Here is a 54,999-nt window from a genome sequence, read left to right as displayed (position 1 = left end):
TGTGCTGTTTGCATTTTAATCGGCAAATTCATAGGTCGTCGCATTGATATCGGATCCACTTTGCTGACACTGAAATGAAGATGCGGTCCGCTCGTAAAGCCCGTATTTCCCGAATAGCCAATCAGATTTCCTCTAGAGACTTTTTGTCCTATTGCAACAGCAACTCCCCCTTGTTTCAGATGGTAATAATTCCCCATCGTCCCGTCACTGTGCTCAATAATGACGTAATTGGCATATTGACGATATTCAGGACTCGCACCGCCAAAATTATTACTCCCCTCCGCTCCTACAACAATCCCCTCTCGTGCCGCATATATCGGTGTCCCCACCGGTACGGGAAAATCAACCGCATACGCTGAAAGCCCTTTATGGGATGTTTCACCGTTATAGCCTTGAGAAACAACTACTTCGGCACCTTTAATAAACGGCAATTTATAAAGATAATCATCTTGATGCACTGCAAATGCCGATCCCCGAACCCATCCGAATGATGAGCGATAATCAACTCCTTCAGACGCTGAAATACGGGAAAGTTCTAATACCTTTTTTTTACTTCTGCCCGGTATCTCAACAAAAAGAGGTAATCTGCCTGAGGGCTTTAAGTTATTCATGTATTCAAAGTCGATATGCAGTGTTACCGTATAGGGATTTAAATTTTCGGCTTCAAATTCAAAGTTTCCTGCTTTATTTTGATCTGCACTTAAAAGGACGCTGTTTCGTGAACCGATTCTCGCAATTTTTTTCACACCGGAAACTTCAGATCGCTTTAAAATCCTCAAATGTTCTTCATACGCTTGCTCTTGTTCCATAATAAATTGAATACTTTTTTGTTCTAACTCCTGTTCAGCGCTTAAAGCTTCAATACTTTGAATAGAATGATGGGGATAATTTTTTTGATAGAAAGCAATGACTGCGGAACGGACACGCGGATTATGAAGAGGATCCATCGGAACCGATATCAAATCTTCAAAACTCTTTTTGTCTGACTGAATCATTGCCGTATCCAATGTTTTACGATACAAGGCGTCAATCGAATCTTTGGTACGTGATAGTGTTCGTAAATCTTTTAAATAGGCACTCAATACTTCATTATCAATCTGTTTTGCCCCTGAAAGCTCATTCCCGACAACCAATGTGGCTTCCACACTGTCCAAAAAATTACGCAATATCTTTTTATTAGGTTCCATAATCGGCTGTTGACTCAGTTTTTCAATCGGGACGGTACTTTTTTGAAGAGGCTCTGCCAGAGTATTATAGACGACAGGAGAAGATTCGGCGTGAAGTATCAAAAAACTGAGGAGGAATAACATACCGACACGTACCAAAACCAACTCCATTTTTTTTTAATTCTATCATTATTGCTCTAAGAGTATAATATCGTCAATTTTAACTGTGGGGTAAAAAATGTCCAAAGCTATTTTAGAAGTGATGAAACCTGGTGTACTGTTCGGTGATGATATTCAAAAACTATTTGAAATTGCAAAGCAAGAAGGATTTGCACTTCCTGCGGTCAATGTAGTCAATACCGATTCGATCAACGGTGTCCTCGAAGCGGCTAAACTGGTTAACTCACCGGTCATTATCCAATTCTCTAACGGAGGAGCAAGTTACTACGCAGGAAAAGGGCTCAGTAATGAGGATGAAAAAGCGGCTATCGTCGGGGCAATAGCCGGTGCAACACACGTTCATATGATGGCAGAAGCGTACGGTATCCCCGTCATTTTGCATACCGACCATGCAGCTCGTCATTTGTTGCCATGGATCGATGCCCTTCTCGATGCAGGGGAAAAACATTTTGCACAGTATGGCAAACCCCTCTTTAGTTCCCACATGCTCGATCTTTCCGAAGAGAGTTTGGAACAAAACGTTGCAACATGTGTAGAATACATGAAACGTATGTCTAAAATCGGTATGACTTTGGAAATCGAACTCGGTGTCACCGGAGGAGAAGAAGACGGTGTTGACAACTCCAATATCGATAATGCCCTCCTCTATACTCAGCCTGAAGATGTCGCGTATGCGTATGAGCGACTCAGCGCGATCAGTAACCGATTCACCATTGCAGCATCATTCGGAAACGTTCACGGCGTTTATAAACCCGGTAACGTCGTCCTAACACCGATCATCCTCAACAACTCTCAAAAATACATCAAAGAAAAATTCGGTACAGCGTCTGATAAACCCGTCAACTTCGTATTCCACGGCGGATCAGGTTCTACGCATGAAGAAATACGCGAAGCGATCAGCTACGGCGTTATCAAAATGAACATCGATACCGACACCCAATGGGCAACATGGGAAGGGGTTAAAGATTATTACGAGAAATACAAAGATTATCTCCAAGGACAAATCGGAAATCCTGAAGGGGAAGAGAAGCCGAATAAAAAATATTATGATCCGAGAAAATGGTTGAGAGACGGACAAAAAACGTTGATCAACCGTGTGAAAGTGGCATTTGAAGATTTGAACGCTATTAATAGAAATTAGGAGAGATTCCCGCGAAAGCGGGAACTCTTATAAAAAAAGAGAATTATTTTGTGTAGACGATTTTCGCTTTTGCACGTAAGTCAGCCATTTTTTTATCCATATAGGCTTTAAATTTATCCATTTTCAAACGCTGCTCAATAAAGTTTTTAACATCATCAAATCCAAGTTTTTTAGCCGCTTTTTTATCTTCAACATAAATCACGTGATATCCGAATTGGCTCTGTACCGGAGTAGATGATATCGTCCCCTCTTTCATCGCAAATGCCGCATCATTAAAAGACGGTACCATTTGTCCGCGCGGGAAGTATCCGAGGTCTCCCCCTTTTGCAGCGCTCGGTCCGGTTGATTTCGATTTGGCCTGAGCAATAAACTCATTTCTCAATCGATCTCCGCTGAGCCCTTTCATACTTTTGATTATTGCGTTGGCTTCCGCTTCTGTTTTTACCAAGATATGGCGTGCGTGGATTTTTTCTTTATCGACAAACTCATCCGGGTTTGCGTCGAAATACGCTTTTACCTCTTTCGCATCGATTTTGATCGATTCGAATTGTTGTTGTTCCCATACTTTTGCCGCTAATTGCACTTTTAAACGGTTAATCAACGCATCTAACTCTTGCTTATATTCTTTCGAATCGAGCACTCCTGTCTTTTGTGCATCGTCATAGACTAATTCTTGGGCAATAAGACTCTCAATAATTCGTTGACGTAACTCATTTTGTTTATCTGCCGGAAGAGAATCAAAACGTCCTTGAGTCCCCTCCATCAACACTTTATTTACTTCATCAGAAGTGATCTCATCTCCGTTGACGGTCGCCAATACAGCCGCAGATGCACTCGCTCCGCTCAACAATAAACCCAAAATCCAAGCGCTGTAATATCGCTTCATTGTTATCCTTGTGTTTTTCCCCTTTGGAAGGGGGTTTTGATTTCGGCATTATAATACATTTGTGAGTATAGTACGCAATAAACAACCAAAATTAAATGGTGTTATCGTTGCGTTTCTGTTGTGCGATTTTTAAATAGCGGTCTATTGTCTGTAATAGGAAATGTTTATCGATCGGCTTAGCCAAATGCGCATCCAATCCGGCTGCAATAATGCGTTCTCTATCTCCGATCAATGCATGAGCAGTAAGTGCAATTACCGGCACAAATCCGCGTGAATCACGTTTATCAATCTCTTTGATTAGTCGATTCGCCATCAAACCATCCATAACCGGCATATCAATATCCATCAAAACCAAATCAAAATGTTCTTTGAGATAAACATCCACGGCTTTTTGCCCGTTTTCAACTGCAACTACACGGAAATGTTCCTGCAACAAAATCGTTTCAAGAAGTTTAAGATTAATAAGATTGTCTTCCGCAACCAATATTTTAATATTGCTCGCTCGCGGTATACTTTGTGCCTCAAAACTGTGTGATATATATTCTTTCGGCATTGCATTCCAGATGACCGCCAATGTTTTATGAAGAGAACTAGGGAGTATCGGCAATGTTACAATAGATGCAACTGAATCAATCAATGCATCTGCTTTTTCACCATAATCAAGTTTCATAATCGGAACAATACGCAAATTCGGATACGCTAATTTAATCGCATCAATTTGAGATTTTGAAATATGCGGTATATCTAAGAATAAAACGTCACTTTCATGCAACTCACTATTGACTAAATCATGAATCCCTTTCGACTGAACATTGAAAAGCTCCAAATATTTATATAATAGCGCCCCTTGCGCAGAGAGTTGATGTTCTTGAGTATAGATAGCAGCACGTGTTCCTTCGATAAAGTCAAACGTCCCCTCTTCATTCAACTGATGGGTAACACGGAAAGAAAAACGTGAGCCTTTTCCCTCTTCTGAGGCAAGCATCAAATGTGAATCCATCATATCAACGTATTTATGACTTAAGCTAAGACCAATTCCGAGACCGTCTTTACCTTTGCGTTGATTATCCCAGGCTGAGGCAAAAGGGCGTAAGAGTGTCTTGATTTTTTCACTTTCAATACCGATACCCGTATCGCTTACAGCATATTCAACCTCAATAAAATTACCTTCTTCTTTCGCAATCAGTATTTCAACGAGGACACGTCCTCCATCTTCAGTAAACTTAATACCATTTTGGATCAGATTGCGCATAACCGCAAGAATTTTATCCTGATCACCGATCATTGTTTTTGGCAAATGCGGATCAATTAAAAACATCAAATCGATCTCTTTAGAGAGGGCAAGATCACCAAACTGCTGAGAAAAACTTTCATAGACTTCTAGAGGATTAAAGAGGGCTAAATTCGTATGAATACTTCCACTCTCGACCTGCATCATCTCTAAAAGATTTTCAATATTACGCATCATTGACAGAGCACTTCGACTCGTCATTTGAACGTACTCAAGCTGCCATGAACTCAGTGGTGAGCTTTTGAGCAGATCACTGAAACCGATAATGGCATTCATAGGGGTACGGAATTCATGAGAAATATTAGTCAGGAACTTCTTTTTAAAATCTTCGAAATAACGTTCTGCGGCGCGTGCTCTCTCAATAATCGATGTATCTCGAAAAACAACGCCAACCATTGGAAAATTTTCCAATACTATCGTTTCAGATTTTACTGAGACATCGTAAGTAACTCCACTCGAATTGATTTTACCCCGATAATTCCCAGATTGAGAAAGGAGAAAAGTAAGATTGACCCCTTGAGGTTCAAACCACTCCTGCAAAGGGGCTATCTCTTCAAGCGTTTTGGCACCTAAAAATTCCATCAGCAGTTCATTGCATCCGATCAAAGATCCTGAAATATCGGCATATATCATCGGATCAGAATGTAATTGGGCACACGAAGTGAGCAACGTTACTACAGGAGCATAATCCTTTGTGAAACTTTCTAAGTAAATCATCTTCGTTCCTTATGCACTTACGTGTAGATATTTGTGAAGAATATATTCCAGTTTTTCACGAGTAAGCGGTTTAGAAAGGTAATCATCCAATCCTCGTCCTAAAATATACTCGCGATCTCCCTCCATAGCCAGTGCGGTTAATGCAATAATCGGCATTCTTCCAACACGTGCCGGCCCTTCTTCTGCCTTGATCTCTTGGGTCGCCAGAATACCGTCTTTAATCGGCATATCAATATCCATAAAAACGATATCAAACTTGTGCTCTCGACAACTTTCTACCGCTTCATCTCCGTTAGAGACAGCTGTAACAGCGATCCCATACTCTTTGAGCAACAATTTAATCAAACGCTGGTTAATTAAATTATCCTCTACTACCAGTGCACTTACACCATGTTGAATTTGTGGTGCAGCAGCCGGAGTCTCTTTTTGTAGGCCTAATACTTCCACTAAATGCTCCAACAAAGTGGTTGGTAATAGCGGTTTGGAAAGAGAAGTATCAATCAAATGGAGCATTTTTGCCTGAAGCCGTTCATGTTCTTCCAGAAGCAAAACCGTTTTACATGTTCGTTGCATCCGTGCAAACGGCATCGTCCAATCACTTTTTTCCTGTGATGCAATAACATAAACCACTTCTGCATCCGAAAAAATGGTTTCATCCAGCATTTGTGTTTTCGTGACACTTACCCCGAAACTACGTAAATAGTTTGTCAAATGGTTGGCATCATCCAGTCGTTTTTCATCAACAAGAATAACTTTGACGCTATGGGCATTGATCATTTGCATTGCATGGTCGGAAGACCCGTCCAATGTCAAGGCAAAGCTAAATGATGAACCGCGCCCTTCATCACTGGTGATTTTAAGTTCACCACCCATAAGGGAAATCAGCCCATGAGACAGACTCAGACCGACACCTAAACGGCTATCGGCATGATCGCCAGAAACAAATGGACGGGTAATATAACTCAGATCCGATTTACTGATCCCTTTTCCTGTATCTTTGACCATAAAACCGATATTACACGTTCCCGTCGTATTGCGCTTGAGGAGCTTTATCTCAATCGTAATACGTCCACCCTGAGGGGTAAATTTCAATGCATTATTGTAAAGGTTATTGATGACTTGTTTAATTTTACGGATATCGCCGCTTATGTAGGTTGGAAGTTTCGGGTCAATAAAAAATGAAACATTGACTCCTTTATCCCCTGCCATCGAAACAGCTCCGCGAGCCAGTTCCTCCATTTCGGCAACAATATTGAATTCACTTTTGATGGCGTTCAAACGACCATTTTGCATTTGAGCCAAATCAAGCAGATTTTCGATATTTGACATTAGACTGCGTGCTGAACCTTGTACCGAATGAATATATTCTAGTTGAGTATCGTTCGGAGATGTTTTCGAAAGAAGCTCGACAAATCCTAAGATACCGTTCATCGGTGTACGGAATTCATGCCCGATATTGGCTAGAAACTTCGTTTTGAGCTGTTCTACTTTCACCACTTCTGCTTTTAGATCAACAAGATCACTCTGATCTTCCAGTCGTAACAGATAAAGATCCGTTCCGCTTTCTTGAATTAAAGTGGATGTTGCCGACATTGTGTGAACTTTCCCTGAAGGATCTATAATAGTAAGCCCGTACCCTTTAGGAAAATGGGTTCGTAAATAATCAAGCCAACTTTTATCAAATTCGGTAAATACCTCTTCATCTTCATGATCAAAAAGTTCGCGGATACTCTCATGACTACTCCGTAGCTGTTCAATCGTTTGAAGAGGTACTAAGTCAAAAAAAGCTTTGTTCGCTCCAATCCATCCATTCTCTTTTGTAAAGAAAAGCAATGCGGCAGTATCCGTGTCCAAAACCTTATAAAAGAGCTCTTTATTAATATTCTGATTACCCTCCTCCGCAAAACGATGATCGTCTTTAGTAAAAAAATTTTTAATTATCTGTAGTAACCCCAAAGTTGTCCCCTCAATTAATTTGCATGGAAATCAGTTATTGTAACACAAAATTCGCATACTCATGTTTTTTTTACGTGTCGTGATACAATACGGCCTAAAAAAATGGATATTTTGGATGAAAAAAGCGACAAAAAAAGAGATTGATGCACTCAAATCAGCTCTTTTAGAACGATATGCCGATGCGGTAACAGAACTGAGCTACACAAATGCGTATGAGTTAGTGATCGCCGTGGCCCTATCCGCCCAATGTACCGACAAACGGGTTAACCTCATCACACCTGCATTATTCGAAGCATACCCAACTCCAAACGATCTGGCAAATGCCGATATTGATCATGTAAAAAAAATTATTCAAAGCTGCTCTTTTTTTAATAACAAAGCAATTAATCTAATCGCAATGGCGAAAAGAGTTGTGGAGGTTTATGGGGGAGAAATACCCTTAGATGAGAAAGAGCTGGTAACGTTAGCCGGCGTAGGTCAAAAAACAGCACATGTCGTTCTCATTGAATACACACAAGCGAATTTGATGGCGGTAGATACCCATGTCTTTCGTGTCAGCCATCGATTGGGATTAAGTGATGACCTTAGTGCCACCTCAACCGAAGAGACCCTGGTGAAAAAATTTAAAACCAATCTCCATCAATTGCATCAGGGACTCGTTCTGTTCGGACGATACATCTGTACCGCTAAAAATCCTAAATGTGACACTGAATGTTTTTTGAGAGAGTTTTGTAAAAGCACGGATGGATTTAAACCCCGATGAGATACAATTACCCTATGAAAAAACACTATTTTTTAATTCTGATTCCGATTTTATTTGCAGGTTGTTTTAACGAGCGCGGAGTCAGTATGCGTTATTACAACGACTGTGAAGAGTATTATGACGCACAAGGGTATTATCATAAACAATGCGATAAAAACCTTGTTGATTATAAAGATATAAAAGAGGCGCTTCAACCTGCACAGAATTCTGAAAGCGGAAGCGTTAGATAGCCGTTATTTAATTGCTATAAACGTTGCAAAATTAGCCCATCTAAAAAGAACTTCGCACGTTTTAAATCCATTATTTTTCGCCATTTGAATATTTTCATTCATGGTATAAGGGATTAAGACGTTCTCTAGTGCTTCACGCTTTTGAACAATCTCATATTCACTGTAGCCTTGCACTTTTTTAAACTCATAATAGCAATCAATCAACTCTTTGTTCAGTTTCGGATCTTCACTCACCACTTTTTCGCTAAAAATAAAAGACCCGCCTTCGTTTAATGTTTCCGCGATCTTCCGCACCAACGTATCACGCACCATTGGACGAATAAATTGAAGAGTATAGTTACTAATAATGACTTGTGCTTTTTCATACGGAAATTGGAGGATATCTCCCTCATAGAGTTCGATATCGGAACCGTATGCTTCCAGTTTTTTGTGGGCATGTGTGATCATGGCAGGCGAATTATCAATACCGATCAAACGAATAGTGCTATTTTTGCCAGCTGCACGCTCTATCTCAAGGAGCAAAGAGGCAGTTGAACATCCTAAATCATACACGATTCCCCCATCTGAGAGAGCATTGAGGGTAAATCGGCGGGTAAGTGCTTGGGACTCTTTGTAAAAAGGGACAGAGCGTACCAGCATATCATCAAATACGGCTGCAACATCTGCATCAAATTCAAATTGTTTAGATATAGGTTTCGTAAAAAGGGTATCGGTTTTCATAGATGAAATTGTAGCGTAAAGGATCGAGTTTGGAGGGGCTTGTGTGTGACGAAACAAACATTTAGGCCCCTCAGACAACTAAAAAGCAATTTTCAGTCCATATTTACACTATTGATATTTAGATCAAAACAAAGTTGGGATCTCATTCTCCCCACTTTTTTTTGTTTTAGCCGGATGAGATTTTGTTTCGCCGAAAAAAGTAATCTCGTTTTCGCGTAAAACTCGAATAATATTAGTAGTTCCCGGCATACCTATCGGATATCCTGCCGTAAAAATATAGGTTTGATCTTTTTGGATAATTTTCCGCTTCAAACCGTTTTGGATAATATCGCTCAACATCTCTTCGATCCGCCCTTTTTTGATGAGATATGCCGGAACAACCCCCCATACAATAGTGAGCAACTGTGCAACTCTCACTTCATGTGTCGCTGCATAAATTGTCATTCTGGGACGATAACGAGAAAGTTTTTTAGCAGATGACCCCGAGGTTGTCATTGCAATGATTCCCTCTGCGTTCAATGAATCACCTAAACGGACAGCGGATTCGTTGACCACATCCATCTGATCGTCATACCCGAAATCAAATTTGCCGAACGGATAAATCTCCTCAATCGCTTGAATCGTATTCACCATCGTCTCAACTACCAACACCGGATCATGTCCGATGGAACTCTCCTCCGAGAGCATTACTGCGTCAGTCCCGTCAAGAACGGCATTCGCTACGTCACTTATCTCCGCCCGTGTCGCCATATCTTTTTCCGTCATCGACAGCATCATCTGTGTTGCGGTAATGACCGGTTTGGAATGTTCATTCGCTTTATCGATCAACATCTTCTGAATGGTCGGTACTCGGTAATAAGGGACTTCAATTCCCAAATCCCCTCTGGCTACCATTATTCCGTCTGAATTACGCAAAATTTCATCAATATTTTCAACCGCATCAAATTTTTCTATTTTCGCAAATAACTGTACCTCTGCGCCATAGGAGCGAACCACGTCACGTGCATTGATCATATCCTGGGCATTTTGAACAAAGGAAATCGCCATAAAGTCCACCTTATTCGCGATACCCCATGCCATATCCATTTTGTCTTTATCGGTCAAAATATCGATTCCTAAGTGGGTATTGGGAAAATTGACCCCTTTATTCGAAGAAAGCACCCCTTTGTTTTCGATTGTCGCCCGAACGAAAACATCGCAGATTTCATCTATACGGGCTCGAATTGTGCCGTCGTATAGATACATTATGTCGCCGACATTCAGCTTCTGCAAAATATCCTTTTGATTAATGGAGAGCTTATAGTGCTTTTCTTCTACCTTTATCCCCTCACATATTTCAAAATAGAAATCGAGACGATCTCCGATTTCGAGATAAAAATCTTCGCTAAGTTCTCCGATACGTATTTTCGGACCTGAAATGTCTTGTAATACTCCGACCAGTAATCCCGTATCACGCATAGCTTTACGGATATTGGATAAAACTTCTGAATAATATTCATGTGTTCCATGTGAAAAATTAAGTCGGAATACATTGACTCCGGCTTTGATAAGTGCCGCAAGTATTTCAACCTTATCCGATGCCGGACCAACAGTCGCTACAATCTTCGTTCGTTTTTGCATATATAGTTGCCTGCGTTAAATTTACGGAAATGGTAACACATTTCCGTGCTGTTCTTAGAAGTGATGCCGTTAAGTTTTGAACAATCTCAGCAAATTTAGAATACAATAAGATATATAAGTGATAGGAATGCAATAATGAACCAAAGAGCAATCGATACCGATATTGTCCTCATCGATATTATTGACTTCTCCCGTTTATCGATGAATGAACAACTCGAAATCATCTCCTATCTCTCACTCACCTATAAAAAAATGATCCAGAAGATGGTCAAAAGCTCCGGTATCCCAATGGAAAAAATGTTACAGGGAATCATCCCGACGGGAGATGGATTTTATTGTATATTACATCCGAGTTTAAAAGGATTCGGTCCTATTTTAGGGCTCTCTTTTATCCATTTTTCCGATTTGATCGCAAAAGAGTATCCCTATTTTCGCGGGATCCGTGTTGCGGTTCACACAGGGAAAGTACATCGGTTTGAAGATATCTTGGGACATGAAAATTTTGTCGGTGACGGGTTGAATGAATGTGCCCGATATATTGAAATCAAAAACCTTATAATCAGTACGGTAATCATTTCAGATCGCGCGTATGAAGTATTGCAAGAGTTTTTACACTTACATGCCGATTTCCACGCCCTTTTGGAAAAATGTGAATTTCGCCACAGTTCGTTGCATACCTTTCAGGACAAACATAACCTTACCCGTAACGGATATTTGATCTGGATGCGCAAAGGTGGAATCATCCCTCCTCCAAAACCGGACTGGAGTATCCCCTCAAAAAAACGATAATCAGGGTCAATGCAATTTTTTGCTAAGATAATAGAGATAAATCCCATAAGGAGGATGTGTGCGTTTTACCGTTGATGAATATGCTAAGACATTCAAAATGTCGAAAGAGATGATCCAAAATAAACTCCGGACCAAACGTCTAAATTATATTATTGAAGGTGGCGTAACCTATATTATAGTTCCACGAAGCTCTTTAGATGAAACGAAACGTCAAGAAATAGCACAAAGTAGCAAACCATCTTCCTCTGTACCTGCCCCTCAAAAAACAACGGTTGGGATGATTATTGCCCTCTATCAAAAAGAAAATCAACAGCTTAAACTCAAAATCAAAGAGCTTGAGAATAAAATAGATCGGCTTATTAACGACAAAGAGCAAATGCTCATTGCCGAACGCGAGCGAATTGAAGAAATTTATACCGCCAAAGATGAACAATTGAAAAATCTTTTGGAAGTGATCAATACCAAACTGCTTCTTTCACAAGGCAACAGTGTTCATGATGTCGATATTACAGCTACACCCCCTGTCACACCGTCCCTTCCTAATGGTATAATCGAACTTAAACGGTACCTCAAATTCATCGGTATGGGTTCGGATGAGCGTAAATCGGTTAAACGCCGCTTTGAGCTTGCCTATGGAAGTGATATACGAATTATCCAAAAAGAGGGAGAATTTTACGTCGATCTCTCTAAATACGATTACACCGATTTTCTCTCCTAAAGGGGACTCCCCCCTTTTTTTATCACCCTGTTTCATAAATCATTTTCCTCTTTTTCTCTACTAAATTTTTAACACCTCTTACACTTCATATCATTTAATCTACCTCGTTCATCCATTTTTCTAGAATATTCAATATTATTTTAATACGGTTTTCCGTATATTATATCAGTTATAACAGTTTTATAACTTGGTATAGATTATGCTTTGTATAAATATGTGTATATATACTACGTTATAAATGTTTATATATGTATTTTTAATTATATTTTATACGTTTTAATGTTTATTTTAAGAAAAGCATATTACAATGGAGTAATGGAAATGAGTGATCTTTTTAATCTTCTTCACAATGCCATTGAGGCACAGCACAATGGAAAGAAGATTTCTCAAAAAGAGATGGCTGGAAAATTGGGAATTTCCATGCGGACATATCAGGATTGGAGACTGGGCAATGCCAAGCCTCAAGCAGCTAAAGCCGTACTCGATATGCTAGGAATGCTGGAGGATGATGAAATTATCCGAGTAGTACGGAAAATTAATAAGTTAGGGGATAAATCATGAGCAGTTTAAGTGAACAAGAACGCATCGGGTTGGAAGAAGTCTTTTTATCGATCTCTTCTTCTCAAAACTTTATGAAGAAATGGTCAATTTGGGGTAAAACCCTGAGTGAACGTTTCGATGCCAAAAAGTTTGCTTCACCGCTTTTATTAACCCATAATTCGAGAAGATGGCTAAAAATCAGTCTAAAAAACCACAAAATCACAAAACTATTCAACAAAATGCAAAAAAGAAGAAAAATTTAAGGTAAGAGATATTAAAGTATTCGCGGCTAAAACACTTATGCCTTGTATACTCCGATGTATACGAGGTTCAAGTGTTATTCGCATATCTAAGATCAAGGGCAATAAATGAATAAAGCACAATTCGTAGAGTTGGTTCAAAAAAGCGGCGGTTATAAAACAAAAGTTGAAGCTGAAACAGCAATTAAAGCTTTCACAGAAGCAGTAACCGCAGCTCTTGTTGCGAAAGAAGAAGTTTCATTGGTAGGTTTTGGTAGTTTTGCGTCTTCTCTTCAAAAAGGGAAAAGCGGTAAAGTTCCTGGAACTACTAAAACGTACAGCACTGCTGACAAAATGGTTCCTAAATTTAAACCGGGCAAAAGTCTTAAAGACAGCGTTGCTGCCGGAAAATAATTTCCTCTTTCTCACCCGAGGGATTTCCCTCGGCACTTCTCCTTACAAAATATAACCTGTTAACACTGTATCATTTAAATTCAGTTATAATTTTTACTACAAAAGCGTTTATACCATCAAACGTAAATCCAGGAAAAGAGTCTTTGAGTGTTTAAATCTTTATTAAATCGCTTTATCTCTAACAAACCTCAAACCATCGTTGCTGCAGATGAAAATAGTACCGAAGGTATCAAACTACTTCAATCGATTGCAGTAGAAGAGGATGGAGCTTTTTTTGAAAATTTTAAACTTTACCACCATAATACGATTACTCCAATCGATCTGCTGATGTTTCTACCGAATAAAGGGATCTATTTCGGAGAAAAAATTTTATGGAACCTTAACGAGTTAAAAGGGGCTCAGGTCGAACGTTCATCCAAACGGAGTAAGAAATCCGCTGCAACCCGTTTGGAAAATACCGAACGGAGGATTCATCAAAAACTTGATGACGTATTGTCCTTTGATTCTACCCCTATCGAGCGTTTTTTTTGGATGCCGAATCTTTCTGAAATCGAATTTGACTCTCTGGATTCATCTTTCCATGAACTTCTTCCGAAAGGGCGGCTGCTTTTTAAAAATGAGCTAAAAGAATCTATTGAAGAAAAATTGAAAGCCCTCGCCCCTTCTCAGACTGAACCTCTCTCGCTTAATAAAGTCATTGGATCTCTCACTTCCCATACTTTGCTCCTGCCAACGGAGTCCAACCCCTTCGGCTCTTTAATTTCAGAAGAGCAAATCACATTTTTAAATACACCGTTAAACACTTCAATCAACCTTTTATGCGGCGATTACGGAAGTGGTAAAAGTACCGTTTTACTGCGAAAAGCTTTATTGATATTGCTTGATGACCCGACACAAAAAGTGATGATTATTACTCCGACGAAACTAGGAGGAGAACTCTTACGAGACGAATTGATGGGATTGATCGATTACGGTGCACTTAGTATCGACATCGCCTCCCTCTCTTTTCATACCCCTGAACAGAAGGAATCTACGGAATATCGGAAACACTTTCAAGAATCTACCGTCATACTTTGCGATGATACGGATCATATGCAGCTCGACTTTATTGAAACACTAAAAAAACAAAAATCCAATCGTTTCCTGCTCTTGTGTTCCGTTTCGGCATCTCCATCATCTCACGACGATCACAAACTGATTAATCATTACCGATATGATGCACGACATCATCTCATCCAATGCAGTGAGCAAACATTACTCACAACCCTTCTTAACAGCATACATACACGACTGGAATCAGCTCCGTTGTCTCATATTGTAATCGTCCTTCCTGATTTTGAAACAACTGAAGAATACAAAAAAGCCATTGATGAATATTTACAAATCAATTGCCAAATTTTAACTCCCTCGTTTAGTTTACAATACAGAAATCTGGATGATCTAATCCTCACAACTCCTGAATGTCTTAGCGGAATCTCCGTGCCTCATTTATATCTTATATCCCTACAAGAAAATAACGATTATCCGTTTATACTAAGCCGTGCATCAGAAACGGCAACTATAATCTCGTTACAACATTCTTAGTTACAGGGGCTTGCAATGAACAAAGTGATCAAAACCGACCAAGAGTGGCAATCGCTCCTCTCACCCGAAGCGTATCATGTTGCACGCCAACATGGAACCGAAAGGGCATTCAGCGGCGAATATGCTGAATTTAAAGGAAAAGGGATCTATAAATGTGTCTGCTGCGGCACACCGTTATTTGATTCCTCCGCTAAATTTGATTCAGGCACCGGATGGCCGAGTTTTGATCGTCCGATATCCCCTGAAGTGCTTGAAGAGAAACGAGACATTTCACACGGGATGATCCGTGTCGAAGTGCTTTGTGCTACTTGCGACGCCCATTTGGGTCACGTTTTTCCGGACGGCCCAGCGACAACCGGTCTACGCTATTGTATGAATTCCGTTTGCCTCACCTTTACACCACATCTACAGGAGTCTTAATGCGCTTTCTTCTCGTTTTACTTGTCACCGCAGTCCTCAGCTTTGCCGCCGGTCATCCACGTGTCTTATTAGAGACCACACAGGGAAATATAACCTTGGAACTATATGAAGACGTTGCACCTCTGGCCGTCGAAAACTTTACGACTCTCACCAAAAACGGTTATTATAACGGCCTTACGTTCCACCGAATCATCCACAATTTCATGGTTCAAGGTGGCGATCCTACCGGAACCGGTGCCGGAGGAGAATCGATGTGGAAAAAACCGTTTAAAGATGAGTTTAAATCCGGTGTCATATTTGACAAGGCCGGTGTTTTAGCAATGGCCAATGCAGGACCGCGTACCAACGGAAGCCAATTTTTCATTACCACGGCGCCTACACCATGGCTCAACGGTTATCACACTATATTCGGTCGAGTCGTAGCAGGAATGGATACGCTCAATAAATTGAACAACGTTCAAACCAATGGCCAATACGGCGGTGACAAACCGCTCCAAACTCAAAAAATCATCAAAGCTACTCTTCTCCCATAACCCCTCTTCTTATGCCCGTCAAAGTCTCTTCAAAGAGATAAATGGGCATAATTTTGTAATCATTTCGTAACCATTTTGTAGCGGTTTCGTAATATTATTCCGGCCCTCGTTTATCATCTTAATTTTAGGAAGTATTCATGTTCTCGCGTGACAACCTCTTTTTCGCTGGTATTTTTGTTCTCATGACTACCGTTTTTATGGTGTGGGGATTTAATTATCTCGCAGACAACCATACCCTCTTCATCATTGCTACCCTTTTTGGGGTATTTATGGCATTCAACATCGGCGGTAATGATGTTGCCAACTCATTCGGAACAAGCGTCGGTGCTAAAACATTAACGGTTAAGCAAGCGCTTATGATCGCATCCATCTTCGAACTTGGCGGAGCGATGCTCGCGGGTGCGGCAGTAACGGATACAATCCGAAAAGGGATCGTCGATATCTCAGCAATGGATTTTGATCCGATGCTTTTTGTTTTTGTCATGATGGGTTCACTCCTCTCTGCAGGAACATGGCTCCTTTACGCATCAAGAAAAGGGTATCCTGTCTCCACAACCCACGCTATTGTCGGAGGAATCTTAGGGGGGTCTATCGCTCTGGGATATGTAACCATGCAAGCAGGCGAATCGGTTTTCGGTCTGGTTCATTGGGATCAAATCACCAAAATTGCTATCAGTTGGGTCGTATCACCGATTTTAGGGGGGATGGCATCGTATGGAATTTATTGGTACTTGAAAAGAAACATCCTTGACTACAACGATGCAGTCGAAGCCCATATTGACTCCATCAAAGATCAGCTAAGTGCACTGAAAGCATCCTACAACGAAGCAACTGCCTCATCTGAAGAAAAAACAACTTATCAGAACCAAGTTCATGAGCTGAACCGTCTCAAGAAAAAACAAAATGCTTTTTATGCCCTTCGTACGCATGCACCGATCGCAGCGGCATTCGGTACAGCGATGATTGCCGGAATGCTGTTGTTTAAAGGGTTAAAACATGCTCATCTCGATTTGGATGACACCCAAATCTTTGTCCTCCTCGCAGTTCTCTCTACCCTTATGTATGGGGTTGTTTATGCCATTATCAAAGTAATGCACAAAGATACTCCGCACAAAGCAACCATGCGCGTCTTTAGTATGCTGCAAGTTCTCACAGCCTCTTCATTCGCGTTCAGCCATGGAGCTAATGACATTGCCAATGCTATCGGGCCGTTTGCGGCAATTATCGATATTTTAGCCACCGGCAAGATCAATACCGAATCGCCGGTTCCGATTATCGCTATGGCAACGTTTGGTGTTGCTCTCGTAGCCGGCTTATGGTTTATCGGTAAAGAGGTTATTGATACCGTTGGAAGCCGTATCACCGAAATCTTTCCGGTTACCGGTTTTGCAGCCGAACTGGGAGCAACGCTCGTTATTTTACTCGCAACCAAAATGGGGATTCCCGTATCCTCGACCCATATTCTTGTCGGAGCAATCATCGGTATAGGGATGCTCAACCGCAATGCAAACTGGGCACTAATGCGCCCTATCGCAATGGCATGGGTAATCACTCTTCCGGCATCCGCAGCGATGGCAGCGATCTTCTTCTTTATTCTAAAAATTCTATTTGGCTATTAAGCCAAATACCCCTCACATATTTACTTTACCCCTTTCATCTATTTAATTCGTTCATCAGTACGCCATTTCGTATACTGTGTTTGTTTTGCAGAAACGAGAAAATAAAAGGGGATTAAGATACGTTTTGAATAGAAAGGAGGAAGATATCTTCCTCTCTTATGAATATTATTGAGGTTTCTGGATTTTGCCTAATGCATCTAAAACAGTTTGCTGTTTTTTCGGTTCAACCGCTTTTTTATCTGAGACAAACATATAAAATTCGACACGTCGGTTTTTAACCCGATCTTCTTCTCTCGCATTGGACGCAATAGGATTTGATGCACCGAAACCTGCGGATGACAATCGCTCTGCACTAACCCCATCACGTATCAATTCTCTGACAACATTGGCTGCACGGGCACTGGATAATTCGAGGTTATCTTGATATCGCCCGCCTGCGGGAAGTTGTGCATTGTCGGTATAACCTCTGACGGAAATATCTACCGATGCCGGCAACGTATTAATAATTTCGGCAATTCGTCTTAGGAACATATGTTTTTCTTCATCATCAACCGTCGCATCTGAACCGCGGAAAGGTATACTGACCGGTAATTTTAATAAAACACCGTCTATCGTTTCGTCTAATGGTCCGGCACCGCTTCCGGCTTGGTCACCCAAGTCTTGTTGAAGTTTGCTCATCATTTTTTCAATGGATTGTTGCGTCTGAGGATCACCTGTTAAAAGTGCTCCGCCCTCTTCAACCGGCATTTGTCCTGCGGGATTAGCAGAAGCATCCGGTACCGGTTTAACCTCTGCTTCCATCGGTATAACCGGGCTGGTGGTCTCAGGTGCCGGAGCATAATCGTAAATTTTGACAAATTCCTCTTTTACTGCACGGAGTTTTTCTTTGTTAACAGATGCAATCGCATAAAGCGCAATAAAAAGTGCCAGCAAAAGGCTGAAAAAGTCGGCCGTCGGAACTGCCCATTTTTCCCCTGCCGGACATTCGCATTTTTTACATTTTTTCTTGCCCATCTATTGTCTCATCAATTAAACTGACTGTGTTTCTCTTCCACAGGTGAAAGGAAGTTAAGCAATTTGGCTTCAAGTGTACGAGGATTGTCACCATGTACAATTCCGATGATCCCTTCTAGCATCATCTTTTGTTCTTTAACAACATGATGTGCTTTGGCTTTCAATTTATTCCCCATCGGGCCGATCAAAACGTATGCACTGAAAATCCCGGTTACGGTAGCAGTAAACGCCCCCGCAATCCCTTCGGCCATTTCTGCAGGGCTGTCAAGTTTTTGAAGTGCCAAGATGAGCCCCAGAACCGCCCCGACGAGACCCAAAACGGGAGATGTTTCCCCAGCCAAAATCCAATAGTGTGCACACCCGTGATAGTATTCTTCGGTCTCTTCAATCACTTGTTCAAGGGTTTCAGAAATAGTATGTATTTCATTTCCGTCAACGGCCATACTGAGTCCCTGTTTCAAAAAGTCGTTATCGAGTTGTGAAACTTTTTGTTCCAACGACAACAGTCCGTCACGACGTGCCATAATGGAGAGATCCACAATCTCTTTAATCCGCTCATGCAGATTAACCTGAGATTTTTTGAAAATCATTCCGAGACTTTTGAATGCCCCTTTGACATGTTCAACATCCGTACTGACCATAGACGCCAAAAGTGTTGTCGGCATGATAATAATAAGCGAAGTGATATGGACAACATGTACAGGATTCCCACCCTCCATCAAGTCCCCGATAGAAATAGTAGTAATCGCGCCTAAGATTCCTAAAATGACCGTTAAATCCACGTGACTCCTTCTCGCTTAAGGTAACTTCTATCCGTATGGCGCTACCTTGCCTAATTTGTCGATTGTACCTTGTTTTCACTAAAAATTGTCAAAATCAAACCTATTTTCCACCCATATTACGGTTAAAAAATGAATATAAAATCTTAATTGCAATCATTAAAAATATTGCACTCCCCATACTTGCCATAATAAATGCGTAATACTCGTCATGACTTATGGCTTGCGCATGATACCCCAAGGTTGCAATCGCCACCAAAAAGGTGAGCGGCATCGAATTCGAAAGGGAAAACAATAAAGCGTTTTTAAATCCGAAATAACCGGTAAATGCACTGATTCCTGCTATCAAGCGGATGGAGACGATTCCGATCGCGATTACAAGGGCCAATTCCAAAATCAATGGATCCGAAAAAGCATCCAATGAGAGCGTTGAGCCGACATGAATAAAAAAAATGGGGACCAAGAAGCCAAATCCAAACGATGAAAGCTTTTCGGGAAGCTCTATTTTGTGTTTAAAATAAGTCGTGATCAACATCCCTGCTAAAAATGCTCCCAAAATTGCATCGATTTTAAAATGGAGCATGACTCCGATTAAGATAAAAAGAAGTGCCATTGAAAAACGGACATCCTGGTCTTTACTGTCCTCCATGGGCATGATGAGCGTTTTAAGCCCGGGATACCACCAAAAAAGAATCCGTATTCCACGGAAAAAAAGGACAAAACCGATCAAAAAACCAACCAAGACAAGCAGTGTAAAGAAAAAATCGATATTGAATCCGTATGTCAATCCCCCATTGAGTACCGTCATTGCCAGAATACTGATCAGTTCTCCTGCAATACCGATATTGAGGGCTAATGCAAGCCAAGGTTCATTACGACCGTATTCTTTGATCAATGCCATCAACATTCCAAGCGAAAAGATAGGGAAAGAGACCATATACACTTCGCTCAGATGGAAGTAGGCAACCAAAGCAAATGAAAATCCGTATACCATTAGAAAAAAAAGTATAGTGCGTCGAATTAACGATTTTTTCTCAAATTGAAATCCTTTAAGATCGACTTCCATCCCCGCTAAGAACATCAGGTACAAGAATCCGACTTCGGCAATGATTTTAAACAATTCGTTTTCCACCAAAAATCCGAAATAGGCTGCAAAACTTCCCATCATGATCTCAACGACTACAACCGGTATTCTGCTGACACGGGATAAAAACGGGGAGAGCAATACCAAAAGCGATAAAGTGATAATAACAACCGTATTACTCATCATTAGCCTCTTAATGCTTTCCAGACGTGTATCGCCTGTGCATGTTCTTTTACATCGTGTACCCGAACAATAGATGCGCCCTGCTCTATCGCTTTGAGATGAATCGCCAAGCTCCCCGCTAATCGTTCATCACTGCTTGATGGGGAAATCGCATTAATCATTGATTTGCGGCTTGCACCCACCAACAATTTTTTTCCTAAACGCAGATAATGGCTTTGATGGGTAATAAGGGAGAGATTATCCTCTAACCGTTTACCAAAACCGATTCCGCAATCCAAGATAATTTCTTTGATTCCATACGACGACCCCTTTGCTATCCGTTCACGAAAAAAGTGTTCTACATCAGTAATAACAGATGAATAGGCGGGATTTTCCTGCATAGTTGCAGGTTGACCTTGCATATGCATAATAACGGCTGTTGCACCGTAACTGCCGCATAACCGTGCGACCTCATCGTTTGCCAATCCTGTGATGTCATTGATAATCGTAAAACCTCGTTCCAAAGCATACGAAATTACCTCCGGTTCATAACTGTCCAGACTGAATGTTGTTTTCTCATACAACCGCTGTTCGTATAGTGCATCGATAATAGGACGGACACGTCGCAGTTCTTCCTCCGCACTCACAGCCATACTTCCCGGACGGCTCGATACACCGCCGAGATCGATGATATCAGCACCCTCGTTAATCATACTCTCGATTCGTTCAATCGCTTGATTACCCTGAAACCGGCTGGCATGATAAAAACTGTCATCATTCGCGTTGAGTATTCCCATAATAGAAATCTCATTCTCATACTTTGCATGACAGAAACTCTCCAGTTCTACAGAAAGCTGTTTAAGTCCGAACGGTTGCGCTTTCTCTTTTTTGGCGAGTTGTTGCAGCTGGCGTTCGGTTGCAATCAGTAAAACATCCACTCGGGGAGTTAATGCCGTTACCGTCCCCTTGGGTACCGCCAAATCAGCACCGATACTCAAAGCATCTTGTTTGAGAATATTAGCCGCACCCACATGCAGATCGCGGATGCGGATCAAGTGCATTTTCCCTTTATCCGCCAAAATCGAAATACCGCCACTGTCTACCCCTAAGGCTTTAAGCTCGCGATGCAGATCGATCGTATTGGAAAGTTTCTCAACGACCACGTTTGACCTCTTTGAGAAAATTCGTCAAAACCATAACCAAAACACTTTGAAATCGGCTGTTAAGTTCGATGAGTCGAAGTGCCTTGTCAAATCCCTCAAGCTGTGATGAAGTCAGAGGAAGCTTTTCGATATGAATCGCCTGATGCATAAGTTGCTCGATAAGTGCTTTGGCTTCATGTTTTTTTAGACGGTCATGTTCTTTGACAAACGCAAACAATCCTGAAAGATCGAGATTTTTCAAAGTGATCGGCAAAGGCTCATAGATACGTTCATGATGTTCTTGTGTCATCGTAAGACGTGAACGGACGGTAGGTAAAAAAGTGCTTTTGTTGGGGGCTATCAGGATAAAGACAATGTTTCGAGGAGGCTCTTCGAGGATTTTTAGGAGAGCATTCTGAGCAGGTACCGTGAAACTTTTGGCTCCGAGTATCAGCGTTTTAGTATTTTCTTCGCTTTTATACGCCTCGGAAATCACCTCTTTGGCATCTTCGATTTTGAAATCATCACGCATAAAGGTGACACAACGCAAAGGATGCAACGACTCCTCAATCTCTCTGGCCCGCTCTTCCAGTTCTCCTGTTATCAGGATTCCGCCCCGTTCACTCGCGAACATTAATCTCCCCGAACAGCACGGCACTAAGCGTTTTATCAAAAAGGCGGTAAAGCTGCAGCAGTTTGATATCGATGAGAGGATCATGTGAACGCAACACTAAGGCGTTTTGAAACCGCTCATCCATAATCCACAATAAACTATTGGTACACCGTTTTGCAATATCGGCACGGCGATCATCCCCTTTGCCGATATACCAAAAAAGATACTCGCCTTTAAAAGTAATATCGAGCATATCGCTGAGCATATCAATCGATTCTCCGCCGCTCATATGATCATAATGGGGATAAAGCGCATCAATACAGACGATAGGAATCAGCGGTCGATCAGGCAAACGTTTATTGAGGGATGCGGTAATGTAATGGGCGAACCATTTTCGGTCTTGATCGGTGATCAAAACGAGGCTTTTCCCCCCCATCATTTGATCCATGGCATTTGCGATAGCAGGTGTCCATTCGAAACGCTGCTCTTCGAACCAGCTCATCGATGCCCCTTCGGAGCGGATCGATTCTAATGTCCATTGATCAAATTGGCGCACTATTGATCCAATGCGTAAGCACTGTGGAGTGAACGAACTGAGAGCTCCGCGTATTTTTCATCGATTACCATCGATACTTTGATCTCTGAAGTCGAGATCATCATGATATTGATATTTTCACGAGCCATCGTTTGGAACGCTTTTGCCGCCACTCCAGTATGTGATTTCATACCGACACCGACGATAGAGACTTTACAAATATTTTCGTCGTAACCGACTTCTTTGATTTCATCATTGGCAATAAAGGTTTCAACCACTTTCTTAGCATCAATAAGCTCTGTTTTCGGAACGGTGAAATCGAGATTGGTTTTGCCGTCATGTCCCGAAGTTTGGATAATCATATCGATGTTGACACTGTTGTCTGCCAAACGGGTAAAAATATCTGAAGCGATTCCCGGACGGTCAATAACACCGCTGAGTGATACGCGTGCTTGGTTTTTATCGAGTGCGATTCCGCTGACAAGTGGTTGTTCCATAATATTCTCTTCCTTTGTGATAAGTGTCCCTTCCGCATCACTAAAGCTGGATCGGGTAACAAGATTTACATTTAATTTTTTAGCAAGTTCAACTGAACGGTTTTGAAGTACTTTAGCACCGAGAGAGGCGAGTTCGAGCATCTCGTCATAGCTGATTTTATCCATTTTGCGTGCTTTGGGTTCAATGCGCGGGTCGGTAGTATAAATCCCGTCAACATCGGTATAAATCTCACACAAATCGGCTTTAAGCGCTCCGGCAACGGCTACAGCGGAAAGATCCGATCCTCCGCGTCCGAGCGTAGTAACCTGACCGCTTTCGCTTACACCCTGAAATCCGGCAACAACAACAACTTTGCCCTCAGCAAGTGCTGCGTGCATCCCTGATGGATCAATACTCTCAATCCGTGCTTTCGTATGGATACTATCCGTAACAATTCCGGCACGACGACCGCTCATCGAAGTTGCTTTATGTCCCATTGCATTAAGGGCAATCGAAAGCAATGCTGCCGTAACACGCTCGCCTGAACTTAAAAGCATATCGACTTCGCTTCGTTCAGGTGTTGAGGTATAGTGCTCCGCAAAAGCAATCAGTTTGTTCGTTTCACCGCTCATTGCCGATACGACAACAACCACTTGGTGTCCCTCATTTAGTGTTTGCGAAACACGATTGGCGACGTTTTGGATACGTTCCAAATCGCCGACACTGGTGCCGCCGAATTTTTGAACAATTAACATTACAGATACCCCTTGGTTCTAAAATGGGAAATGACACGCTCATAGACCGGTTTTTTGAAATGGGCGATATGGGTAAGCAACTCATCGATAGCAACAAAACGGTACGCTTTAAATTCAGGGTGCTTGGTATCCAAATCGATTTTAGCCCCTTTTTTCAAACGTACTAAATAATAACGCTGTTTTTGCCCTGCATACGGAGCCATTTTTGCCGCAACGTGGGAAGGGAAATCATACGCAATCCATTCGGGATATTCTGCAATAATCTCTACCTTGTTGGTACCGATCTCTTCCTCGAGCTCCCGATACAAAGCCTCTTCACTCGATTCGCCCTCATCAATTCCCCCTTGGGGAAACTGCCAAACGCCCACCAAATCACTCCGTTCGGCGATAAAAACATCTTTGATCTCAGGATACTCATGAGAGACAATAATCGCCGCCACATTCGGTCGGTAGAACTTTTTTTCGGTCATTCACCATCTTTTAGTGTATTTTAGAGAGGTATTGTAAACTATTCGCCATTAAAAATACTATAATCCCATATGCTTTTATACATTCACATCCCTTTTTGCGATAGCAAATGCTCTTACTGTGCGTTTAATTCTTATGTTGATAAATTTTCCCTGCGCGAAGCGTACATGAATGCCCTTGTCTCACAACTCAAAACAGAGTTAACCCGCTTTAATGTCAGTCGAGACAATCTCATCGAAACGGTATTTATCGGCGGCGGTACCCCTTCTACGGTCGAACCATCTTTATACCGTCCGCTTTTTGAGATGATCGAACCCTTTCTTGCCGATACATGTGAGATCACGTCCGAAGCCAATCCCAACAGTGCTACCCGTTCTTGGTTGGAGGGGATGTATGAGTTGGGAGTCAACCGCCTCAGCTTCGGCGTTCAAAGTTTTAATAATGAAAAATTAAAAACGCTCGGACGCGCCCATCATACACAACAGGCACTGGAAGCGATCCGCATCGCATCGGCTATCGGGTACAAACATCTCAGTATCGATTTGATATACGGTGTGCGCGAAGATACAAAAGCCCTCTTAAAAGCGGATATTGATCAAGCTCTTCTCCTCCCGATCGATCATATCAGCCTTTATGCTCTCACTATAGAAGAAAATACAGTGTTTGAAAAAACCCCCGAACTTGCCCAAGAAGAGTTGGAACAGACACAATGGCTGTTCCGCACTCTCGCAGAAAATGGGTTTAACCAATACGAAATTTCCAATTTCGGAAAATACCGTTCACGTCATAACATCGGGTATTGGGAACACAAACCTTACATCGGTCTGGGTTCGGGTGCCGTCGGATTTTTAGACAATCGCCGCTATTATCCCTCAACGTCGGTAGAACACTACATTCAAAACCCTTTAGAGATAAGCGTTGAAACAATCGAACCCGAAGCATTGCTCAGTGAAAAACTCTTTTTAGGTTTTCGCAGCTGTGTCGGAGTAGAAGAGAGTCTATTGAACCAAAAACAAAAAAAACATGCTGATCTGCTTGTCCAAGAAGGGATGCTCAATCTGTGTAACGGGCGTTATTTTAACAACGATTTTTTATTAGCCGATGAAATCGCACTGAGAGTAGAAGGGTTTTAACTTTCTTTGGATAGAATTTGCGTCTTTAAAAAAATCTTGTTTTTTGGATAACACAATGTTTGGAATGGGCTTAGGTGAAATTTTTCTTATCGCGATTATTGCGGTATTGTTTTTAGGACCGGAAAAACTACCCGAAACGATGGTGCAAATCGCCAAATTTTTTCGAAGTGTCAAAAGTACGGTCAATACTGCCCGTGCAACTATTGAAGAAGAGATGAAACTCTCTGAAATAAAAGAAGACGTACTCAATTATAAAAATGAACTGACCAGCGCAAGCTCGGAATTGGAACGGATGACCAATGTCACGGAAATCGGTTCCGAATTGACCGGAATTAAAAGCGAACTGGATTTTAATTCCATTGCTCCATCGGCTCCTTCAGCACCGAAAGAACCCGAAGTGGTCACTTTTGCACCCAAACCAAAAGAGATTAAAGCGGTCGAAACCAAACCAATCGAAGAGAATGTCTAATGTTTGATGATTTACGTCCCCATCTAGTCGAGCTTCGAAAGCGGCTCGGAATCAGTGTCGCTTCTGTTATTATCATGTTTTTTGTTGCCTTTAATTTTTATGAGCCAATTTTGCACTGGATCAGCCAACCCCTCAACGATGCACTCTCTCTTGTAGCAAAAACGTCTCCCAACGCCGCAAAAGGGATGGCAACGACCAATCAAATCGGAGGAACTTTTTTCGTAGCGATGAAAGTCTCTTTTTTCGCAGCACTTTTAGGTTCGTTACCGATTATTCTTTCCCAAATCTGGCTTTTTGTTGCTCCTGGGCTGTATGCCAATGAAAAGAAGATGATGATCCCTATCGTCGTCGGCGGTACAGTAATGTTTTTAATCGGCGGAGCATTCGCCTACTACGTCGTTACTCCGTTTGGTTTTCAATACCTGATCGGATTCGGAAGCGCTTCGTTTGTCCCGATGATCAACATCGAAGATTATGTAGATTTCTTCACAAAAATTATGTTCGGATTCGGATTGGCATTTGAATTACCGATTTTTTGCTATTTCTTAGCCTTATTAGGTCTCATTGATGATCGTATGATGATTGGCTTTTTCCGATATGCTATCGTCCTGATCTTTATTGTTGCTGCCCTCTTAACACCACCAGATATTTTAACCCAGTGCTTAATGGCTGTTCCGCTCATTTTCCTTTATGGAGTTTCGATCCTCATAGTCCGATTTGTCAACCCGGCTCCAAAAGAGGAAGCCTACATCGAAGAAGACGAAGAAGAGACGATTGACTAACCCCCTTCTAACCGAGAGCTATGATTACCATCTTCCTGATGGTCTCATTGCAACCCATCCGATCCATCCCAGAGAACATGCCCGCTTACTCGTCTATAACCGAGCAGATCGTTCCATAACCCATACCCGTTTTGATGCATTGCTCACATTTCTCCCTGAAAACTGCTCCATTCTCTTTAATGATACCAAAGTGATCAAAGCCCGACTTTACGGTCATAAAAGCAGCGGCGGTGCTATCGAGCTTCTTATAAACCGTCCGCTGGATGCGTATGCCATTAATGTTTACATCAAGGGGCGTGTAAAAGAGGGAACGTTGCTGAATTTTGAAGGCAATCTCTCGGCTCGGGTCATTGCGTTGAGTGATGACGGATCACGCACGGTTAACTTTTTTCAAGGAGAATCTCTTATCCGATTCGAAGAGCTTTTACCCATCCTGGATACGATCGGTCATATCCCCCTGCCCCCCTATCTGGGTCGGGAAGACGACAGTGACGATGAGCGCGAATACCAAAGCGTTTTTGCCGCACATGAGGGAGCCGTTGCAGCCCCTACCGCATCACTGCACTTCAGCGATGCGTTGTTTGAGTCCGTTTGTGCCTCTCATCCCCATGCCTTTGTGACTCTGCATGTCGGTTCAGGGACGTTCAAGCCGGTCGAGGCAGACGTAATTACGGATCATCCGATGCATTCGGAGTATTTTGAGATTCGGGACTCTGCACAGATGTTAATACAAAGTTCCTCTCCGTTGCTGTGCATCGGTACGACCTCTACCCGGACAGTCGAATATCATGTCCGAACCCAGCAAACGCAAGGAGAAGCCAACCTCTTTTTACACCCGGGAAATCCGCCTTTGCGAGTGAATCATTTGCTAACGAATTTCCACTTGCCTAAATCGACATTGCTGATGCTCGTGGCCTCTTTTGTAGGGCTTGAAGAGACACACCGAATATACCAAGAAGCCATTGATGAAAAATACCGCTTTTTTTCCTACGGCGATGCGATGCTTATACTTTAAATTACTCTCATTTATGATAAAATAGTGATATTCCTTTGCAAGGCATTATCATGGATAAAATTAACCGCAGACACTTTTTAGGCGCCGGCCTTATCTTGGGAGCATCGACCCTTTTGGGAAATGAAGCTCCGAAAAAAATCATTACAGAGGCAAAAGAGTTTGTCCCTCCTGTAATTGCTTTTCCTGAAAAAAAACCGCTTAAAGTCATTTCAGACCGTCCGCCGCTTCTCGAATCGCCGCGTGACATCTTTACCCAAGTGATCACTCCGAATGATCAGTTTTTCGTCCGTTGGCATATGCCTGATATCCCGACCTACATTGATTTGAATGAGTTTCGTCTGCAAGTTCAAGGGGCGGTTGAAACCCCTCTTTCACTCAGTGTAGATGATTTGAAATCCAAATTTGAACCGGTAGAGATCACCTCGGTTCTCCAATGCGGCGGAAACAGCCGAAAATATTACGCCAAAACGGGACAAGCAACCCACGGTGTCCAATGGGGGCACGGAGCTATGGGTTGTGCCGTATGGAAAGGTGCACGTCTAAAAGACATCCTTAATATGGCCGGAGTTAAAGCAACCGCAAAGTTTGTGGGTGTTAACGGTTTGGAAAAACCGGCTGTTGACGAAACGCCGCACTTTTTCCGCGAAATGGAGATTGATGAAGCGCTCAGCGGCGAACTGATCGTTGCATATGAAATGAACGGAGAAGATCTTCCGTATTTGAACGGTTTTCCTCTCCGTCTTGTCATTCCGGGACACTTTTCGGACAGCTGGGTCAAAATGCTCTCAGAAATCACCGTTATGGACGAATATCGTAAAACATTCTTTATGGACGTTGCGTATACAGTTCCGGACAACGATTGCGAATGTGTAGTCTCCGGAAGTGACTTCGAGTACAAACGTAAACCGATCGCCGCTATGAAAGTTAAATCGGTCATCGGCTATCCTACTCCGAATACTGTTATCAAAAAAGGCTCACGTGTAAAAGTAACAGGAGTTGCTTTCGACCAAGGCAAAGGGATTAAAGAGGTTATGATCTCGATCGACGGCGGGAAAAGCTGGAGTGCTACAGAACTCCAAAAGGATTACGGCAAATACGCTTACCGTCAATGGACATACCAATGGGAACCAAAAGCCAAGGGTGAATATATCATCATGGTTCGCGCCATCAACCGTATCGGAAATATCCAGCCTCAAGCCGATGAGATCGGCTGGAATGCAGGCGGATACCAATACAATGCCGTCGATTATGTCAATGTGAAAATAGTGTAAGGATAAATCATGAAAATCAAATTACTAATTACCGCACTATTATTCAGTTCAACGGCTCTTTTTGCCCAAGTGGCAAAACCGATCGAAATGCCGTATGTCGATTATCCGATCGAAGCGGGAGATCATGATGAAGTAGTACAACAGTACTGTCTGATCTGCCACTCATTTGGATATATCCTTAATCAAGGGAAAAAAAGCCGCCCATACTGGACCGGTACGGTTGCTAAAATGGTCAATGAATTTAAAGCTCCAATCCCTAAAGAAGATCAGCAAACGATTATCAACTATCTCGTAAAACACTACGGATACGAAGTAACATCGGCAATTGGGCACTAAACGCCCATTGTCACTTCTACACGACACTCACTCTGCCATTACGCACTTCTATCAAACCGGATAGTTCCGCTTCAAAAATCTTACTCGGAAATTTTACAACCACTTCATCATAGGTCGGATTGTTTCTGCAATATGCGATGAACGGTGTATCTTCGATCGCATTTTTAGCTTTTTGGCTCATACGTGTAACAAAGAGGTCAAGGTCATCGATTGCAGTAGCTTTTCCCTCTGCCAAAAGCTGACGTGTAGCTGTACTTTCACGTAGTCGATGAGGAAGGACATAAATGGGTTTTCCCATCTCTAATGCGTACTCGACACTTCGCATACTTCCGCTGCCGATATCGGCTTCTGTCACAACCAGCACATCTCCCAGTGCAACAACAATCTCATTACGTACGACAAAGCTCCACTCACGAGCCATAAAACCGGGTTCAAACTGGGTCATGGTAAGCCCCTGTTTCTCAATTGCTCCGATAAGCTCTCTATTTGCATGCGGATAACGGACATCAATACCGCTAGGCAGAACAGCAATGGTATTTTCTGTCCCTGCACCCTGATGGGCTATTGCGTCAACTCCGGCAGCAGCACCGCTGATAATAACCATCCCGGAATATGCCAGTTTTTTTGTCATACTCACTAATTAATGAGAATAAATATACATGATTATACTCGTAAAACTACTTAAAAGTGCCTATTTAATGAGAAAATAGAGGAAATATATAATGACAATAAATACAAGTAAAAATGATAATAAATTACATTTTCTACTAATTAATGATAATTTATTACTATTGCAAATTTTTTATAAAAGTTGTAATATTTTCTCATGGCAGTCAGAAAAATTAAAAAGAGCTATCGCTCTGTTACCGGATACTTTATGAGTCGCAAGAACAAGAAACAACTTGCATTTGAATCAACACTTGAACATGATTTTTTTCTAACTCTTGAATTCGATTCATCCGTGGTTTTATTCGAAGAGCAACCTTTTAAACTTCGGTATGAATGTGATGGTTCCAACCGTTTTTATACTCCAGATGCCCTCGTTCATTATCACAACACTTCGACAGTTTATGAAGTTAAATACAAAAATGAACTTGATAGTGATGAAGAATTACGACAAAAGCTTTCTTGTATTACCCATCAAATTGAGAGTGAAGGCAAATACAATTTCATGATTTTCACCGATACAACATTTGATCCAATATATTTACAAAATCTAAAGTTCCTATACAAATTCGCATTTTTGAAAAATACAGAAAAATTTGACGAACGCTTTAAAAGCGTCTATGAAAATCTTTCTGACCCTATATCCCTTATCGATTTTTTATATGCGATAAATACCGATAGCTCAAGTCATGGAAAAATTATCCCCTATCTATGGCATTTCATTGCATTAAATCCAAATATAATCGACTTGACCCAAAAACTTTCAATGAACTCCCCCCTTATAAAGGATTCTTTATGGCAAAAGTAGACTTTAGTTATGGTGCAACCGTCTATTGGGACGATGAGGAGTATAGGGTAATTGGAGCCGATGGGCTCACTAAAGTCAATATCAAACATGCAAAGTATGGCAATGTTGCATCCGTTTCCATTACTGAACTCTCTACGAAACCTCAAAATGACTCACCCGTTATCGATTTAAATGATCACACTGAGCTTGAATGGGACACAGCCAAACAAAGGTTGGAGATTATCAAACCGCTGATAGGGACTAAACGTAGTGCCACAGATATTCAAAAAATTGCATCTACCCACAAAGTCGGACAATCTACCGTTTATCGATGGTTATCAGCTTTTGAGTCTAACCCGACGTTAAGTGCGCTGATACCGCAAACTAAAAAGCGAGGTCCCAAGAAAAAACGTCTTCCCAAGGATACAAATAAGATCATTAACGAGCTTCTTGAGAGTTACTATCTCAAAAAACAAAAACATTCTTTCAAACGCACCTATATGAAAATTAAGCAGGCTTGTATTCATGAAAATACCCCTGTGCCTAGTGAAAATACCGTTCGCAATCGGATCAAAGAGATCGATCCAATGTATTTACTCAAACGTCGAGAAAATTACAAAACCGCTTTATCTCAATATGGTGACTTTTCAGGCGAATTCAAAAATGGTAACTATCCTCTTGATGTCTATCAGATAGATCATACACCACTTGATATCATCCTTGTGGATGATCTTCGCCGACTTCCGATCGGCAGACCCTATCTCACACTGGCTATCGATGTCTATAGCCGAATGGTTGCAGGCTTTTTCCTCTCTTTCCAAGGACCTGGCTTTTTCAACGTTGGACAATGCCTCTATCAATGTTTTCTTCCAAAAGAACGTTATCTCAAAAAACTTCATATCGACGGCGAGTGGCCCATCTATGGTACACCACGTGTTTTGCATAGCGATAATGGTGCAGAGCTAGTTGGGAGCGAAGTTCAACGTGTCTGTGAAGAATACGGTATCTCTATCGAAAAACGCCCCGTTGCACGACCTCAATTCGGGGGGAATATAGAACGAATTTTCTTAACAATTAACAAAGAAATACATAATCTTCCGGGAGCAACATTCTCCAATGTCAAAGAACGTGGAAGCTATGATTCAGAAAAACAAGCTTCTCTGACTATCAAAGAACTCGAAAAATGGTTGACACAGTACATTGTCAATATTTATCATAAAACCTATCACCATGGAATTGAAACCACCCCTTTACAACGATACCAATTCGGTATCGAAGAAGATGAAAACAATCCACAAGTCGGTATTCTCCCCGCTATGATCGAAGATGATGAACATATTCGCATATCGCTTCTTCCTACTTTTTATCGTACCGTACAGCGCAATGGAATCACTTTAGAGGATATTACTTATTACGACGATACGTTGCGTCGTTTTGTGAATCGAAAAGATGCCAATGATCAAAAACTCAAACTAAAAATTAAACGTGATCCCATGGATATCAGTCGCATACATGTTTATGACCCCAATCTAAATATCTATCTCGATGTACCTTACCGTCGCATGAGTGCACCGGCGATGAATATCTGGGAGCTACAAGCCATCAAACGACTTTTAGCAGATCAGCGCAAAACAAACTATGATGAAAACGATATTTTTAGAGCCTACCATAACCTCGAAGAGATCGAAAAAAGTGCCAAACGAGCGACTAATAGTTTACGAAAACAGACACCACCATCATCAGTCAAAAAGCCTTCTGCTATTTCAGAAGATGTACTTACGAAAGATTCCAATGAAAAACCGGTTCGAAAAAGAAGCTTTGGAAAAATCGAGATTTTTGATGTCGTTGAATATAAAGCTGAGGGAAAAGATTCATGAATAATCTATTGGCCAAAGAGTATCAGTATCTCCTTGAAAGCTCCGATGAAGAGCGTATGGCATTTATTTTTCAATACCGGTGGATTAATTACCCAAGAGCAAAACTAATGCTTGACAAGCTCGAAGAACTTTTCAAATACGGAAAAAACTTTCCTCGCATCACCAGTCTTCTTATTGTGGGTGAAGGAAACAATGGAAAAAGTTCGATCATTAGTCGATTTGCAGAACTTCATCCACCCTATGACTACAATATTGAACGCCCGGCAAATCTACCGAATGATTATTTCGACACCCATACCGGTGCCGGAATTCCGGTCGTCCATGTTGATGCACCGAATGAACCTAGCGAATCACGACTCTATAGCCAAATACTCTCTAATCTTTCTGTCCCCTATAAAGAGACCGAAACCGTTGTACGAAAACAATACCTCGTACAATACTATTTGAAACTTCTCGAAGTTGAGATGCTGGTGATCGATGAAATACATAATATCCTGAGTGGTTCTATTGCCAGACAAAAGCAGGTTTTAAATGCCATCAAAAGTCTCTCCAATGCGCTACAGATCCCGATCGTACTTGCCGGCACTAAAGCTGCTCTCAGTGCAATAAATACCGATCCTCAGATCGAGAGCCGTTTTATGCCAATGTATCTTCCTAAATGGCAATTCGATGATGAATTCGGAAGTCTTTTAGCAACTTATGCGAGTCGCCTTCCGCTCAAACATGAGTCAAAACTAACCGATGAAGCCGTGGCCGATGAGATTTTGGAACTCAGTGACGGCTATATAGGCAATATGTTCGATCTGTTACGCCAAGCTGCCAAGATCGCCATTGAAACAAAATCCGAACGTATCACCCTGACCGAGATACGCGCCTGCAACTACGTCTCTCCACATCAACGTTCGAAAAACGCGATGCTCGAACAGTTATGATCAAAAAAGTCAAAAATCCGGCGGTTACTGCTTCGCGATTTTTGCTTATTCCCAAACCACTCCCGGACGAAATCCTCAGCTCATGGCTTGCACGAACGGCATACGCTCATTTAACTCATCCCAAAACATTTATGAATATGCACTTCTCTACCGGAAAATTCAACTGGAGACCTAACTTTGATGCCTCGGTATCGGATGCTATCCTACATATCATCGAACAAAAAAGTGCTCTTAGCTTTGAAACCATATATCAGATGAGTCTCAAATCCTATGAGAGTTATCTTCAAGAATCAATTATACCTGATGGCCTAAATACCTTTATCGTTCCTCAGCGTTTCTGTCCAGTATGTCTACGAGAGGATCACTTTCCATATTATCGCAAAAGTTGGAAAGTTCTATTCTCGACGGTTTGCTTCAAACATCACTGCTATCTTTATGATCGCTGTCCTTCATGCAATACATTGCTCAAAATTACCCATATGTATCGCAATACTTTGCCGTATGTATTTTGTCACAAATGCGGATTCGATCTGCGAAAGGCACGAAAGTTGACAGTACCGAAAACATTTGATTTAGCGTTCAAACGAATGCACAGAATACAGTCAATTCGCAAAAGAGGCTACATAGTTTTCAATAAAATACCAATCTACTCATTTTTATTTTTTGAGGTCTTTGTACAACTTGCCAAATTGATACTTGTCTACAAAAAGAATGAGTCTATCGATCATCAAGCAAAGATCAAGAATATCGCCAAAAGAACCCGTTTTACCAAAACCCAACCTGTCATTCGTGAACTTAGTATCCCACAGCAAGTTATTATCTTGTCAGCGATTATAGAGTTGTTTAACCACTATCCAAGGAATTTTGATCGCTTTGTAAAAGCGAATGCTCTCACTCATTGGCTACTTACGAAAGAGTTGAAAAAAAGAGCGTTTTGGTATGAAAAACTTTTGGATAAAGTGGCAGCACAAACGTGTTTTACATCTGACTTATTAACATTACAAGAGATCCAAAATGCAGCTAAATGGCTAACAATCCAAGGGATTATCGTCAATAAAATAATTTTGAAAAAATTATTTCAATGTGACTTTTATCATAATAAGCTTGGTAGCAATATATTCCAAACACCTTTGTAAGTATTTTTATAAACTCACCAACAAGCTATATTTTCTTATATAGTAAATTAATCTCAATCAATAAAATCTTTTTTTATCATAACTACGTTGATGTTTCTCACTGAAAATATATGTACATTTTATACTCATTAATTAGTATTATTATACTTTTTTAAGAGTATAATAATACTAATATAGATACAATAGATAAACTAAATATTAAGGTCGATATTTTGTAATGAAAGTTAAGCTAAATGACTACGCTAGCAATAAACTGAGGGCTGTGATGAGAGAAAGAAGAGTAACCACAAAAAAGATTTGTGAACTTCTAAAGAAAACATTTAATATCTCACTAAATGAACAATCTTTTAACAACAAAATATCTAGAGCAAATTTTAGTGCAAATTTTTTCTTTCAATGCATGTATGTCCTTGATGTAATGCATATCAATTTTGATACAAATAATATAGAAATAGGAGTTAATAATGAAAAGAATTAAAGCTATAGATTTTTTTTGTGGTGCAGGTGGTTTAACTCATGGATTAAGGTTATCTGGAATTGATGTATTCGCCGGTGTTGATATAGAAAGTTCATGCAAAGAAACATATGAGCATAATAACAAAGCAAAATTTATTAATAAAAGTATTGTTGAAATAACTGCAAAAGAAATCAAAGAACTCTTTTTATGTAATATTTCAAAAAACGATTTTACAATGATTGCAGGATGTGCACCTTGTCAGCCATACAGTATGATAAATACTAGAAAAAAACAAGACGATGATAGAAAAACACTTCTTGATGAATTTAGAAGAATCATTAAAGGAGTTAGGCCTCACTTTGTATTAATGGAAAATGTTAGTAGATTGAATGAAGAGAACCCTTTTTTTGCAAAATTTATTGAAATGCTTGAGCTTAATGGCTATAAACTTGAATACAAAGTCTTAAATGCCAAAAATTTTTCTGTAGCACAGAATCGAAAAAGATTATTTCTTATTGCTACAAGATTAAAAAAGATAAACCTTTCCTTTGAAAATCTTCATTACAAAACACCTATTACACTAAAAGATGTAATTTACCATCTTGAGTCTATCAATCACGACCAGCCCTCAGAAACTGATCCTTTACATAAATCTAAAACACTTAATGAAATTAATTTAAAAAGAATAAAAGCAACACCTAAAAATGGTGGTTTACGTTCTGTTTGGAGTAATGAGTTGAAAGTACCATGTCACGCAAGAAAAGAAGTATTTTTAGATAATTATGGCAGATTAGCATGGAACAGTCTAAGCTCAACAATTACAACAAAATTCAATCAATACTACAGTGGAAGATTTGGTCATCCTGAAGAAGATAGAGCTTTATCTCTTAGGGAAGGAGCTCTCATTCAATCATTTCCAGCAAATTATAATTTTTTTGGCAGTGAAACAGAAATAGCAAAACAAATTGGCAATGCTGTACCAGTTAATTTGTCAAAAGCCGTTGGTGAAACCATTGTTTATGCTCTTACTTCACAATTATGGAATAGGAATAGGAATAAAAAACAAAATATCTAATTCAATAAAAAGATCCACCATTACCAAAAATCTTTTTGAATTTTCAATTGAAATATTTGTATTAATACATTCTCTATCATTTGTATGCATCATAGAATTTCGTAAGTTCACAATCGCATTACCAAGTTCTCTCATCGATTTTTTTATGTCATCTTTTACAGTGTGTGTTGTTCTTAGTGATAAAGCTGAATATTCTACATTTTGGTTGTTTTGTCCATATAAAAAGTTCATAATATCAACACCATCATTACCAGTGTATGTGTATTTATTTCGTAAATATGCAATCAAGTAATCGTATGAAGTGATCACATTGTCTTTAGATTCATCCTTGCTAATTTGTTCTGACTGTAGATTATATGACATAATTGAGTTTGCAACTTTTTCAAAGTTTTCTATGTCTTCCACATCAATAATATTTTCTGTTACACTATTTTTTATTTTTATTTGGAAAAGTTTAAATAGTTCTTTTCTTAAACTTAAGTCTTTAATAGATTCAATAGTTTTTGTAATTACTTTATATTTATCGTCACCTTTAAACTCTTCAATTGCATTTTCTTTTCTTGCACGTTCATCTTCATCATATAATCTTGCATACGCTTTCATTAAACTTTCAATAACTTCAAATAATTTTAACGTTGTTTCTGTTTCTTTTAAAGCTGTTCTATCGGTACCAATATTATCTTTACTCTCATTGTCAATAAAATCAACATTAAATTCTCCATATAAATGTGCATATCCATAGTTATTGGATGGATTAATATCTAAATAAGTTGCTTCTTGACACAATTTACCTCTAGCAAATAATACAATACCTTTATTTTCTTTTATACGAACGGTCTTCTCACGTGCTATTACAACACCATTGATTTTATTTTCTTCTATATACTTAATAAGCTCTTTGTCTTTTGTAAATCTTTTTAAATCTTCAGGGATATTGTATTTAAACTTAATATCTGTATTCAAAACTATACTATTTCTATATGTTTTATCAATAGTAATATCTTCTAACTTTATTTTAAAACCATCTCGATCAAATTGATTAGCATCATACATAAGATTAATTCGCTTAGCAATTGACTCAGCTAATGATTTATTATCTGTAATCTCTTGGGTATTATTAATCAAATAAATTTTAGTTCCATTCTCTTGGTTAACTTTTTTTGCTTTATCATTTATGTTAGCAGTATAATTAAATTCACCAAACTCGTTTTCTCCAGTAGTGATTTCTAATTTACTAAATAGATTATTTTTTACAGTTTCTACAATAAAACTCTCAAACAAACCAAAACATGCTAATTTTCCAAATCCTTTTCTACCAGTTACTAGCCTACGCTTTGGTGTTAGATTGAGTTGTCTCCTTCTGTTAAGTCCAACATCTAAAAAAACACTATGTAGTTCGGCGTGTGTCATACCGGTGCCATCGTCAGAAATCATTATTAACCTTTTGGTTCTGTCAATCTTGATTTCAACAATAGAAGCATCAGCATCATATGAATTTGTAATATACTCTATTAAAACTCCATATATGTTTTTGTATAAATTTTCACCTAATTGAATTACTGCATTATCACCAACATTAAACTTAACATTTGCCACAATAAACACTCCTAATCTTGTTATAACTGATTATATTGCGAATTAGCTTTATGTTTTTATACTAAAATATATGATAAATAAGATTTTGATAAATTACTTCTAATATATTGCATTATTTCATATTTTATTCGAGATTAATGACTCCATTATTTACATGAACTAATCCCATCAGTTCTGTCTCAAAAACTCGATCTCCAAATTTTACTACCGCTTCTTCGTAACTTGATCATCTCGCACAATACACTATAAAGGGATGATCAAAAATTTGGAAAAGATACATTGAACTTGGAAAAACACCTAATTGAAGTCGAAATTTTTATGTGACTGATACTTACAATGATGATTCACCAACCGATTTTAAAAAATTTAAAATATTTAAATGTTGTTGTATAATTTTTGACATTTATAAAAAGAGTGATTTATGATTAGCCTTATTACCGTATCTTCGGGTATACACCCACACGCTAAAGAAAATATGAAAGAGTTTTGTTCACCTGATGAATATAAAATCTTAAATCAACTTGGTCAAGAATTTTATATTTCAACACTAAAATATATTCGAATTGGTTCAAGCACTTACAACTACGCATTCATTAAGTTTCCAGATTTAAAAAGCAAAGTATTTGGTATTGAAAATGAAATGATCTTTCTTTTAAGTGGATTTGAAAATTTTGAACCACGAACAATCGATGCAATAGAAAATATTCTAAATGAAAATTCAGGATTTAGATTAGACAAAATATGTACATTCATAGCGAGTAATGATATTGATTTTATTTCTAAAATCGATACTCTTATACAAAGTAACAACGAATCTAGTGTCATAATCCCATTTACATACCATGAACTTTTATCACAACAAAATAGCAATTTTTTTATTGAAAGAATTAAAAAATACTTTTTTGAAAGAAATTTATTTGATTTTGAATCGCCCCTCAGAAAGGATACTTATTTTTTTGCTAGAGAAAATATATGCCATGAATTAGTAGATGCCCATATAAGCAATACAAATGCTGGAATATTTGGACTAAGAAGAAGTGGTAAAACTTCTATACTATTTTCAATTAAACGCATTTTGAAAAAAAGAAATGCGTATGCAACTATTATAGACTGCCAAAAGCTGCATTTAAACCGTTGGTGGCGTGCTCTTTACTATATTATTCACACTATAAATAAAGAGCACACTATAAAAATGCAGATCGACATTGAAAAATATACTGAAGAAAATGCTGCAATGCAATTTGAAAATGATATCTCGAAATTAAACAGAAAAATCAATAAAAATAATGCAAAAATTTTATTAATTTTTGATGAAATTGAGCATCTAACTTTTGGCATATCAATTTCACAATACTGGAAAACAGGTGATGATTATATAAAATTTTGGCAAGTTTTGCGTGGTCTTTATCAAAAATTGGACAATCCTATAACTTTTCTGATAGCAGGAACTAATCCTAAATGTATTGAAACACCATTCATCAATAAAGTTGATAATCCACTTTACCATCAAATTAAATGTCGCTACATAGAAAGTTTTCAAGTCGATCAAACAAAAGTAATGGTAAAAACGCTAGCTAATTATATGGGTATAACTTTTGAAGAAGAAACTTATACGTATCTAACTCGTGAATACGGCGGTCATCCTTTTTTAATTCGACAAGCATGTTCATATATTTGGTCAGAATTACGAAAACAAAATTTTACAAAAGTTGATCGTTCAATATATGCAGATTACACCCAACGTTTCAATGAGTCAATCGGGCATAAATATTGTGAAATGATTATTGGCGTATTGGAAGAATATTACAATGATGAATATATGATGTTAACATATCTCGCGCGTAATGACATAGATGAATTTAATTATTTTGCAAAAAATGATCCAACATATACTGAACACCTTTTAGGTTATTCAATTCTAGAAAAATCTTTAATCGGTTATGATTTCAAAATGGATATTTTGAAAAAATATTTAGAAAAAAAGAATCAATACCAGAAACAAAATTTGACAGATGAAGAAAAAAGGACTGAAATTGGTAGTAGACGCAACGCTATAGAAATCAAACTTAGAAAAGTAGTGATACAACAGCTCAAAGCAAGATTTGGAGATACTGAAGCAAAGAATAAAGTATTGAAGATAACTAATCCTAAAAATAAAACACTCTTATTAAAAGAACTTTTTGATCCTGATAAAAACGATATATATTTAAGTAACTTAATTGAAATCATACGTTTAAATTGGATCGATTGTTTCCAAAATATTTTTGAAACTGATGTTGAAAAATTCAAATCACGCATGACCATATTAAACTCCATTGGAAGATCAGATGCCCATGCAAAAAATGTCAAAGATTATGATATGCAAAGTTTTCGTGGCAGCATGACGTGGCTTGAAGAACGAGTTGATTCATTTTTAGACTAATAACAGGGGGAAAAGAGTTCCAATTTCCCTAAAAAATACACGGGATGAATGGGAGTGTTAGAAACTTCGTGTCAGATTAATTCAATACTACTATTTTTAATAATGATTTTTCCACTGAGCTCCGCCTCAAAAACTCGATCCCCAAATTTCACTACCGCTTCCTCATAAGTTGGTCGTGTGGCGCAAAACAACATAAATGGGTCACTTTTATCAATCTCAGAATTTACCATACCGAATTTTCCTACAAAAGTATCGATGTCATAAATAGCCTCGGCTTTTCCATCAGCTAATAATCTATTAGTTCCTTCACTCTCACCAATCCGATGCGGTAGAACAAAAATTTTCTTACCCATCTCTAATGCGAATTCGACACTGCGCATGCTCCCGCTATCAATATCAGCCTGTGTAACGATCAATACGTCTCCCAGTGCCACAACAACCTCATTACGTACTACAAAGCTCCAGTTAGTTGCTTGAAATCCCGGATCAAACTGACTCATGGTTAGGCCACTATTCTCAATACTTTCCAATAATGATTTATTGACCGCTGGATAGCGTAAATCGATCCCACAAGGCAAAACTGCGATCGTACTATCATTTCCCGCTCCTCGATGCGCTATCGCGTCTACACCCATTGCTCCACCACTTACAATACATACCCCAACCCTTGATAATTCACTTGCTAAACGATGTGTCATCTGTTGAGCATATTGATTTGGTTTCCGACTGCCGATTATGGATACTTTTCGCCGGTCTAATAAATCAAGATTACCTTTGTAATACAATTTTTCGGGATATTTTTTCATCGCGTCAAGTTCGGAAAGATGATATTCAATCGTATTCATGATAAACCTATAACGTATTTTTTAGAGTATACCCATAATCAAAATATGAAAGAATTTTATGTCTAATTGTCAATTTTTTGTGTGGAAAATCAAAAAACTATATATCATTTTAGTATATATACTATATACCGAATCGATATATATTGTCTTAACCAAAATGATAAATTTAACTGCAATTTTAATTATATAAATAGAAATTATTAATCTCATACCTAATATCTATTAATAGAGATCTCAGCCGTAATCTTTCTCTTTATAGGCAGGAATCGCTCCATCATGAAGATGAAAAATTCTCCCCTCCTTCATACACGCATCGCCTTTATTAATCAAAAGAGATCGGTCTATTTTAAATGTTACCAATCTTTATTTACAGATAAATTTATAGCACTGTTTTAATTTCAAATACGGTATGATTTATATGCTGATTACAAAGTCATGCTGACGGTTAAAATAAAGACCTATATTATTCTTCTACTTATGTGGTGCGAATAGCACAATTTAATCTTAGTAAAAATTATCACTGTTTATTAAAATCATCTGATTTATTAAACACTTAAAAGTAATTTCCGTAACAGTCGACGATTGCTACATAACAAAATAAAAGGGGATACAATGCACTACGATGAAAAAATTAAAGAATATAACAATATGGAACGTGCCAAAGAGGCTGCATACTATATTGTTTACAAAGGACTTCCAAGAACTGATGCAGTGAGTCTAGTTAAAGAAAAGGAAATTTTGAGAAATGATCCAGAAAATTATGTCTCAGATGAAAATACTATTACTTATCTTCATAGTTATCTTAACGAACCACAAGTTCCAGAAACATCTCAAATAGATACAATCGCTAAAGATTTGCTGGAAAAATATAACTTTGACATTGAGGAGTGTTAGTAATTTCATGTCAGTCCTATAGAATTTCATATTCTATAGGAAGTACTGATAATGAGAACTCAATTTTAAACTGATGGAACTATTTGAACTTCTCCTTGATCAAGATTATATTTTTGTAATTTCAACAGTATAATTTACCCCTTTCTTTGAAAAACCTTCGATTATAAACTCCTTTTGGGAAAATTTATAGTTCTGAAACCTAGCCGAATATTCGAGGTAACAATTTTCTGATTTTAATTCACCTTTTTCAAAAACTGTTATTTTTCCATCATCATATCCATTTCGTATAAATTTTACTTCTGTCATCTCAGAGAAAATATTAGTTGAGCTTTTGTACTTTACAAGTGCTTGAAATTGGCAATTCCCAAAACTATCCATTTTCAAATTATTTTCTTCAATATAATCCAACATCGCTATATAATTTTTCATTGAAATCCTTCTTAAATGTGTAAATAAATATTATAGTCTATCTCCCATGATTATTCTTTAAAATTCTTGCAATCACAAGTTCACACCATCCCTCAATTTCTTCATCTCCCACATCTCCTTTTTTATGATCCTTATGATCAAATACTAATCTATACTGATTAAAAACATACTCTTCAAATTGCTTGTATGTTGGCTCATTCTCAATGTAATATTCAATCAAATCTTTCATTTCGTCAGAAGTATAAATTTCTGCTGATTCTTGAGCAATAAACATCCATGTTGATGGACCCCAAGCTCTATCATGCTCAATTTCAATAATATAAACATATTTATTGTTGTAATTTAAAAGACCGAATAAGAATTTTCTCGACTGATCTTGTTTTCCATATAAGATTGCCTTACTTTTTATACTTTTTCTATTTTTGTTGTATACAGCTTTTATTTCAAATGGTCCTACTAATTGTTCACCTTCGACACCGGCATACGTCAAGAGCCCTTCATAAAACTGATAAAAATCCTGAAGATTAAAAATTTCGTTTTCTACACTACTCTCTTCAAGTTCTCCATTTACAACATGAGCTTGCCCAAGGTTTTCATCACCATCATTCGAAGCATCTTTTAGTGAATTACCAATTTTCTTATCACTTTTTGTGTAAACAATTTCAGCTTCATTACCCTGATAAATCGTTTCACTAATGACTTTAATATTGTTCTTATAATATTCGTCATCACTTCGCGTGTACAACGTATAAAGCAAATAATCATTGGAGGGTGTACCTTCATAGATTTTATTATCCCGAGTTGCTTTGACCTTTTTAATCCGTTTTTTAGAATTCTTTTTAATATTCAATTTTTCCGGTTCAACTGTTTTTGGATCTTGCTTTTCACTATATTGCTTATAATGCAACTCTTCAAATCCTAAATATGAATTATCGGAGTGGATATTTAACACAACATACTTAGGTAGTCCACGTTCATCATTTCCTACACATACATACGAAGCATAAATATCAAATGAATTTTTGACTGGGAACTGTGCTCTAATTTGCTGAAACGGCTTATTATTGTTTCTTTGTGACGTGAGATACTTAAATCTCGACTGAGCATAAGTACTTCCTGCAAAGCGTGCAATAAATGGAATGTCTTTTTTATTCGCTTTCTTTTTCGCATGAAATCTTGCTAATAACGATCCAGTTTCTTTAGATTCAGTACTAAAAGATCCTTCATAGTAAAGGTCAGCAAGCACTCCTCGCATCGCTGCATTTTTAAATGCTGATGATAGAAAATAGAATCGATTAGCTATCGCATAGCAAGGAATAATCAACGTATAATCATCGTGCATTTCGACATGTGCAAACTGCCGTAAATAGTATTTTTTCACTTCGCCATAGCTAATCAACGCAACATCATTTTCGGTGAGCACTGTTGAGATTTGCACAAGTGGTTGCACATAGTTGCCATTGATATGGAACTCTCCTTTTAACAGACTCTTGTTTTCCCCTACATGCTCACCATTTGTGTAGATATGACCTATTTTATACTTGTAACGCATCATTTCAGGGGCAAGCTCATATGAATGAAACTTACCTGTTTTAATATTTTTAAAAATACCCTTGTAGTTGTAGGGTGTCTCAATCATATTGATATCAGTTACAACTATAAATTCTAAGGGCTGATTTCTATATTGATCAAAAAAGACAGGTTTGTGTTGAAGAAGATCAGCCATGACTAACTCCTCCATTATCACTAATAAATGTACATTCTCGTTTTTTGTTGGAAATGACATTTTTGGACAATTCAAACGTAATCGCGCGTGTATAGGGGTTTGGTCGACGGGTGCCCACAATCGAAATCTTGGGGCGCTGGAGAAGCCCTAAATCGCCTCTATAATAAAGTTTTTCAGGATAACGCTTCATCGAAGAGAGTTCAGAGATGGAAAATGGGATTTCAGTATGCATACAAACTCTTTATAATTTATATGATACGGTAGCAAATTTTACTTAATAAATAACATTTTTTTACAAATTGTCATATTTGTTCTATACTGACCAGCTTTACTTCTTTTAAAATATCTTTTGACTCTTTGAGTGCTTCAATCGTGTCGACACGCGGATGGCCGATTGCGATAGCGGTACCATAAAGTTTGGCTTTTTCTACCGCCTTTTTAATCTGCTTTTTGACATTTTCAACACCGTCTTGATCGTCTAAAAACACATCTCGCACTAAATAGCGCATCCCGTATTTTGCCGCTGCTTCGCGCCCTTTTGTTGTGGCAATCGTACGGCTGTCTACAAACTGCAGACCCTCTTTTTGCATAACACGTATTAATCTGTCCATAGCTTCAGGATCAGAGGTAAATTTAGAGCCTGTATGGTTGTTCATGTAATGTGCATGAGGATAAAGCTGTTTCAATATAGTGAGCCGTTTTTCAATCTCATCTTCGCTGCTATCAACGTGCAATGTATTAGGTTCCACCTCATTAAATGCCACAGCTTCCAGAGGCAAATGGACCATATACATGCGCTGCTGCTTCGCAAGCAGTGCAGAATCGGGATGGCGTGAGCTCGGCGGTAAAAATGACATGACGAGCGGCAATCCGGTCGATTGGATCGCCTTTACATCATGTGCATACGATACGTCATCCATGATTATGACCAGCTTTGCCTCCGATCCGGCAGGACGCAGAGGACGTTCCTCAGGAGGGGGAGGAGATGCTTTTTTATCATTAGGTGCATATTCATGTTGAGGCTTTACCTCTTCATGCGCACGCTCGCGTTTTAGCAAAGCTTCCAGCTCTTTTTTAAGACGGCGAATTTCATTCTCATTTGTGGTGTCTTTTGATCGGACGGAAGTAAGGTTGCTCTCATCGATAGCTGCAAGCTCGCGAAGCTGTTCAATGAGCTTTTGCGTCTGTTTGCGTTCGGAGATCAGTTCGTCTTGCACCTGATGAAACCCGATAAAATAACCTACCAAAGAAGCGGCAATCGTTAATAGAAGTACAGAAACAGAAAGTGTGAACCATTTTAAAAAAGGAGATTTGGAAGATCGAGGCCGTTTGCTCATGAAAGAAGGAACCTCTTGTTTGGAAGTTTTCAGAGCGAAATGCTCTGAAAGATGAAATTAGTTTGTCGCTTGGTTAACGATTTTGTTTTTAGAGATCCACGGCATCATAGAGCGTAGTTTCACACCCGTTTGCTCGATCAATGACGCACGAGCATTTGCACGCTCTGCATTCATGCGTGGGTATCCCGCTTGACCTTCAAGGATGAAGTCTTTTGCGAAACGGCCGTCTTGAATCTCTTTTAAGATCTCTTTCATTGCCGCTTTTGATTCTGCATTGATAACACGTTTACCACTTACGTAGTCACCGTATTCCGCAGTGTTAGAGATAGAATAACGCATATCCGCGATACCACCCTCGAACATCAAGTCAACGATCAATTTCAATTCGTGAAGACACTCGAAGTATGCCAATTCAGGTGCGTAACCCGCTTCTGTCAATGTTTCGAATCCTGCTTGTACCAAAGATGCCGCACCGCCGCAAAGAACCGCTTGCTCTCCGAAAAGGTCAGTTTCTGTTTCGTCTTTGAACGTTGTTTCGATGATCGCTGTACGTCCGCCGCCGATAGCCGAAGCGTATGAAAGAGCAAGCTCTTTCGTTGTACCGCTTGGGTTTTGTCCTACCGCGATAAGGTCAGGAATCCCGCCGCCGCGAACGAATTCAGAACGAACTGTGTGACCCGGAGCTTTAGGAGCAATCATCGTTACGTTGATATCCGCACGTGGGTGAATACGTCCGTAATGGATGTTGAACCCGTGACCGAAAGCGATGGTTGCACCGTTTTTCAAATTCGGCTCGATTTCATTTTTGTAGATTTCAGCTTGGTTTTCATCCGGAAGAAGGATCATAACAACATCAGCGTATGCAGATGCTTCACCAACTGTCATAACTTTGAACCCTTTAGCTTCCGCTTTGCCCCATGAGCTTCCCTCTTTACGAAGACCGATAACAACTTCAACACCGCTGTCGCGAAGGTTTTCCGCATGTGCGTGACCTTGTGATCCAAAACCGATCATTGCCACTTTTTTGCTTTTGATTAATTCGATATTACAATCTTTATCGTAGTAGACGCTCAATGCCATACAGGTATCCTTAGAGTAAGCTCATAGGCTTAAAATTTGGCGAATTATACCCCACTTTTGCATAAAAAAATATTAGCGCACCCTTATACCGTCACGCTAAATCGTTCGCTAAGGATGACGCAACGATCCCATGCTACAATTCACCCAAAAAAGGGAGACATATTTATGAAAAAATTTAATCTGTTTAAAGAGATTGTCGTCGTCTCAAAGTCGGAATTTCTACACGCCGCAAACTCCTCAAAACCCTTTGCAATTGCCTATAACGGTAAAATTGTATTTGAACCGTTTGAATCCGATTTAATCTCAATCTATCAAGGTTCCGTACCGGTTCTATCTCCACTCTCTACAACACTTTCACGTCCTATCAGTTCTATGCTTGGAGATAATTATCGTGTCGTTGAAGACGATGACCGAATCTTGATCAAAGCCTCCGGAGCATGGCAGAACATCATCAGTTACAATCAAAAACGTGCCCTTTATGATGATACTACCGGAGACGGAATTGCCGAATTTTCCGATAAGAGACTCGAAGATATTGGATGGCACGCCACCGAATTTTCAATCTCCTATCGTGAAATTGTTGAACAATTCGAAGAAAAATGTGACGGTATATTACTCTGTATCGAGCAAGAGGAGCCCTATCAATTCAGCGGTCTAGGGTTTGTATCGGATCTAAAACAAGCACAAGAACTTGCATTTGAATATTGTGTTAGAACCATTAAAGATAAGATAGAAAATGATGAGGATTTTTCAACTCTCAGTGAGGATGAAAAAGAGGCGGCAGAATTTTTCAACGTGCTCTAACCGCTTCAATTTAGGAGAAAAAGGGTAGCAATATTTACAATCATTCGTTATACTAAACCATCTCCTTCCCCTTAAAGATGTATTGTGAAAAAACATATCACAGAACAAACGGTTATCTTTTTTAGTGTTTCAAAATGGCTGATTCTCTCCTCTGCTACCGGCATCATGATCGGCTATTTAATGTCGATTTTCTTAAAAACGGTTCATGCAGCGCAGGATGCCCGAGAGTTCCTCCCTTTTCATTATTACTACACCCTCCCTTTCGCACTCATGCTTACTGTTTGGATTGTTCGAACCTTTGAAAAAAATGCAACGGGACACGGCACAGAAAAAGTAATTGAAGCGATACACAAACATGACGGATACATCAACGCGAAAGTTATCCCTGTAAAATTGGTTGCAACCGTCCTCACCATCTTTTCAGGAGGCTCCGTCGGTAAAGAGGGGCCGGGAGCTCAAATCGGAGCAGGTGCCGCATCCGCTGTTGCGACACTCCTGAAGTTTTCAAAGCAAGATCGGAAAAAACTGGTTATCTGCGGAATCAGTGCCGGATTCGCTTCCGTCTTCGGTACCCCAATCGCAGGTGCCATTTTCGGGATAGAAGTACTGATTATCGGGGTCATCATGTACGATGTTCTTTTGCCCTCGTTTATTGCCGGATTCGCCGCTTTTACAACTGCCCAGTTTTTTGGGATTGAATACCCCTATTACGATATCAATTTTTACCGCTCACTCCATTTGGATTTAGGACTTATCGGTCAGGTCATCCTTGCCGGTATCTTTTTCGGTATTGTTTCAGACTCCTTTATTACTACTGTCAACTCTATCGAGTCGTGGATTCATAAAATACCTTATAACCGCTATCTCAAAGCATTTGTTGCAGGTCTTATTTTGGTTGGTATTTCTTTATTGATTTCAGATAAGTATTTAGGGCTAGGTCTCTTAACGATCAGCAGTGCACTTGATCCGACAGCTCTTTCATCTGAAAATATCCATTGGTACGATTTCATACTGAAAACAATTTTTACCTCTGTTACTTTGGGATCCGGAGGAAGCGGCGGCGTTATCACCCCGATTTTTTATGTAGGGGTTACCAGCGGGGTTACGTTCGGGCATTTTATGGGGGATCATATCGCTCTGTTTGCCGCACTCGGATTTGTCAGTGTCCTCGCCGGAACGACCAATACCCCCATTGCATCGATCATTATGGCTGTTGAACTTTTTGGAGTCCATATGGCAAACTATGCGGCGCTGAGTGTTGTCATCGCCTTTTTGATTACCGGGCACCGAAGTGTTTTCAACTCCCAAAAACTTTCTCTCAAAAAAGCGGATAATATTAACATCGGAGAGGGAAGCGATATCGAAAACACCTCAATCAGTATCAACATGAGAGATATCAATAAAGTCAAAAATCTCCGAAATACCTTTCGGAACAAACGTTTTTTATGGGAAGCAAAAGAGAAAAAATGTGACGAAGAGAAGCCGAAAGAGTAATCGACGGGCGCTATAGCCTCTCTTTCCAGTAGCTCTGATTTTTGATATTCTCCCAACTTACCGATTGGACGTCACCGTTTTCCAATGATTCAAAACTTCATTTCGGTAAATCTCATATTTTCAATGAAAAATCGGCGGTTTCGCTTCTGGCTGATATGGAGCATTTTTATCAACATTACCGAAATATATGGATAAATCTTTTTTTGGTTTAAAGTTTTTTAGTTTGACTTCGTATGTTGTCAAGCTTGTTTGTTTGATTGATTTTGGATAGCAGGTTGAGACCGTTTCATCGGGAGTTCTTGTTCGGAGAATGAGATGAAAGTCTCTAATACCGTCTTTCCAAGTGTTAGCAGTACGTAGAATATAACTTATATCAACACCTCGAAGGCAGGAATATCCCTGCCAGTTATGTTTATTTTTGGCAAGGTTATCCAATTTATCAAGTGTTTTTGAATCGATACAAAATCCTTGTCCTGTTCCTTTTCTTGAACTTATTAAATGTCCATCATATTCATCAAACATATTGTAATAACAGCCACTAGTACCAGTACTTGCAAGTGGTGTATATTCATGAGATATTTTTATTTTTTCATGCGCTTTAAAAGTTTGCTTCCATTCATAGGTTACATAGTTTTTCCAAAGCGGTTCTATTCCGAAATTGTCAATATACACGTAATCCTTAGGAAGAAAACCATTTTTTATCAAAATATCTGCTTTATTCTGTAATACGTTTTTAATATTATAATCAGCCATTACAATATCATGGTCACTAAAGCTCATATCTTTCAATTTTTGAGTGATATCAGTTTCTTTTTTATAACCCCTAACAGCTCGAACTTTGGTTTGAAAATTGATCGTTTTTTCATTCACAGTGACATTGAAATTAGGTAGATTCCCCTTGTAATAAGGATAAGGATTAGGATCACCTACTAAATAAGGTGGAATAGGAAATACTATCGTCTCTGTAATATCTTTATCGCTTTCATTAACAAATTCATAATCAACTTTGATTTTGTCGTAACTAATGTCTAAAACCTCTTTTGCCATTGCGATGTCATTCGTTTTCCCGATGATTATCCCTCCCGCACCGAGTGCTCCGAAACCATCATTAGCTAATACTAAACACGGCAATATAAACAACGATAAAACACTCAAAAGTTTCATAAAATTACCTATCAATAAAATGGTTCACATTTTATCACATTAAAGCATAATTTTTATATTTATTGCTTGAGTTATCCGCGTTCGCCCTGAGCACTTGTGCCCTTTGGGTATGTCGAGGGTGAGGTTCATGGTTCGACAAACTCACCACGAACGAAAAGAAAGTAAAAAACTTAAATGATTTTCAAATACCGCTCTAAAATAATCTTCGCCGAGAGTGAATCGATGCGTCCGTCACGTTTGTAGCGGATCTCTCCCTTCATCAGCGCTTCTGCTTCTTGGGAGCTATGGGATTCATCTTGATAGGCGATCTCTCCGGTGAATTCGACGAGGTTCATAAAATGCGCTACACGACGGCGCATCTCATCTTCAGTCGTGCTTCCCATCGGGATACCGACTACCACCGTCGTTGCCTCATATTCGTTCAACACTTTTTTGACATCGTTTGCAGCTTGATTACGGTTTTTCCGCTCGATAGCAGGAAGCGGTGTCACAATGCCTGATCCTGCACTCAGTGCCAATCCTATCCGTTTTAGTCCTAAATCAATCGCGATATAGGCAGCCATCATTTCCCCAGACAGAACTGACCGAACATCTTGTCAAACATCTCATCGAGTTCGTACGGTCGGCTAATCGAGGCGACGGAACGGATTGCCTGATTGATATGAAAGGAGAAGAATTCCAACTCTCCGTCTCGAAGCGGCTCATATGCCTCATCGATAGAGCGTACAGCTCCCTCGGTTGCGCTGATCTGACGCTGTGAAATGAGCATCATCTCCTCATCGTTGTTCTCATGATCCATCAGGGTACTTAGTGACTCGATCAGTGTTCCCATCTCCTGTTTGCAGCTCAAACGTATCGGTGTGTATTGCCCGATCGCAGCTATATCAAAGGACTCCGGTAAATCCGATTTGTTCAGTACGCATATAAACGGTTTCTCGTCATGGTAGCGTTCGATCAAATCGATGATCGCCCGATCTTCTTCATCAATATCACGCGAAGAGTCAAACAAAGCAATCACCACGTCGGCATTTTCAATCGCGGCAATAGAGCGTTCGATTCCGATCCGCTCTATCTCATCGTGAGCGTTGCGTATTCCCGCTGTATCGACCAGACGGATAAGATGGGTACCGATACGCACCTGCTCTTCAATCGTGTCCCGAGTTGTGCCTGCGATGTCACTGACAATGGCCCGTTCATAATCAAGCAGGGCATTAAGAAGTGAACTTTTGCCGACATTGGGTTTGCCGATAATAGCAACGCGAAATCCCTGCATCAATCCCGCACGACGGCGACTCGATTCGAGGGTACGGGAGAGGGTATGTTTGATATTGGCAAGTTTAACTTCGATCTGATCTACAACATCCTGCGGTAAATCTTCCTCGGCATAATCGATAACGACTTCGGAATAGGCCAAAATCTCCAGCAGTGAATCACGGATACCTTCGATATATCCGCGCAATTCCCCCTTCATCTGACGTGCTAAAATACGGGCGGCATCGTCACTTTTGGCTTCGATCAGTGCGGCGATTGCTTCGGCCTGTGTCAAATCAAGACGGCCGTTTAAAAATGCCCGTTTGCTAAATTCTCCCGGCTCAGCCAATCGAGCACCTTCAGTCAATACGGCTTTTAGCAAAGATTCCGCTACGACAAAACCGCCGTGACATTGAAATTCGACAACGGCTTCGCCGGTAAAACTGCGAGGGGATTCAAAATAAAGGACAATGGCCTCGTCGATAAGCGTCCCGTCGTTATGATGTAAAGAAGTTAAGGTCGCATATCGGGGCTGAAACTCTGTTTTACGGGTAAGTTTTAAAGCGATGCTGAGAGAGCGATCCCCGCTGAGACGGAGGATCGAGATAGAACCAATGCCATTTGCTGTGGCAATGGCGGCAATCGTATCGTTCATCAATATTCGTGATAACTGTTAATGACGATAAATTTACCGCCGTCACGGGTAGAACGGATAGCAACATAACGATCAGGATAGCGGTCTCGAAGCTGTTTCAAAGCGATTTGAACCAATACACCGTCCAAAACTTTCGTCTGTGCACGCCCTTCTTGATCGATAATATCACAGATATTGATCAAATAGCGGGAAATCGACTCTTCCTGATTTTTCAAAAATTCTGCGATTTCCAAACGAAGCTGCATACCGTATACGGCATTAATCCAGTTAAACAGCATATACGAAAGGGCTTTGTAGCGATATCCTTCTTTACCGATCATGAGTGCCGCATCCGCACCGGTGAACTCAACCAACAGAGTATTTTCATCGTATACACTCACCTCTATGGCATTGATGTCAAAACAGATATCTTTGAAGAGAATATTGATCTGTTCTTTTACTTCGTCCGCACACTCTTGAGCAGAGATTTCATAAAAATCCCCCTCAAGCTCGCCCTCTTCTTCGAAATCATCCGCTTGCTCATAAAACTCATCCCCTAGAACCAGTTCTTCCGGCTCGATCGATGATGGGGTTTCAGCAACGGCAACCTCTTCTTCAACAAAAGGTTCCTCAACTTCTATCGCAGCTGCAACAGCAGACGTCGTTACATTTGGATTGGTATGAGGAAGATTGGCAATAATAATTGCCGATTTTTTAAAGAGTCCCAATACCCCGTTGGAAGGGAATTGTACGATCTCGACTTGGAGTGCGGTTACGGAACATCCAAACTCACGCGCGGCTTGTGCGTATGCGAGTTCTAATGTTTGGGCTTCAATCTTTTTCATGATGCTTTTCCACAAGATGAGCTTCATGGCGTGCAATACGTGCCGCTTCGAATTGTTTGTTAACCATAAATTGCTGTGCGATTGAGAAAAGGTTGTTCACGAACCAGTACAACACAAGCCCTGATGGGAACGTGACAAAGAAAAAGGTAAAAATAATCGGTAAAAATTTAAAAATCTTTTCTTGTAACGGATCGGTAAAATTACTCGGAGTAATTTTTTGTTGGTAATACATTGTCGCACCCATCAAAATCGGCATGATGTAATACGGGTCCATACGAGAAAGGTCATGAATCCACATGATCCATTCCGCACCTTGCAACTCGACGGCATTTAGCAATACGCGGTAAATCGCAAAGAAGACCGGAATTTGGAGTACCAACGGCAAACATCCGCCCAATGGATTTGCTCCGTGTTTTTTATACATTTCCATGACTGCGGCGTTCATACGTGCCGGATCACCTTTGTATTTCTCCTGAACTTCTTTGATACGCGGTGCAATCTCTTTGATTTTTTGCATAGAGACCATCCCTTTGTATGTCAAAGGGTAAAGGAAGATACGGATAAGAATGGTAAGAGCAACAATCGACCATCCCCAGTTGCCGACAATACCGTGAATCCACATCAACACTTTAAAAATCGGAGCGGCAACAAATGTAAACCAGCCGTACTCGATAGAATGGGTCAAGATCGGATTGATAGCTTCAAGTGTTTTGTACTCTTTCGGTCCAATATAGCCGTTGAAGGTGAAATTGTTTCCCCCCTCCATGTACGTCACGGCATTGTCTTTGGTATCACGTTCAACTGTAACCTGAGTAGCCGGATCAAAACCGTACATGATCGTTGCGTAATACTGATCAAATCCGGACATGAAATGGACATCCGTAAAGATAGATCGTCCCTCAACACTGCCATCTTTGAAAATAGTCGTAAGGTTATCACCTGAGTAAATCATTCCGCCGACTACCGTCATCATCTGCTCTATAATTTGCGGATGTTGCCCGAGATAAACAAAATAACGCTTTTCATTCGATAAAGAAATTTTTGCATCGTAATGACCGTCAGAGTAGAACGTCAATGTTTTGGTCACCGTCAATTCCGGAAGGTTCTGGGTTAAAACAACGGTTGATTTTCCATTTTCACCTAAAGCGATACTGCTTGCATCACTTGTATACGGAACTTTTGCAGCCGCTTCGTTCAGTGCCTGATCCGCAAAACGGATCTGAATCGGCTTAGCCCCTTCCGGTGCAACCAGTTCGGATAATTTGCCGTCTTTGCCATTGTGTTTTTTGTTACTCAAAATAACGGATGAAATACGACCAAGCGTATCGATTTTAAGCGTAAATTCTTCTGCTGAAATCGTCGTAAGAGTATCGGTACTTGTTGTTTTTATCTCAGTATTCGGTACTGGTGAAACCTCAGATTGTTTTGTTACTGCAGCGCTCGGCGCTGCACCCTCTTTAGCTACATTTATTTTTGTAGCATTGGATTCGCTGGAAGGTGCTTTCGGAGGAAAGAGCGTGGTATACCCTATAAAAAAGGCAAAAGATAAAGCGACGGCAACGATGAGTCGCTGATTGGGAGTAAACTTTTCTAGCACTGTGACCCTTTAAACTTAAAATTTTTTATCAGAAAATAATTCTGTTGATATGGAACAAACCAGTATTTTATCGTATTTATGGAGAGTTCGGAGGGTTTTATCTTCGGTTTGTTGATTATCGGATAATCAATACCGCCGGAAAAAAGTTGATTGCAACGTAATATTCGTAAAAAAGTGGAATAAAATGCACGGGGAAGAGTATTTCGTTCAAATTGCCATAAGGCATATTCGGAGCAAGAAGGATAGTGGCGGCACGCTCCGCGTGTCACCAATGAGAAAGAGTGCCGATAGAGCCAAAGGAGCTTAAGAAAGAAGATTCTTATCATCACCTGTTCCGCTCATGCCACCCGTCCGTTTTAAAACATATTTGCAGTCGCGTCGCACCGTATC

57 protein-coding genes are annotated in these 54,999 nt (G+C 39.8%); 28 read left to right on the top strand and 29 right to left on the bottom strand.

Annotated elements, in window-relative coordinates:
• The coding region (locus PHP90_RS02180; protein WP_299924564.1) for a M23 family metallopeptidase at window positions 1–1,325 on the bottom strand (1,325 nt) is incomplete at its 3' end.
• 79 nt (window positions 1,326–1,404) lie between these two features.
• Between PHP90_RS02180 and fbaA the strand changes: the two genes are divergently transcribed.
• Window positions 1,405–2,487, top strand: a complete 1,083-nt coding sequence (gene fbaA, locus PHP90_RS02175; RefSeq protein WP_299924561.1) for a class II fructose-bisphosphate aldolase — start codon at window positions 1,405–1,407, stop codon at window positions 2,485–2,487.
• Window positions 2,488–2,530: 43 nt separating this feature from the next.
• Here fbaA and PHP90_RS02170 read toward each other — a convergent pair whose 3' ends face one another.
• From PHP90_RS02170 to PHP90_RS02160, 3 genes are all read right to left on the bottom strand, one after another.
• A complete protein-coding gene (locus tag PHP90_RS02170; RefSeq protein ID WP_299924558.1) occupies window positions 2,531–3,373 on the bottom strand; it encodes a peptidylprolyl isomerase in 843 nt (280 codons plus the stop codon).
• A gap of 91 nt (window positions 3,374–3,464) precedes the next feature.
• The gene (locus tag PHP90_RS02165; protein ID WP_299924555.1) at window positions 3,465–5,381 is read right to left on the bottom strand and encodes a response regulator; all 1,917 of its coding nucleotides are present in this window, start codon (window positions 5,379–5,381) and stop codon (window positions 3,465–3,467) included.
• Between the two features lie 9 nt (window positions 5,382–5,390).
• Window positions 5,391–7,337 (bottom strand): response regulator, encoded by a 1,947-nt coding sequence (locus PHP90_RS02160; protein ID WP_299924551.1) that lies wholly within the window; start codon window positions 7,335–7,337, stop codon window positions 5,391–5,393.
• A gap of 115 nt (window positions 7,338–7,452) precedes the next feature.
• Between PHP90_RS02160 and nth the strand changes: the two genes are divergently transcribed.
• Together nth and PHP90_RS02150 are read left to right on the top strand one after the other, a co-directional pair.
• Window positions 7,453–8,100 carry an endonuclease III gene (gene nth / locus PHP90_RS02155; protein ID WP_299924548.1) on the top strand — a complete coding sequence of 216 codons (648 nt, stop codon included), beginning with the start codon at window positions 7,453–7,455 and terminating at the stop codon, window positions 8,098–8,100.
• 14 nt (window positions 8,101–8,114) lie between these two features.
• On the top strand, window positions 8,115–8,330 hold the full coding sequence (locus tag PHP90_RS02150) for a hypothetical protein (protein ID WP_299924545.1): 216 nt from the start codon (window positions 8,115–8,117) through the stop codon (window positions 8,328–8,330).
• A gap of 3 nt (window positions 8,331–8,333) precedes the next feature.
• Here the strand turns inward: PHP90_RS02150 and cmoA are convergent, their stop codons facing one another.
• Window positions 8,334–9,050 carry a carboxy-S-adenosyl-L-methionine synthase CmoA gene (cmoA, locus tag PHP90_RS02145; protein WP_299924542.1) on the bottom strand — a complete coding sequence of 239 codons (717 nt, stop codon included), beginning with the start codon at window positions 9,048–9,050 and terminating at the stop codon, window positions 8,334–8,336.
• Window positions 9,051–9,173: 123 nt separating this feature from the next.
• On the bottom strand, window positions 9,174–10,670 hold the full coding sequence (gene pyk / locus PHP90_RS02140) for a pyruvate kinase (RefSeq protein WP_299924539.1): 1,497 nt from the start codon (window positions 10,668–10,670) through the stop codon (window positions 9,174–9,176).
• A 135-nt stretch (window positions 10,671–10,805) separates the two neighbouring features.
• Here pyk and PHP90_RS02135 point away from each other — a divergent pair, with 135 nt between their 5' ends.
• The 9 genes from PHP90_RS02135 (at window position 10,806) to PHP90_RS02095 (ending at window position 17,526) form a co-directional block, all read left to right on the top strand.
• Window positions 10,806–11,459, top strand: coding sequence for a hypothetical protein (locus tag PHP90_RS02135; protein ID WP_299924534.1), 654 nt, complete (start codon window positions 10,806–10,808; stop codon window positions 11,457–11,459).
• A gap of 58 nt (window positions 11,460–11,517) precedes the next feature.
• A complete protein-coding gene (locus PHP90_RS02130) occupies window positions 11,518–12,177 on the top strand; it encodes a hypothetical protein (RefSeq protein ID WP_299924531.1) in 660 nt (219 codons plus the stop codon).
• Between the two features lie 315 nt (window positions 12,178–12,492).
• Window positions 12,493–12,738, top strand: a complete 246-nt coding sequence (locus tag PHP90_RS02125) for a helix-turn-helix transcriptional regulator (protein ID WP_299924528.1) — start codon at window positions 12,493–12,495, stop codon at window positions 12,736–12,738.
• Window positions 12,735–12,980, top strand: coding sequence for a hypothetical protein (locus PHP90_RS02120; protein WP_299924524.1), 246 nt, complete (start codon window positions 12,735–12,737; stop codon window positions 12,978–12,980). The genes PHP90_RS02125 and PHP90_RS02120 overlap by 4 nt, the downstream gene beginning before the upstream one ends.
• A gap of 105 nt (window positions 12,981–13,085) precedes the next feature.
• Complete coding sequence (locus tag PHP90_RS02115) at window positions 13,086–13,370, top strand: HU family DNA-binding protein (RefSeq protein WP_299924521.1); 285 nt, start codon at window positions 13,086–13,088, stop codon at window positions 13,368–13,370.
• 147 nt (window positions 13,371–13,517) lie between these two features.
• Entirely contained in the window at window positions 13,518–14,954 is a 1,437-nt protein-coding gene (locus PHP90_RS02110) for a hypothetical protein (RefSeq protein WP_299924518.1), read from the top strand.
• 15 nt (window positions 14,955–14,969) lie between these two features.
• Entirely contained in the window at window positions 14,970–15,374 is a 405-nt protein-coding gene (gene msrB / locus PHP90_RS02105) for a peptide-methionine (R)-S-oxide reductase MsrB (protein ID WP_299924515.1), read from the top strand.
• Window positions 15,374–15,907, top strand: coding sequence for a peptidylprolyl isomerase (locus PHP90_RS02100; RefSeq protein WP_299924512.1), 534 nt, complete (start codon window positions 15,374–15,376; stop codon window positions 15,905–15,907). Before msrB ends, PHP90_RS02100 begins: the two co-directional genes overlap by 1 nt.
• 137 nt (window positions 15,908–16,044) lie before the next feature.
• The gene (locus PHP90_RS02095) at window positions 16,045–17,526 is read left to right on the top strand and encodes an inorganic phosphate transporter (protein ID WP_299924509.1); all 1,482 of its coding nucleotides are present in this window, start codon (window positions 16,045–16,047) and stop codon (window positions 17,524–17,526) included.
• Window positions 17,527–17,691: 165 nt separating this feature from the next.
• Here the strand turns inward: PHP90_RS02095 and motB are convergent, their stop codons facing one another.
• The 8 genes from motB to PHP90_RS02055 form a co-directional block, all read right to left on the bottom strand.
• On the bottom strand, window positions 17,692–18,540 hold the full coding sequence (gene motB / locus PHP90_RS02090; RefSeq protein WP_299924506.1) for a flagellar motor protein MotB: 849 nt from the start codon (window positions 18,538–18,540) through the stop codon (window positions 17,692–17,694).
• An 11-nt stretch (window positions 18,541–18,551) separates the two neighbouring features.
• A complete protein-coding gene (gene motA / locus PHP90_RS02085) occupies window positions 18,552–19,322 on the bottom strand; it encodes a flagellar motor stator protein MotA (protein ID WP_299924503.1) in 771 nt (256 codons plus the stop codon).
• Window positions 19,323–19,422: 100 nt separating this feature from the next.
• Complete coding sequence (locus PHP90_RS02080) at window positions 19,423–20,586, bottom strand: cation:proton antiporter (protein ID WP_299924500.1); 1,164 nt, start codon at window positions 20,584–20,586, stop codon at window positions 19,423–19,425.
• Between the two features lie 2 nt (window positions 20,587–20,588).
• The gene (gene folP / locus PHP90_RS02075; RefSeq protein ID WP_299924497.1) at window positions 20,589–21,728 is read right to left on the bottom strand and encodes a dihydropteroate synthase; all 1,140 of its coding nucleotides are present in this window, start codon (window positions 21,726–21,728) and stop codon (window positions 20,589–20,591) included.
• On the bottom strand, window positions 21,718–22,341 hold the full coding sequence (locus PHP90_RS02070; RefSeq protein WP_299924494.1) for a DNA polymerase III subunit delta': 624 nt from the start codon (window positions 22,339–22,341) through the stop codon (window positions 21,718–21,720). The genes folP and PHP90_RS02070 overlap by 11 nt, the downstream gene beginning before the upstream one ends.
• Window positions 22,328–22,876 (bottom strand): HobA family DNA replication regulator, encoded by a 549-nt coding sequence (locus PHP90_RS02065; RefSeq protein ID WP_299924491.1) that lies wholly within the window; start codon window positions 22,874–22,876, stop codon window positions 22,328–22,330. Before PHP90_RS02065 ends, PHP90_RS02070 begins: the two co-directional genes overlap by 14 nt.
• Window positions 22,876–24,087, bottom strand: coding sequence for an aspartate kinase (locus PHP90_RS02060; RefSeq protein WP_299924488.1), 1,212 nt, complete (start codon window positions 24,085–24,087; stop codon window positions 22,876–22,878). The genes PHP90_RS02065 and PHP90_RS02060 overlap by 1 nt, the downstream gene beginning before the upstream one ends.
• Window positions 24,087–24,557, bottom strand: a complete 471-nt coding sequence (locus tag PHP90_RS02055) for an RNA pyrophosphohydrolase (protein WP_299924485.1) — start codon at window positions 24,555–24,557, stop codon at window positions 24,087–24,089. The genes PHP90_RS02060 and PHP90_RS02055 overlap by 1 nt, the downstream gene beginning before the upstream one ends.
• A gap of 69 nt (window positions 24,558–24,626) precedes the next feature.
• Here PHP90_RS02055 and hemW point away from each other — a divergent pair, with 69 nt between their 5' ends.
• The 6 genes from hemW to PHP90_RS02025 all read left to right on the top strand — a co-directional run bounded on the left by hemW (window position 24,627) and on the right by PHP90_RS02025 (window position 29,561).
• The gene (gene hemW, locus PHP90_RS02050) at window positions 24,627–25,688 is read left to right on the top strand and encodes a radical SAM family heme chaperone HemW (protein ID WP_299924481.1); all 1,062 of its coding nucleotides are present in this window, start codon (window positions 24,627–24,629) and stop codon (window positions 25,686–25,688) included.
• A gap of 64 nt (window positions 25,689–25,752) precedes the next feature.
• Window positions 25,753–26,157 (top strand): Sec-independent protein translocase protein TatB, encoded by a 405-nt coding sequence (gene tatB, locus PHP90_RS02045; RefSeq protein ID WP_299924478.1) that lies wholly within the window; start codon window positions 25,753–25,755, stop codon window positions 26,155–26,157.
• Window positions 26,157–26,939 carry a twin-arginine translocase subunit TatC gene (tatC, locus tag PHP90_RS02040; RefSeq protein WP_299924475.1) on the top strand — a complete coding sequence of 261 codons (783 nt, stop codon included), beginning with the start codon at window positions 26,157–26,159 and terminating at the stop codon, window positions 26,937–26,939. The genes tatB and tatC overlap by 1 nt, the downstream gene beginning before the upstream one ends.
• Complete coding sequence (gene queA / locus PHP90_RS02035) at window positions 26,932–27,954, top strand: tRNA preQ1(34) S-adenosylmethionine ribosyltransferase-isomerase QueA (RefSeq protein WP_299924472.1); 1,023 nt, start codon at window positions 26,932–26,934, stop codon at window positions 27,952–27,954. The genes tatC and queA overlap by 8 nt, the downstream gene beginning before the upstream one ends.
• A 50-nt stretch (window positions 27,955–28,004) precedes the next feature.
• Window positions 28,005–29,225 carry a molybdopterin-dependent oxidoreductase gene (locus PHP90_RS02030; protein ID WP_299924469.1) on the top strand — a complete coding sequence of 407 codons (1,221 nt, stop codon included), beginning with the start codon at window positions 28,005–28,007 and terminating at the stop codon, window positions 29,223–29,225.
• 9 nt (window positions 29,226–29,234) lie between these two features.
• Complete coding sequence (locus tag PHP90_RS02025) at window positions 29,235–29,561, top strand: sulfite:cytochrome C oxidoreductase subunit B (RefSeq protein ID WP_299924466.1); 327 nt, start codon at window positions 29,235–29,237, stop codon at window positions 29,559–29,561.
• A gap of 16 nt (window positions 29,562–29,577) precedes the next feature.
• Here PHP90_RS02025 and PHP90_RS02020 read toward each other — a convergent pair whose 3' ends face one another.
• Complete coding sequence (locus PHP90_RS02020) at window positions 29,578–30,192, bottom strand: DNA-processing protein DprA (RefSeq protein WP_299924462.1); 615 nt, start codon at window positions 30,190–30,192, stop codon at window positions 29,578–29,580.
• A 195-nt stretch (window positions 30,193–30,387) separates the two neighbouring features.
• On the opposite strand from PHP90_RS02020, the gene PHP90_RS02015 reads away from it, so the two are divergent.
• From PHP90_RS02015 to PHP90_RS01995, 6 genes are all read left to right on the top strand, one after another.
• A complete protein-coding gene (locus PHP90_RS02015; RefSeq protein ID WP_299924459.1) occupies window positions 30,388–31,035 on the top strand; it encodes a TnsA endonuclease N-terminal domain-containing protein in 648 nt (215 codons plus the stop codon).
• Complete coding sequence (locus PHP90_RS02010) at window positions 31,023–32,891, top strand: Mu transposase C-terminal domain-containing protein (RefSeq protein WP_299924455.1); 1,869 nt, start codon at window positions 31,023–31,025, stop codon at window positions 32,889–32,891. Before PHP90_RS02015 ends, PHP90_RS02010 begins: the two co-directional genes overlap by 13 nt.
• The gene (locus PHP90_RS02005) at window positions 32,888–33,823 is read left to right on the top strand and encodes a TniB family NTP-binding protein (RefSeq protein ID WP_299924453.1); all 936 of its coding nucleotides are present in this window, start codon (window positions 32,888–32,890) and stop codon (window positions 33,821–33,823) included. Before PHP90_RS02010 ends, PHP90_RS02005 begins: the two co-directional genes overlap by 4 nt.
• Complete coding sequence (locus PHP90_RS02000) at window positions 33,820–34,959, top strand: TniQ family protein (protein ID WP_299924451.1); 1,140 nt, start codon at window positions 33,820–33,822, stop codon at window positions 34,957–34,959. Before PHP90_RS02005 ends, PHP90_RS02000 begins: the two co-directional genes overlap by 4 nt.
• Before the next feature lie 217 nt (window positions 34,960–35,176).
• Entirely contained in the window at window positions 35,177–35,437 is a 261-nt protein-coding gene (locus tag PHP90_RS13985; protein ID WP_366141095.1) for a DUF6471 domain-containing protein, read from the top strand.
• Complete coding sequence (locus PHP90_RS01995; RefSeq protein WP_299924449.1) at window positions 35,424–36,491, top strand: DNA cytosine methyltransferase; 1,068 nt, start codon at window positions 35,424–35,426, stop codon at window positions 36,489–36,491. The genes PHP90_RS13985 and PHP90_RS01995 overlap by 14 nt, the downstream gene beginning before the upstream one ends.
• Here the strand turns inward: PHP90_RS01995 and PHP90_RS01990 are convergent.
• Complete coding sequence (locus tag PHP90_RS01990) at window positions 36,453–38,087, bottom strand: ATP-binding protein (RefSeq protein WP_299924446.1); 1,635 nt, start codon at window positions 38,085–38,087, stop codon at window positions 36,453–36,455. The genes PHP90_RS01995 and PHP90_RS01990 overlap by 39 nt on opposite strands.
• A 421-nt stretch (window positions 38,088–38,508) precedes the next feature.
• Between PHP90_RS01990 and PHP90_RS01985 the strand changes: the two genes are divergently transcribed.
• Window positions 38,509–40,509 carry a hypothetical protein gene (locus PHP90_RS01985; RefSeq protein ID WP_299924443.1) on the top strand — a complete coding sequence of 667 codons (2,001 nt, stop codon included), beginning with the start codon at window positions 38,509–38,511 and terminating at the stop codon, window positions 40,507–40,509.
• A 71-nt stretch (window positions 40,510–40,580) separates the two neighbouring features.
• On the opposite strand, the gene PHP90_RS01980 is transcribed toward PHP90_RS01985, so the two are convergent.
• A complete protein-coding gene (locus tag PHP90_RS01980; RefSeq protein ID WP_299924440.1) occupies window positions 40,581–41,354 on the bottom strand; it encodes a DNA-processing protein DprA in 774 nt (257 codons plus the stop codon).
• Between the two features lie 234 nt (window positions 41,355–41,588).
• Window positions 41,589–41,714 (bottom strand): hypothetical protein, encoded by a 126-nt coding sequence (locus PHP90_RS01975; RefSeq protein WP_299924437.1) that lies wholly within the window; start codon window positions 41,712–41,714, stop codon window positions 41,589–41,591.
• A gap of 252 nt (window positions 41,715–41,966) precedes the next feature.
• Here PHP90_RS01975 and PHP90_RS01970 point away from each other — a divergent pair, with 252 nt between their 5' ends.
• On the top strand, window positions 41,967–42,248 hold the full coding sequence (locus PHP90_RS01970; protein WP_299924434.1) for a hypothetical protein: 282 nt from the start codon (window positions 41,967–41,969) through the stop codon (window positions 42,246–42,248).
• A gap of 105 nt (window positions 42,249–42,353) precedes the next feature.
• Here PHP90_RS01970 and PHP90_RS01965 read toward each other — a convergent pair whose 3' ends face one another.
• The 5 genes from PHP90_RS01965 to ilvC form a co-directional block, all read right to left on the bottom strand.
• Window positions 42,354–42,677: a hypothetical protein gene (locus PHP90_RS01965; RefSeq protein WP_299924431.1), complete on the bottom strand. Its 324-nt coding sequence runs from the start codon at window positions 42,675–42,677 to the stop codon at window positions 42,354–42,356.
• Between the two features lie 37 nt (window positions 42,678–42,714).
• Complete coding sequence (locus tag PHP90_RS01960) at window positions 42,715–44,403, bottom strand: hypothetical protein (RefSeq protein ID WP_299924428.1); 1,689 nt, start codon at window positions 44,401–44,403, stop codon at window positions 42,715–42,717.
• Window positions 44,396–44,635: a DNA-processing protein DprA gene (locus PHP90_RS01955; protein ID WP_299924426.1), complete on the bottom strand. Its 240-nt coding sequence runs from the start codon at window positions 44,633–44,635 to the stop codon at window positions 44,396–44,398. Before PHP90_RS01955 ends, PHP90_RS01960 begins: the two co-directional genes overlap by 8 nt.
• Window positions 44,636–44,705: 70 nt before the next feature.
• Entirely contained in the window at window positions 44,706–45,740 is a 1,035-nt protein-coding gene (locus PHP90_RS01950) for a divergent polysaccharide deacetylase family protein (RefSeq protein ID WP_299924424.1), read from the bottom strand.
• Between the two features lie 57 nt (window positions 45,741–45,797).
• On the bottom strand, window positions 45,798–46,820 hold the full coding sequence (ilvC, locus tag PHP90_RS01945) for a ketol-acid reductoisomerase (RefSeq protein ID WP_299924422.1): 1,023 nt from the start codon (window positions 46,818–46,820) through the stop codon (window positions 45,798–45,800).
• Between the two features lie 165 nt (window positions 46,821–46,985).
• Between ilvC and PHP90_RS01940 the strand changes: the two genes are divergently transcribed.
• Both PHP90_RS01940 and PHP90_RS01935 read left to right on the top strand, forming a co-directional pair.
• The gene (locus PHP90_RS01940; RefSeq protein WP_299924420.1) at window positions 46,986–47,624 is read left to right on the top strand and encodes a hypothetical protein; all 639 of its coding nucleotides are present in this window, start codon (window positions 46,986–46,988) and stop codon (window positions 47,622–47,624) included.
• A gap of 84 nt (window positions 47,625–47,708) precedes the next feature.
• Complete coding sequence (locus PHP90_RS01935) at window positions 47,709–49,118, top strand: chloride channel protein (protein WP_299924418.1); 1,410 nt, start codon at window positions 47,709–47,711, stop codon at window positions 49,116–49,118.
• A 120-nt stretch (window positions 49,119–49,238) separates the two neighbouring features.
• On the opposite strand, the gene PHP90_RS01930 is transcribed toward PHP90_RS01935, so the two are convergent.
• From PHP90_RS01930 to yidD, 6 genes are all read right to left on the bottom strand, one after another.
• Window positions 49,239–50,282 (bottom strand): DUF4424 family protein, encoded by a 1,044-nt coding sequence (locus PHP90_RS01930; RefSeq protein WP_299924415.1) that lies wholly within the window; start codon window positions 50,280–50,282, stop codon window positions 49,239–49,241.
• A 170-nt stretch (window positions 50,283–50,452) separates the two neighbouring features.
• Entirely contained in the window at window positions 50,453–50,845 is a 393-nt protein-coding gene (ruvX, locus tag PHP90_RS01925; RefSeq protein WP_299924412.1) for a Holliday junction resolvase RuvX, read from the bottom strand.
• Entirely contained in the window at window positions 50,845–52,194 is a 1,350-nt protein-coding gene (mnmE, locus tag PHP90_RS01920) for a tRNA uridine-5-carboxymethylaminomethyl(34) synthesis GTPase MnmE (RefSeq protein WP_299924567.1), read from the bottom strand. The genes ruvX and mnmE overlap by 1 nt, the downstream gene beginning before the upstream one ends.
• Window positions 52,188–53,012 (bottom strand): Jag N-terminal domain-containing protein, encoded by an 825-nt coding sequence (locus tag PHP90_RS01915; RefSeq protein WP_299924409.1) that lies wholly within the window; start codon window positions 53,010–53,012, stop codon window positions 52,188–52,190. Before PHP90_RS01915 ends, mnmE begins: the two co-directional genes overlap by 7 nt.
• Window positions 52,999–54,609 (bottom strand): membrane protein insertase YidC, encoded by a 1,611-nt coding sequence (gene yidC, locus PHP90_RS01910; protein WP_299924406.1) that lies wholly within the window; start codon window positions 54,607–54,609, stop codon window positions 52,999–53,001. Before yidC ends, PHP90_RS01915 begins: the two co-directional genes overlap by 14 nt.
• Window positions 54,603–54,935, bottom strand: a complete 333-nt coding sequence (gene yidD / locus PHP90_RS01905) for a membrane protein insertion efficiency factor YidD (protein WP_299924403.1) — start codon at window positions 54,933–54,935, stop codon at window positions 54,603–54,605. The genes yidC and yidD overlap by 7 nt, the downstream gene beginning before the upstream one ends.
• Window positions 54,936–54,999: the final 64 nt, after the last annotated feature.

Source organism: Sulfuricurvum sp. (genome assembly GCF_028712165.1).
Classification (GTDB): Bacteria; Campylobacterota; Campylobacteria; order Campylobacterales; family Sulfurimonadaceae; genus Sulfuricurvum.
Note: the sequence above shows the minus strand (reverse complement) of the source record. Positions and strands in the feature narration are given on the sequence as shown.

Coding starts and splice junctions, on each gene's coding strand:
- fbaA (WP_299924561.1), top strand. CDS start 1,405: ATGTCCAAAGCTATTTTAGAAGTGATGAAACCTGGTGTACTGTTCGGT.
- PHP90_RS02170 (WP_299924558.1), bottom strand. CDS start 3,373: ATGAAGCGATATTACAGCGCTTGGATTTTGGGTTTATTGTTGAGCGGA.
- PHP90_RS02165 (WP_299924555.1), bottom strand. CDS start 5,381: ATGATTTACTTAGAAAGTTTCACAAAGGATTATGCTCCTGTAGTAACG.
- nth (WP_299924548.1), top strand. CDS start 7,453: ATGAAAAAAGCGACAAAAAAAGAGATTGATGCACTCAAATCAGCTCTT.
- PHP90_RS02150 (WP_299924545.1), top strand. CDS start 8,115: ATGAAAAAACACTATTTTTTAATTCTGATTCCGATTTTATTTGCAGGT.
- cmoA (WP_299924542.1), bottom strand. CDS start 9,050: ATGAAAACCGATACCCTTTTTACGAAACCTATATCTAAACAATTTGAA.
- pyk (WP_299924539.1), bottom strand. CDS start 10,670: ATGCAAAAACGAACGAAGATTGTAGCGACTGTTGGTCCGGCATCGGAT.
- PHP90_RS02135 (WP_299924534.1), top strand. CDS start 10,806: ATGAACCAAAGAGCAATCGATACCGATATTGTCCTCATCGATATTATT.
- PHP90_RS02125 (WP_299924528.1), top strand. CDS start 12,493: ATGGAAATGAGTGATCTTTTTAATCTTCTTCACAATGCCATTGAGGCA.
- PHP90_RS02120 (WP_299924524.1), top strand. CDS start 12,735: ATGAGCAGTTTAAGTGAACAAGAACGCATCGGGTTGGAAGAAGTCTTT.
- PHP90_RS02115 (WP_299924521.1), top strand. CDS start 13,086: ATGAATAAAGCACAATTCGTAGAGTTGGTTCAAAAAAGCGGCGGTTAT.
- msrB (WP_299924515.1), top strand. CDS start 14,970: ATGAACAAAGTGATCAAAACCGACCAAGAGTGGCAATCGCTCCTCTCA.
- PHP90_RS02100 (WP_299924512.1), top strand. CDS start 15,374: ATGCGCTTTCTTCTCGTTTTACTTGTCACCGCAGTCCTCAGCTTTGCC.
- PHP90_RS02095 (WP_299924509.1), top strand. CDS start 16,045: ATGTTCTCGCGTGACAACCTCTTTTTCGCTGGTATTTTTGTTCTCATG.
- motB (WP_299924506.1), bottom strand. CDS start 18,540: ATGGGCAAGAAAAAATGTAAAAAATGCGAATGTCCGGCAGGGGAAAAA.
- PHP90_RS02080 (WP_299924500.1), bottom strand. CDS start 20,586: ATGAGTAATACGGTTGTTATTATCACTTTATCGCTTTTGGTATTGCTC.
- PHP90_RS02070 (WP_299924494.1), bottom strand. CDS start 22,341: ATGTTCGCGAGTGAACGGGGCGGAATCCTGATAACAGGAGAACTGGAA.
- PHP90_RS02060 (WP_299924488.1), bottom strand. CDS start 24,087: ATGTTAATTGTTCAAAAATTCGGCGGCACCAGTGTCGGCGATTTGGAA.
- PHP90_RS02055 (WP_299924485.1), bottom strand. CDS start 24,557: ATGACCGAAAAAAAGTTCTACCGACCGAATGTGGCGGCGATTATTGTC.
- hemW (WP_299924481.1), top strand. CDS start 24,627: ATGCTTTTATACATTCACATCCCTTTTTGCGATAGCAAATGCTCTTAC.
- tatB (WP_299924478.1), top strand. CDS start 25,753: ATGGGCTTAGGTGAAATTTTTCTTATCGCGATTATTGCGGTATTGTTT.
- tatC (WP_299924475.1), top strand. CDS start 26,157: ATGTTTGATGATTTACGTCCCCATCTAGTCGAGCTTCGAAAGCGGCTC.
- PHP90_RS02030 (WP_299924469.1), top strand. CDS start 28,005: ATGGATAAAATTAACCGCAGACACTTTTTAGGCGCCGGCCTTATCTTG.
- PHP90_RS02025 (WP_299924466.1), top strand. CDS start 29,235: ATGAAAATCAAATTACTAATTACCGCACTATTATTCAGTTCAACGGCT.
- PHP90_RS02020 (WP_299924462.1), bottom strand. CDS start 30,192: ATGACAAAAAAACTGGCATATTCCGGGATGGTTATTATCAGCGGTGCT.
- PHP90_RS02015 (WP_299924459.1), top strand. CDS start 30,388: ATGGCAGTCAGAAAAATTAAAAAGAGCTATCGCTCTGTTACCGGATAC.
- PHP90_RS02010 (WP_299924455.1), top strand. CDS start 31,023: ATGGCAAAAGTAGACTTTAGTTATGGTGCAACCGTCTATTGGGACGAT.
- PHP90_RS02005 (WP_299924453.1), top strand. CDS start 32,888: ATGAATAATCTATTGGCCAAAGAGTATCAGTATCTCCTTGAAAGCTCC.
- PHP90_RS02000 (WP_299924451.1), top strand. CDS start 33,820: ATGATCAAAAAAGTCAAAAATCCGGCGGTTACTGCTTCGCGATTTTTG.
- PHP90_RS13985 (WP_366141095.1), top strand. CDS start 35,177: ATGAAAGTTAAGCTAAATGACTACGCTAGCAATAAACTGAGGGCTGTG.
- PHP90_RS01995 (WP_299924449.1), top strand. CDS start 35,424: ATGAAAAGAATTAAAGCTATAGATTTTTTTTGTGGTGCAGGTGGTTTA.
- PHP90_RS01985 (WP_299924443.1), top strand. CDS start 38,509: ATGATTAGCCTTATTACCGTATCTTCGGGTATACACCCACACGCTAAA.
- PHP90_RS01980 (WP_299924440.1), bottom strand. CDS start 41,354: ATGAATACGATTGAATATCATCTTTCCGAACTTGACGCGATGAAAAAA.
- PHP90_RS01970 (WP_299924434.1), top strand. CDS start 41,967: ATGCACTACGATGAAAAAATTAAAGAATATAACAATATGGAACGTGCC.
- PHP90_RS01965 (WP_299924431.1), bottom strand. CDS start 42,677: ATGAAAAATTATATAGCGATGTTGGATTATATTGAAGAAAATAATTTG.
- PHP90_RS01960 (WP_299924428.1), bottom strand. CDS start 44,403: ATGGCTGATCTTCTTCAACACAAACCTGTCTTTTTTGATCAATATAGA.
- PHP90_RS01955 (WP_299924426.1), bottom strand. CDS start 44,635: ATGCATACTGAAATCCCATTTTCCATCTCTGAACTCTCTTCGATGAAG.
- PHP90_RS01950 (WP_299924424.1), bottom strand. CDS start 45,740: ATGAGCAAACGGCCTCGATCTTCCAAATCTCCTTTTTTAAAATGGTTC.
- ilvC (WP_299924422.1), bottom strand. CDS start 46,820: ATGGCATTGAGCGTCTACTACGATAAAGATTGTAATATCGAATTAATC.
- PHP90_RS01940 (WP_299924420.1), top strand. CDS start 46,986: ATGAAAAAATTTAATCTGTTTAAAGAGATTGTCGTCGTCTCAAAGTCG.
- PHP90_RS01930 (WP_299924415.1), bottom strand. CDS start 50,282: ATGAAACTTTTGAGTGTTTTATCGTTGTTTATATTGCCGTGTTTAGTA.
- ruvX (WP_299924412.1), bottom strand. CDS start 50,845: ATGGCTGCCTATATCGCGATTGATTTAGGACTAAAACGGATAGGATTG.
- PHP90_RS01915 (WP_299924409.1), bottom strand. CDS start 53,012: ATGAAAAAGATTGAAGCCCAAACATTAGAACTCGCATACGCACAAGCC.
- yidD (WP_299924403.1), bottom strand. CDS start 54,935: ATGATAAGAATCTTCTTTCTTAAGCTCCTTTGGCTCTATCGGCACTCT.